We start from the raw sequence: 54,563 nt of genomic DNA on the forward strand, positions 1-54,563 counted from the left end.
CCTTGGCTACACGGTCCAAGGCTCCGACATGAAGACATCGAAAATTACCGATCGTCTGAGCAAGCTTGGCGCAACGATCTTTGAAGGCCAACGTGCCGAAAACTTGGTGAATGCGGATGTGGTCGTGATCTCTTCGGCCATTAAGCCTGGAAACGCCGAGCTGGACGAGGCCCGTCTCAAAGGCCTGCCGGTTGTGCGCCGCGCGGAAATGCTGGCCGAGTTGATGCGCCTGAAGTCCAACATCGCCGTCGCGGGCACCCACGGCAAAACGACGACGACCACCATGGTTGCGGCATTGCTGGACGCGGGCAACATCGACCCGACCGTGATCAATGGCGGCATCATTCACGCCTATGGCTCCAACGCACGGGTGGGGCAGGGCGAATGGATGGTGGTCGAAGCAGACGAAAGCGACGGCACTTTCAACCGGCTGCCAGCCACCATCGGTATCGTCACCAACATCGACCCAGAGCATATGGAGCACTGGGGCGACTTCGATACCCTGCGCAAAGGGTTTCTGGATTTCGTCTCCAATATTCCGTTCTACGGGTTGGCGGTTTGCTGCACGGATCACCCAGAGGTGCAGGCGTTGGTGGGCAAAATCACCGACCGCCGCGTGGTTACTTTCGGGTTTAACGCACAAGCCGATGTGCGGGCGATCAACCTGACCTATAAGGCGGGGGTGGCGCATTTCGATATCGCTTTGCAAAACGATGACATGGTGATCGAAGGCTGTTCCCTGCCCATGCCGGGGGATCACAATGTCTCTAACGCGCTTTCCGCCGTCGCGGTGGCGCGGCACCTTGGGATGAAGGCCGAGGAAATCAAAGACGCGCTGGCAAGTTTTGGCGGCGTGAACCGTCGCTTCACCAAGGTGGGCGAAGTTAACGGCGTCACCATCATCGACGATTACGGCCACCACCCCGTTGAAATCGCCGCCGTCCTCAAGGCCGCGCGTCAGGCGACCGAGGGCCGCGTTATCGCGATCCATCAGCCGCACCGCTTTTCCCGATTGCATTCGTTGTTTGACGACTTTTGCTCCTGTTTCAATGATGCTGATGTTGTGGGGATCGCGGATATCTTCGCCGCCGGTGAGGATCCGATCGAGGGCGCAGGTCGCGACGATCTGGTGGCAGGTTTGCTGCGCCACGGCCATCGCCACGCCCGCGCCGTGATCAACGAGGACGACCTGCTGCGCCTTGTTCGCGAGCAGGCCAAAGCCGGTGATATGGTTGTTTTGCTTGGGGCTGGTACCATCAGCGCATGGGCGAATGCTTTGCCCGCGCGCTTGGGTGATCCGTCATGAGCCTTTCCCTTCTGGCAGCATGCATCTGGGTCGTGGTGGCGAATGTCTCCGCCATGATCCCGTCAAATGACAATCTTTGGCGCAGGGCCTATGTGCTTATCGCCGTGGGGGTGCCGTTGCTGGGGTGGGTTACATATGAAAACGGCCCGTGGATCGGGTTGATCTGCTTGGCGGCGGGGGTGTCTGTTCTGCGGTGGCCCGTCCGCTACCTCGCGGGGTGGGTGAAGCGCAAAGCCGTCGGCGAGACCTCCGAATAGCGCAGCCTCAGCGTCTCGTAGCATAAGCGGCGCAATCTTGCCGTTGCAGCACGAGGACCGCGCCTTTGACCACCTGTGCGGGCCAGCCTGGTTTTTCGGTCAAACTGCAATTTTTTCAGTCAAACAACGAAGTCATGCGGCAAGATAGCCTGCGGGCGGGCAAAATTTATACCTGAGTGAAAAAGTCAGGTTGACATACCTTATTAAATTACTCAGATATATAACACGTCTAGCCACCCCAACCAGCATTGGGGAAGCCCGATTATCAATTGATGAAAGGACTTCCGAAATGCGTGATGCCGTTGAACATTTGAAACCCCACTCCACAGAGCGCGACAGCAGCTCTTTGACGCGTGAGGAAATCGCACTGGCGCAACTTCAGGCGGGGGTCAGTGAAGGCTTCAGCATGGAATGGCTGCTCAACTGCGCCTCTGCACATGATGCCAGAACACGTGATGCAAGTGCAAGGGAGCAAAGCTAATGTCTTTCCATTCCGCAAAAGAAGCAATGACGCCGGTGTCGAACATGTTGCCTACCTATTCGGCCCAAGAGCTGACCAAAGGCGCAGATCAGGCGCAGATCGTCCTCGGTGACCAGATATATACCCTGCGGATTACGCGTGCGGGCAAGCTGATCCTGACAAAATGACCGGCACGTTGGACAAGCGCGGCGGGGCGCCGGTGGGCTTCGTGACGGAGCTGGACGGGATCGAGGCGGCCTCGGTCATCTATTTGCGCCTTTGGTGCGATGGCCCTGACAGTCAGGCCAATGTCCGCAGGGACTTCATGTCTTCCCTTGGGGCCGCTCAAGGGCACAAGACGCTGAAATCATTTGAGGATCTCTGCAGTCTTTGCGCACGACACGGGCGCAGGCCCTTGATGCGGCATTCCATAAGCTGCAAGTGCCTCGGCTCCGATGAATCATGTTTTGCAAATTTCATCGGCGCGGCCGCCAACGGGGACCGCGAAGATGCCATGCTGATCGCAACTTTGCTGGTGCGTGCGGACGTCGCCCCGTTGATCACCTCCCTTGCAACCGACTTTGGGCTGGCGCTGAAGCAGATGAACCTGCGCGCCCCCAAACATATGGCTGGAGAGGCGTCTCGCCCTCCATCTCAATCCCCGACGTTTCACTGAAAGAAATCCCCATGAAATATGCCTGTCTGACCTCCACGGTGTTGTTTGTATCTGTTGCCGCGCCAGCCTTTGCCGTCGATAAGGCCGAGGTATTGAAAACCTATGCCGATATTGCCTTTGCGAAATACTCCGACAGTCTGACCACGGCCCAAAGGCTGCAAACCGCAGTGACCGCGCTGGTATCAGAGCCCTCTGCCGCGGCCTTGCAGGATGCCAAATCAGCGTGGCTGGCGGCGCGGGTCCCCTATCAGCAGACCGAAGTGTACCGCTTTGGGAACCCGATCGTCGATGACTGGGAGGGCAAAGTAAATGCTTGGCCGTTGGACGAGGGCCTGATCGACTATGTGGATGCCTCTTATGGCGGCGCGTCCGATGAAAACGAATTTGCGGCATTGAATGTGATTGCGAACCCGAGGTTCACCCTGTCTGGCAAAGCCATTGACGCGACGAAGATCACACCGGCGCTTTTGGAAGGCTCTTTGCAAGAAGCCGACGGTATCGAGGCGAATGTTGCAACCGGATATCACGCCATCGAATTCCTGTTGTGGGGGCAAGACCTCAACGGGCATGCGGCAGGGGCTGGGAACAGGTCATGGACCGACTACGCCAAGGGGGCGGCCTGCACCAATGACAACTGCGACCGTCGCGGCGAATACCTTGGCGCGGCCACCGAGTTGTTGGTCACTGATCTGGAATGGATGGCGGCTCAATGGGCGGATGGCGGGGCGGCGCGAGCTGTGTTGACGGCCGACACGACCGCAGGCCTTGCGGCCATCTTGTCGGGGATGGGGTCTTTGTCTTACGGCGAAGTCGCCGGTGAGCGGATGCGCCTTGGTGTGATGTTGAACGACCCTGAGGAGGAACACTCCTGCTTTGCCGACAACACTCACAATGACCACTACTACGACGGGTTGGCCGTCCAGAATGTCTACCTTGGCACCTATGTGCGCAGCGACGGCACATTGGTCACCGGCCCGTCACTGGCGGATTTGGTGGCGCTAAAAGACCCCGCATTGGATGTTGAAATGCAGACCAAGTTGAGCCGGACGATGATGTCTTTGGGGCGGATCAAAACAACCGCCGAGGCGGGGTTTGCATATGATCAAATGCTGGAACGCGGCAATGCCGCAGGGGAGTCGCTGATTATGGGCCGGCCCTTGCGGACAATCGCCCCGAAGCCCGCGCAACAGGGCGGGAATGGCGCACACCGCCGCTTTGGGGGGTGGGGTTGACCCAGCAGGTCAGCGGCCACAGCACCTTTTTGCATGATGGTCGGGCGCGGTCTCTTTTGGAGGCGGTGCTTTGGCACGGGGGCGAGGCGCAGTCGCAGCGCGATGCGGTGCGCGCCATGGAAACCGGCGACCGTGAGGCGTTGGTCAAATTTCTGGAAAGCCTGTGAAGCCCGTCGCAGTGTGCTTGGCGCTGTTGGTCACGCCGGTCGTGGCCGCCGCCGACCCGATCCCCGACATCGTGGATCGCCATATATTGCCCAAGTTCCACCTTCTCGCACAAAGAACCAAAGCCCTGTCGGGGGCGGCGCACCAAGAGTGCGACCCGCGCTCTGCGGCCCTGAGGGCGGCTTATGGGGCGGCCTTTGATGCGTGGGTGTCGGCCAGTCACCTGCGCTTCGGCCCGACAGAGGTGAATGATCGTGCCTTCGCGCTGGCCTTCTGGTCCGATAAGCGCGGGGCCACACCGCGCGCCTTGACCGCGCTACTGACCCAAGAGGATTCCATCGCCACCTCTGCACAAACCTATGCCGAGGCCTCTGTCGCGGCGCGGGGGGTCTACGCCTTGGAATATCTGCTCTATGATGAGGCGTTGATCTCAATGGCGGGGGCGACCTATCGCTGCGCGTTGCTTCAAGCCGTTAGCGCCGATATGGCCGCCAGTGCATCTGCCATCTATGAGGACTGGCAATCGGATTTTGCCGCCAAGCTGCGGTCCCCCGAACCCGCAGCGGTCTACCGCAGCCCCGCCGAAGTCCTGCAAGTTCTGTTCAAATCGCTTTCGACAGGCCTTCAATTTACCTCCGAGACCCGCCTTGGGCGACCTTTGGGGCGCTTTGATCGTCCACGCCCCGCGCGGGCAGAGGCGCGCCGGTCCGGACGGTCGTCGCGACATGTGCAGATGAGCCTCGCGGCGCAGCAAGACCTCGCGCTGCGGCTTGCTGGGGATGAGGCCGAGCTGCGCGCCAAGCTGCAGGCAGGTTTCATGCGCGCACTCTTGCAACTGGCTGATCTGCAGGATCCGGTGTTTGAGGGCGTGGCGGACCCCCAGTCCCGTCTAAAGATAGAGTCGTTGCAACAATCCGTTGATGCCATCCGCGCCATTGTGCGCGAGGACTTGGGCCCGAAGCTTGGGGTGACGGTCGGTTTTAACGCGCTGGACGGGGATTGAGATGCCAAAGACAGGGGTGCGCCGACGCCAGTTTCTCAGCGGACTTCTGGCAACGGGGCTTTTGCCCAAGTCAACTTGGGCGGACGCGGGGGCACCAGTCTTCCTTGCGGCGGCTGCGCGGCCCGATGGTCGCTTTTTGCTGTGCGGGATTGGTGCCGATCTGGCGATCCGGCTTGAGCTGCCACTCCCTGCGCGCGGCCATGATGCAGCGACCCACCCGACGCGCCCCGTCGGACCGCGTGGTGGGCTGCGCGGCGGCAGGCGCTCAAAGCTGGCATGGGACAATCACCTCATCCCCGTGTGCCCCACATAAATCCGCTGGTTGGGACGGCGGGCATTGTCGCGGTCGAAGGAGATTTTCCCTTGCCCAAGGCGGGCTTGGGATTTAGCACAAATCCATGACAGATTTTCCGACGCCTCGCGGGGTTTTGACCCCTGATCGCCCATTGGCGGATCTCACTTGGTTGCGCGTTGGCGGCCCCGCATTGGCATTGTTCCAACCAGCGGATCACGATGATCTGGCTGACTTTTTGCGCGACCTTGATGGCGAAATCCCTGTGTTTCCGATGGGGGTGGGGTCTAACCTGATCGTGCGGGATGGCGGGGTGGATGCCGTGGTGGTCCGCTTGGGGCGCGGCTTCAATGGCATCACATTTGACGGCACTCGCGTGATTTGTGGTCCGGCTGCGCTGGATGCACATGTTGCGCGGAAGGCGGCGGACCAAGGCTTGGACCTCACCTTTTTGCGCACCATCCCGGGGGCTATTGGCGGTGCTATCCGTATGAACGCGGGCTGCTATGGCTCCTATGTGGCGGATGTGTTCGTCGAGGCCACAGCGATTGCGCGCGATGGTCAAAGGGTGACGCTCAGCGCAGAAGATTTGAACTTCGGGTATCGCTCCTCGGATTTGCCCGAGGGCATGGTGATCGTGGAGGTCGTGTTGCAGGCCCCTCAGGGTGATCCCGAAAGCTTGCACGCCCGCATGGTTGAGCAGCTGGCAAAGCGCGACGCGACACAGCCGACCAAGGACCGGACCGCCGGCAGCACCTTTCGCAATCCCGCGGGCTTCTCGTCGACAGGGCAGGCGGATGACACCCATGAGCTGAAAGCATGGAAAGTCATCGATGATGCGGGCCTGCGGGGCCACAGCCTCGGGGGCGCTCAGATGAGCGAAAAGCATCCGAACTTTTTGATCAATACCGGCGGGGCCACGGCGGCTGATTTGGAAGATTTGGGCGAGTTGGTGCGGAAAAGGGTTCTCAAACATAGCGGAATAGAGCTACAATGGGAGGTGCTTCGGGTAGGTAAACGCTAACCCAAGCATGGACTAACTAAATATAGGGGTCATGAAGATCCCAGACACATAATAAGCCCCACAAAGGGGCAATTGAGGCGGATATGTCGAGCAGGGCAATTCGCAAAGTGGTGGTAATTAAGGGCGGCCCCTCTGCAGAGAGGGAAGTTTCGCTGTCCTCTGGGCGTGATTGCGCCACCGCATTGCGTGAAACGGGCTATGAAGTGACAGAACTGGACGCGGGTCCGGATTTGGCTGCACGCCTGTCGGAAATCCAGCCAGATGTTGTGTTCAACGCGCTCCATGGTCGCTGGGGCGAAGATGGCTGCGTGCAAGGCCTGCTGGAGTGGATGCGCATTCCCTATACGCATTCGGGCGTTTTGGCGTCTTCGACCGCGATGGACAAAGAACGCACCAAACAAATTTTCCGCGAGGCCGCTTTGCCGGTCTGCTACAGCGTGCTGGCCTCCAAGGAAGATGTGATGGCCGCACATGTCATGCCGCCCCCATATGTCGTGAAGCCTTTCAACGAGGGGTCCTCGGTTGGGGTCTATCTGGTAAACGAAGCCGCAAATGGCCCGCCGGTATTGGCGGACGATATGCCCGATGTGGTGATGGTAGAGGCCTTCGCCCCCGGACGAGAGCTGACCACCACTGTCGTTGGGGATCGTGCATTATGTGTGACCGACATCCTGACGGATGGGTGGTATGATTATGATGCGAAATACGTCGATGGCGGCTCGCGCCATGTCGTCCCCGCAGAAATCCCCGCCGAAATCACCGAGCTGTGCAAAGACTACGCCCTGCGGGCCCATAAGGCATTGGGCTGCCGCGGCGTGACGCGAACAGATTTTCGCTGGGATGAAAGCAAGGGTGTGGACGGGTTGATCCTGCTGGAAACCAACACCCAGCCGGGTATGACGCCGACGTCCCTGACGCCCGAACAGGCGCAGCATGAAGGCATGACAATGGCGGAGCTGTGCCAATGGATGGTGGAGGACGCGTCATGCGACCGATAAACCCGTTCAAACAAACGCAGCCCGCAAATGATCCGGCTCCAAGCCGCTGGGCCTACCGGATGGAGCGCCTTTGGCTGACCCCGTCCTTTCGCCGCATTGTGCGCGTGGGAATGCCGACGTTTCTGGTGGCGGCCTCATTGGGGTTGTATTTCTCCAATGAGAAACGCCAAGTGGCGATTGCTGAAAAATATGCGGAAATTCGACGCTCCGTGGAGGAGCGCCCAGAGTTTATGGTCAAGCTCTTGGCCATCGACGGGGCATCGGCGGGGCTGAATAGCGCCATTCGCGAAGTGATGCCGGTGGATTTGCCGTTGTCGAGCTTTGATCTTGATCTGGAGGCCATGCGCAAGCAGGTCGAAAGCCTTGATGCGGTGAAACGTGTGGACGTGCGGGTGCGCGCGGGCGGCCTGTTGCAAATTAATGTGGAAGAGCGGGTGCCTGCGGTTGTCTGGCGTGGCCCCGACGGCTTGGAGCTGCTGGACGTTGGCGGCCACCGTGTCTCGGCGCTGCAAAGCCGCGCTGCACGCCCCGACTTGCCCTTGATCGCAGGCGAAGGCGCAAATGTCGCCGTGCCCGAAGCGTTGGCCCTGTTGGAACGCACAACCCCGATCCGCGACCGCGTTCTGGGCATTGTGCGCATATCAGAGCGCCGCTGGGACGTCGTCTTGAACCGCTCGCAACGCATTATGTTGCCGCCGCTTCAGCCCGATCTGGCGCTGGACCGCGTCTTGGCGCTGAACGAGGCGCAAGACCTGCTCAAGCGTGACGTGACCCATATCGACATTCGCAATCCCGACAGACCCACACTTCGTATGACCTCTGACGCGCTGGACAGCATGCGTGAAATGCAGGGCATCAAAGTGAACAGCAACCAATAACGAGAGACAAACGTCCCATGACCGATCTGTACCAATCTCAACGCGCCATGAGAAACAAACGCCAAGCTGCCATGCAGCGGGGGGTTATTGCGGTGTTGGATGTGGGGTCGTCCAAAATTGCCTGCTTGGTGTTGCGCTTCGATGGGCCGGAAAGCTTCCGCGACAGCGACGGGATCGGGTCAATGGCGGGGCAGTCGTCTTTTCGGGTGATCGGGGCCGCAACGACGCGGTCGCGCGGGGTGCGCTTTGGCGAAATCGACGCAATGCACGAGACAGAACGGGCCATTCGCACCGCAGTGCAGGCGGCGCAAAAAATGGCAGGCGTTCGGGTGGATCACGTGATTGCGTGTTTTGCGGGGGCGAAGCCGCGGTCTTATGGTTTGGCGGGCAGTGTTGATCTGCATGACGGCGCGGTGACAGATAACTGCGTGGCGCGGGTTTTGTCGTCTTGCGATGTGCCAGACTACGGTGAGAACCGCGAAATCCTGCACGCACAGCCGGTGAACTTTGCGGTGGACCACCGCTCGGGTCTGGGGGATCCGCGTGGGCAGGCGGGCAACTCCTTGTCGGTTGATATGCATATGCTGTCGGTGGATCGCGCGCCCATCGAGAACCTTCTTTACTGTATTAAACGTTGCGATCTGGAACTCGCGGGCATCGCGTCCTCCAGCTATGCGGCGGGGATTTCGTCGCTGGTGGAGGACGAGCAAGAGCTGGGGGCGGCCTGTATCGATCTGGGTGGCGGCTCCACCGGCATTTCGATCTTTATCAAGAAACACATGATCTATGCAGACACCGTGCGCATGGGCGGGGATCACGTCACGTCGGATATTTCCCAAGGCCTGCAAGTGCCTATGCCCACCGCCGAGCGGATCAAAACCTTCTACGGCGGGGTGCAGGCCACGGGTATGGATGACCGCGATATGATCGACCTCAGCTCGGACACTGGCGATTGGGAACATGATCGCCGCACGGTCAGCCGCGCCGAGGTGATCGGCGTGATGCGCCCGCGTATGGAAGAAATTCTGGAAGAGGTCCGTGTGCGTCTGGACGCCGCTGGCTTTGAGCATTTGCCAAGCCAGCGCATTGTGTTGACCGGCGGGGCGTCGCAACTGCCGGGCCTCGATGGTTTGGCGACACGTATTCTGGGCCAGCAAGTGCGCCTTGGTCGCCCGCTGCGTGTGCAAGGCTTGCCGCAGTCGGTCACAGGGCCGGGCTTTGCCTCGGCCGTGGGCACCTGCTTGTTCGCAGCACATCCCCAAGACGAATGGTGGGATTTCGATATTCCGGTGGAAGGCTATCCGGCCCGTTCGCTGAAGCGTGCGGTGAAATGGTTCAAAGACAACTGGTAGGACGATAGCAATGGCACGAGGCGCAGGCGGATCAGACGGTGGCACAGGCAGTTTCCTGCTTGGCTTTGTGATGATGTGCGCGGGGGGCTATATGCTGCTCAACGGGATCATCGTGCGGCCGCAGTTCGGCATGGGCATGGTGGCGTTCCGCTTGGGCGGGTTGCCGGTGACGTCTGGAATGATCTTGGTGCCGTTTATCTTTGGTGTGGGCATGATTTTCTACAACTCGAAGAACTACATCGGTTGGGGTTTGGCGGCGGCGTCGCTCATCGGTTTGGTCTTTGGGGTGATCGCCAATATCAACCTGCAACTGGTCCGCATGAGTGCCTTTGACCTGCTGGTGATCCTGATCTTGCTGGTCGGCGGCATCGGGCTATTCTTGCGGTCGCTGAAAGAGAAGAAAGACGTCACAAAGGACGCGTGACTCCCCCCGATTTCTGGGGTAGAATCTACATGTTGTCCGTAAGAGGCAAAACAGGCCGAGCAGTGGCCCCCAAATCAAAGAGATGATTCCGTGTGAATTGCAGCGCGCGGTCGATGTTCTTGCTTTGTCTTGTGCCTGAAGGCACAGCTTCCGCCATATATCCACAATTAAGCGAAATATCGCCGAATTAACCCTGATAATTCCCATATTTTGTGGCATAAATGCCTTTTTCGCGTGACGTCAGCCCATTGTATCGATAGGATTTACCGAAACGAGGCTTAAACATAAGGGTCAAGACGGCCCATTTTCGTGAAAAGTACACACACCTTATTCTACAGCGGGCGGACCCACTTATGACACTTAATCTTCGGATGCCGGAACAAGCAGATCTCAAACCACGTATCACCGTCTTCGGTGTCGGCGGGGCAGGCGGCAACGCCGTCAACAACATGATCGAGAAAGAGCTTGATGGCGTCGAGTTCGTGGTTGCCAACACTGATGCGCAAGCACTTCAGCAGGGCAAAGCCCCAGCGAAGATTCAGATGGGTGTCAAAGTGACCGAAGGTCTGGGTGCCGGTGCGCGCGCAACCGTTGGTGCAGCAGCCGCTGAAGAAAGCATCGAGGAAATCGTCGACCACCTCGCTGGCGCGCACATGTGCTTCATCACGGCCGGTATGGGCGGTGGTACTGGGACCGGTGCCGCACCGATCATCGCACAAGCTGCCCGCGAGCTTGGCGTTTTGACTGTGGGTGTTGTCACCAAGCCGTTCCAATTCGAGGGCGGCAAGCGCATGAAGCAAGCCGAAGACGGCGTTGAACAGCTGCAAAAGGTTGTCGACACGCTGATCATCATCCCGAACCAAAACCTGTTCCGCCTTGCCAATGAGAAAACGACCTTCACCGAAGCCTTCTCCATGGCGGATGACGTGTTGTATCAAGGTGTTAAAGGCGTCACCGACCTGATGGTGCGTCCTGGCCTGATCAACCTCGACTTTGCGGACGTTCGCGCCGTGATGGATGAGATGGGCAAAGCCATGATGGGCACAGGCGAGGCCGAAGGCGAAGATCGCGCGATCCAAGCTGCGGAAAAAGCCATCGCCAACCCGCTGCTGGATGAAATTTCCCTGCGCGGTGCCAAAGGCGTTCTGATCAACATCACCGGTGCGCATGACCTGACCCTGTTCGAGCTGGACGAAGCGGCCAACCGTATCCGTGAAGAAGTGGACCCAGAGGCGAACATCATCGTGGGCTCGACCTTGGATACCTCCATGGAAGGCAAGATGCGTGTCTCCGTCGTGGCCACTGGCATCGAAGCAACCGAAGAATTGCTGGCAACTCCGGTAACACGCCGGTCCTTGGCCGCACCATTGACCTTGGAGCGCGCCGAGCCAACGCCGCAACCAATGCCTGAAACAGCGCAAGCCCCAGCGGCTGCTCCTGCAGCACCGACACCAGCCTATGAGCAACCCGCCGTGGCAGAGCCTTCCTTGTTTCAAGCGGCCCAGCCAGCGGTAGCCGAAGACGAGTTGCCAGAGCCCGTATACACCCCTGCGCCAGCACCGGCCTATCAACCTGCCGCTGCTGCAGAACCTGCGCAGCCTGTGTTCCAATCGCGTCAGCCTACAGCTGGCACACCAACACCAGAAGCCATGCAGCGTTTGCGTGCAGCCGTTGGCCGCAACCCTGGTCGCGAGCAAACAGCGCATCAATACGAAGAAGAAGTTGTTGAACCGCAGACCGAAAAGCAGCGTTTCGGGATTAACTCCTTGATTGGTCGCATGACCGGATCTGCAGAAGGGGAGGCTCCAGCCGCTCCTCAGCAGCCGCGCGTGGCTCCTCCAGCGGCGCCGCAACCACAGGCGAAAGCCGACCCAGAGCAAGAGAAGATCGAAATTCCGGCCTTCCTGCGCCGTCAGGCAAACTAAAACATACGCAATATTGCGACGTTTCAAGGCCGGGCTCTGCTCGGCCTTGTTCGTTTTTAGGTAATGTTTTCAAAGGGCTTACCCTATTGTGACAGAATGTGACGGGAATGTTGCAAACAGTCATAAAGAGTGAGTTGTGACATCGCCCTTCACCCCATAATTTAGCGCAAACGAAATGGTCCCATGGGGCCAGTGACGCGTAGTGAAACAAACGAAGCCATATCGGCTTTATCGGGGGTCTTGGGTGCAAGCCACTTTGACACAGACAATCAGCTTTGAGGGCGTCGGCCTGCACTCCGGCGCGCCGGTTCGCATGGACGTGCACCCTGCCGCTGCTTGCTTTGGCATCTGGTTCAAACGCACCGACGTCACCGACGCGGACAATATGATCCGCGCAATCTACACCGCCGTTGGTGCCAAACCGCTGTGCAGCGAAGTTACCAATGCTGCGGGTGTCGGGGTTTCCACGGTTGAACACATCATGGCCGCCCTTGCAGGCTGCGGTATCCACAACGCCTTGATCGAGGTGAATGGCCCCGAAGTGCCGATTATGGACGGCTGCTCTGCTGATTTTGTCCGCGCCATTGTTGAAACAGGTGCGCGCAAGCAGGCCGCACGGCTTCACGCCATTGAGGTGCTGTCTCCGGTTATCGTCGAAGAGAATGGCGCCATGGCCATGCTGACCCCTGCGGGTGGTTTGGAAATTGATTTTCACATCGACTTCTCTGATGCCGCAATCGGGCGCCAGCATATGGCCTTGGACATGCGCAACGGAACATTTGTTCGTGAGCTGTCCGACAGCCGGACCTTCTGCCGCAAGGCGGATATCGACACAATGCACGCCAATGGACTGGCCCTTGGCGGCACTTATGAAAATGCGGTTGTCATTGATGGTGATGACGTGCTCAGCCCAGGTGGCTTGCGCCACAAGGATGAGGCCGTTCGCCATAAGATGTTGGATGCGTTGGGAGATTTGGCTTTGGCGGGGGCTCCGATCTTGGGGCGCTACACAGGGGTCAAGGCCGGTCACGCGATGACAAACAAGCTTCTGCGCAAGATGTTTGCCAACCCGTCCTCTTATCGCTTTGTGCCTTGCACCCCTGAACAAGCGGCGCGTTTGCCGGGTGTTGGCGTGCGTAAGGCCGATTTGGCGCTCGTCGCTTAATCCATCATAAAGGCGTTTTGCCCTGCAAAGAGATGTGCTAGACCATCGCAAAGAGGCCGTGAACCGGACACCGGGGCGGTCAAACAAAGAGGTTAGCGGTCAATGACAGGGCGCAACAGGTATATCATACGAACAGTCACGGCGTTTGCGCTGGTGGCCAGCCTATCCGCTTGTGGAAAGCGCGATGGTGACGGATTCCTTGCGAATTTCTGGGGCTCGAAGGCAGAGGCCCCGCTGGAGACATTCGGTCCCGAAGAAATTTACAAACGCGCTGAGTTCGAGTTGGAGCAAAGCGACGTTGATGAGGCCGTTCGCCTGTTTGGCGAGGTAGAGCGCCTGTATCCCTATTCCGAATGGGCCAAGCGTGCGTTGATCATGCAGGCTTTTTCCTATCACGCAGATCGCGACTATGAAAATTCCCGCGCCACGGCGCAGCGGTTCCTTGATTTCTACCCCGCCGATGATGACGCGCCCTATGCGCAGTATCTTCTTGCGATCAGCTATTATGATCAAATCGACCAAGTGGGGCGGGACCAAGGCCTGACATTCCAAGCCCTGCAAGCCCTGCGCACGGTGATCGAACGCTACCCAGACAGCGAATACGCCAAGTCTTCGGTGCTGAAGTTCGACCTTGCGTTTGACCATCTTGCGTCAAAGGAAATGGAAATCGGCCGCTACTACCTCAAGCGGGGGCATTATCCCGCTGCGATCAACCGCTTTCGGGTGGTGGTTGAGGAGTTCCAAACAACCTCTCACACCGCAGAGGCATTGCACCGTTTGGTCGAATCCTACCTGTCTTTGGGCCTGACGGACGAGGCGCAAACGGCGGGTGCAATTTTGGGCCACAACTTCCAATCCACTGGCTTCTATCAAGACAGCTACAACCTTCTTCAAGGGCGCGGGCTGGAACCGGAGGCCGCAGGCAAAGGCTGGTTGCAGGACATCTACCGTCAGGTAATCCGGGGCCGGTGGCTGTAGCATACGGCGGGGCAAGCCCCGCTCCTTCGCAGGTGACCTAGATGCTGCGCTCGCTTGATATTCGCGACATGTTGATCATTGACCGGCTGGAACTGGAGTTTCAGGCCGGTCTCAATGTTTTGACCGGTGAAACCGGTGCCGGTAAATCCATCTTGCTCGACTCTCTGGGGTTCGTTTTGGGATGGCGCGGGCGGGCCGAGCTGGTGCGCTCCGGCGCTGAGAAAGGCGAGGTCACGGCGCAGTTCGACCTCCCCTCGGGCCATCCGGCATGGGCGGTGTTGGAAGAGGCGGGCTTCGATCACGACGGAGAGCTGATTTTACGCCGCACCAATTACCCCGACGGGCGTAAACAGGCCTATATCAACGACCGCCGGACCTCTGGCGAGTTGCTGCGCGCGCTGTCGGAAACTTTGGTCGAATTGCACGGCCAACATGACGACCGCGGCATCCTAAACCCCAAAGCCCACCGCGAAATGCTGGATAGTTTCGCTGGGGTGGACCTATCCAAGCTGGCCAAACGTTGGCAGGCGCTGACGGCAGCGAAACGGGCGTTAAAGCGAGCCGAGAAAGCCTTGGATGAAATCCGCGCAGAGGAGGAGTTTCTGCGCCACGCGGTGTCGGAATTGGACGCCATCGATCCACAACCTGGCCAAGAGGCAGAGCTGGACGTGAAGCGCCGCCAGATGCAGGCAGGGGAACGCATTCGGGATGATATTTCCAAGGCTCTTCAGGCGCTTGGCCTGAACGGAGCGGAGGGCATGACCAATGATGCCGCGCGGTGGCTGGATGGTGTCTCGGATCAGGCCGAGGGCCAGCTGGATGCGCCTTTGGCGGCGTTGGAGCGGGTGCTGCATGAGTTGAACGATGCTCACCAAGGGGTGGAAGCGGTGTTGGATCATCTGCAGTTCGACCCGTTGGAGCTGGAGCAGGTGGAAGAGCAGCTTTTCGCCCTACGCGGCTTGGCCCGTAAGCATGATGTTCTGGCGGACGATCTGGCGACCTTTGCGCAGGGGTTGCGCATCCGACTGGCCGCATTGGACGGCGGCGAAGATGAATTGGCGGACCTGCAAAATTCCCTGACCGAAGCTTCGGCAAAATACCAAGAAGAAGCCGACCGGATCACCAAACAACGCCAAGCAGCCGCAATCAAACTGGACGCGGCCATGGGGGCTGAACTTGCTCCGTTGAAAATGGAACGCGCGGTGTTCAAAACCGATGTAACGCCGGAGCCATCTGGGCCCGACGGCCAAGACGACGTCTCTTTCACCGTGGCCACAAATCCGGGTGCGCCCTCTGGCCCATTGAACAAAATTGCATCGGGCGGAGAGCTGTCGCGCTTTTTGCTGGCGCTGAAAGTCTGCCTGTCGGGCACGACCGAAGGCGTCACGATGATCTTCGACGAAATCGATCGTGGGGTCGGCGGCGCAACTGCGGATGCCGTCGGGCGCAGGCTGAAGTCACTGGCCGAGGGGGCGCAGGTGTTGGTGGTGACGCATTCGCCGCAAGTCGCGGCCTTGGGCGGGCATCACTGGCGGGTTGAAAAACAGGTGCGCGACGAGCAGACATTCTCGACGGTGATCCCATTGGACGAACCCGCCCGCATCACCGAGATCGCCCGCATGGTGTCAGGTGACACGATCACAGATGCCGCAAAAGACGCCGCGCGGTCGCTGTTGAAAGTCTAGTCCCCTAGACCCCATCCGGCCTTTGTCCTATGACGATAGGACGTAACGCTAGGCACTGGGGACTTATGGCCGAGCAACCTTCACCGAACGATCCTGAGCGCGGCTTTCTGCGCGCTCAATGTGACGACGCGCTGTGCGCCATGAACAATGGCATTCACCTCATTCGCAAGAAAGGCCCGTCGCAACTTCAGTTTTGGTTCATCGCGCTGCTGATTGGGATTGCGGCCGGTTTGGCGGCTTTGGTGTTTCGCAAAGGCATCGCGGCCATCCAAGGTGTGCTTTATGACGCGAAAGACGTGCGGGCGCTGCAGGAATTCGCCACCGACCTAGAGTGGTACTGGATTGTGTTAATCCCCATCTCTGGCGGGTTGCTAACCGGCTGGATTTTGCACCGCTTTACCGATGATGGACGGGTGCGCTCGGTCGCGGATGTGATCGAGGGGTCGGCGCTGCACAATGGTCGGGTCGAAAAACGCGCAGGGCTGGCTTCGGCGGCGGCTTCGGTCATTACGCTGGGCACCGGTGGCTCGTCAGGTCGTGAGGGGCCTGTGGTGCATTTGGCGGCTGTGATTTCCAGCTGGGTTTGCGGGCTTATCAAAGCCGATGGCATCACGGGACGCGACCTGTTGGGCTGCGCGGTGGCGGCGGCTGTTTCGGCATCGTTTAACGCACCAATAGCGGGGGCGCTATTCGCCCTGGAGGTCGTGCTGCGTCACTTTGCGGTGCATGCTTTCGCCCCGATTGTGATCGCCTCGGTGGCGGGGACGGTGATAAACCGTTTGGCCTTTGGCGATGTCACCGAATTCGTGCTGCCGTTGAACACCACGCTTGATTTCTATGTGGAGCTACCGGCCTTCATTCTGTTGGGCCTGACCAGCGGGCTGATTGCGGTGGCCTTGATGCGCGCGATCTTTTGGGCGGATGACGTGGGAAACCATGTTCAGAAGGTGACCGGAATGCCGCGCTGGCTGCGTCCTGCCTGTGCTGGGGCGATGCTCGGAATTCTGGCGGTTTGGTTTCCGCATATTATCGGGGTGGGCTATGGCACGACATCGGCGGCCCTGACCGGAGAGCTGATTTTCCATGAGGCGGTTATCTTTGCCGTTTTAAAGGTCGCGGCTGTGGCCATCACCATGGCGGGGCGCATGGGCGGCGGGGTGTTTTCCCCTGCGCTGATGGTGGGGGCGCTCACGGGGCTGGCCTTTGGGGGAATCGCGACCAGCGTGTTCCCCAATGTGTCAGGGTCGGAAACCCTCTATGCTTTGGCGGGGATGGGGGCGGTTGCGGCGGCGGTCTTGGGGGCGCCGATCTCAACCACGCTGATTGTGTTCGAGCTGACGGGGGATTGGCAAACGGGCCTTGCGGTGATGGTGGCGGTGTCGCTGTCAACGGCGCTGGCCAGCGGGCTGGTGGACCGCTCGTTCTTCTTGACGCTGTTGGAGCGTCGTAACGTGCATCTGGCGGCGGGCCCGCAGGCCTATCTGTTGTCGATGTTTCGGGTGCAAAACGTGATGCGCGATAGTGATCATTCCGATCCGGCCTCGGATGATGACATCTGGAAGCTGCTGGAGCAGGGGGTCTTCATAGACCCCAATGCCACGCTGGAAGATGCCATGCCGCTGTTTGAGAGCCGCAACTATGCCTTTATACCTGTCGCGACGATGGGCGCGGAGGGGGAAGCCCCCACCATTCTGGGGGCGTTGTTTCAGGTGGATGCGCTAAAGCAGTATAATCGCGCCTTGGCTGCGACCGCCGCAGAAGAGCATTCCTGACTATACAGCCTCGACGGTGACTTTGTCGGTGTAGAACGCCAGATGGCCCGCAATGGCCTCCAAGCCGTCCAGTGGGGCTTCATAGGACCATGCCGCGTCCTTGATCGGCCCGCTTTTGGCTTGCAACGTGTAGTAGCTGGCGTCCCCTTTATGGGGGCAATGGCTGCTGGTGTCGGTCTTGTCAAAGAACGCCATGGCCAGATCCGCGCGCGGAACATAGAGCACCGGTGCCAAATCACCTTCCTGCAGTTCAACCACATTGCTGCTTTCACCAAGGACAGCTCCCGCGGCACGGATGGAGTATTTGCCGGTTGCATTGCGCAATTTTATGTTACTGGCCATGGTAAAAGCCCCTCTTCTAGCTGTCATTTATGCTGAAGGCGGAACATTACATTTTCATGAAGCTTTGGGAAGCGATGTCTTAGAGTGGTTTTGTCGCAGCCATCAGCCAGTCACGCGAGGCACCTTGCACCTTCAGTGTCGCGGCAATTTTGGCGTGGTAGTCGTCGATCCACTGACGCTCTGACGGGGCCAACATATCGGTGGCAATCAATCGGCGGTCAAAGGGCACCCATGTGAGCGTCTCGAAGCTGAGCTGGTCGCGGTTGTCCCCCAGTTTCGGGGCCTCTTGCACGACAATCAGGTTTTCGATGCGGATGCCAAACGCCCCTTCACGGTAGTAGCCTGGTTCGTCCGACAATATCATGCCCGGCTCAAGCGGGACCTGCGAGATGCGGCTGATGCGGGCGGGGCCCTCGTGAACGCATAGGTAGGAGCCCACGCCGTGGCCGGTGCCATGGTCATAGTCCAACCCGTGACGCCAAAGGGGGGCGCGCGCCAGCGCATCTAAGTCGCGCCCCGCCACACCGCGCGGGAAGCGTGCCGCTGCCAGTGCAATCATGCCTTGCAACACAAGGGTGTAGCACTCTTGTTGTTCGCGGGTGGGGGTGCCCATCACCACGGTGCGGGTGATATCCGTGGTGCCATCGACATATTGCCCGCCACTGTCGACAAGCAGCAATTCGCCGTCTTGCACGGCGCGGTTGGAGGTTTGGGTGCAGCGGTAATGTACGATCGCCCCGTTCGGGCCAGCCCCCGCGATGGTGTCAAAGCTGATGTCGCGCAGGGCGTTTGTCTCCGAGCGAAACCCTTCCAAGGCAGTGACGACGTCGATCTCTGTTAGTCCGGCCTTTTGGGTCTCCAGCCAAGCGAGGAAATGCACCATGGCATGGGCGTCGCGCATATGTGCGGCCCGCGCCCCTTTGATTTCGGTGGGGTTTTTGCAGGCCTTGGGCAGGATGCAGGGGTCGTCGGCAAAGACCACCTCGGCGGTGATGGTTTGCGACACGATCGCGGGTGCGGTGGCTTTGTCGACTTGGAGCGTGCCAGTGAGGGTCGACAGGTGCTCAAGGAACATATCGGGCGCAAAGACCCGAACATCCGCGCCCAAATGCCCGCCCAACTCCGAGAGCTTTTCCGAGGCCACGAAGAGATCAACACTGGCGTCGGCATGCAAGACCGCAAAGCAGTGAGGCACGGGGTTGCGTTGAATGTCAGTGCCGCGAATGTTGAGCAGCCACGCAATGCTATCGGGTAATGTCAGCACCGCCGCGTCATGTTGGGCGGCCTTCAAGGCCACTGCCAATCGCTGGCGTTTGGCGGCATGGGTCTCACCGGCAAGCTCGATCGGGTGCTCGATGATTTTGCCCATCGGGGGGGCAGGGCGATCGTGCCAAATGCGGTCAACCAAGTTGGCAGATGGAACAAGCGTTACTCCCGCTGTCTCAAGTGCGTCCACCTCCGCACGGGTGTGCAGCCAAGGGTCATAGGCCATGCGGTGCGAGGCTGGCAGATGCTCCTTCAACCACGGGCCTGCCTTGGTTTCGGGCCAGTCTACGGGGGTGAAGTTTTCCAGATCAACCTGCGCTTTCACCTGCACACGGTAGCGCCCGTCGACAAACACGCCAGCCAGATCCGTCAGGACGGCGCAAAACCCCGCCGATCCGGTAAAGCCGGTCAGCCAAGACAGCCGGTCATCGCAGGCGGCGACATATTCCCCCTGATGCGCGTCGGCGCGTGGGACGATAAAGCCGTCAAACCCTTCGGCTGCAAGCTCGCGGCGCAGAGCCTTCAGGCGCGGTGGCCCTTGTTCGGGGGAGGTTGCGTCGTCGAAGGTCTGAAACATAAGTCAGGTCCATTTAGCTGGCGCGCTTCATTCCCATTACGCGGGCGCGGGCCCGTGGGTCGCTGTCAAACAAGGCCGCCAATTGTTCGGTCATCGCACCGGCCAATTGTTCGACATCTGTAATTGTCACGGCACGCTCGTAATAGCGGGTAACGTCATGGCCGATGCCCACGGCAATCAGTTCCACCGCGCGGCGCTTTTCGACCATGGCGATCACGTCGCGCAGGTGTTTTTCCAAGTAATTCGCGGGGTTAACGGATAGGGTTGAATCGTCCACTGGGGCGCCGTCCGAGATGACCATCAGAATTTTGCGCGCTTCGGGGCGGCCGATCATCCGCTTGTGCGCCCATTCCAGTGCTTCGCCGTCGATGTTCTCTTTCAGCAAGCCCTCTTTCATCATCAAACCCAGATTGTCGCGGGACCGGCGCCATGGGGCGTCGGCGGATTTGTAGATAATGTGGCGCAGGTCGTTCAACCGGCCCGGTTGCTGGCTGCGGCCATCCGCCAGCCAACCTTCGCGGCTAAGCCCGCCTTTCCAGGCGCGGGTGGTGAAGCCCAGAATTTCGGTCTTCACCTGACACCGCTCCAAGGTGCGGGCCAGAACATCGGCGCAAATCGCGGCAATAGAGATCGGGCGTCCGCGCATCGAGCCGGAGTTGTCAATCAGCAAGGTCACGCAGGTGTCGCGGAACTCCATGTCCTTTTCCTGCTTAAAGGAGAGGGGGGTCGTCGGGCTGACGACGACCCGCGCCAATCGGCCCGCGTCCAAAATGCCTTCCTCAAGGTCGAACTCCCATGAGCGGCTTTGTTGGGCCTGCAGGCGGCGTTGCAGCTTGTTGGCCAGCCGTGACACAGCCCCCTTCAAGGGGTCTAGCTGCTGGTCCAGATAGGCGCGCAGGCGCTCCAACTCGGCGGGCTCGGCCAAGTCTTCGGCGCGGATCACCTCGTCATGCTCCGTGGAAAACACCTCGTAATTCGGGTCCGCGTCGGAATGCGGGGCAGGCGGCGGCGGGTCCATTGGTGCCTCGCCTTCGGGCAGTTCTGCCTCGTCGCCCATCTCGGCGTCGGCCATATCGTCAAGCTGCACCGTCGCGGAGGATGCGTCGTCTTGTTGTTCTTGGCTTTGCTCGGCGGAGGCATCTTCGTCCTCTGCGTTGTCTTCCTTGTCAGGGTTGGCGTTGTCGTCGGGCTCTTGGTCTTGCTGATCTTCCGAGGCCTCGTCTTCTTGGTCCTCATTGATGTCGTCGGGGTCTTCACCCAATTGGTCGCCATAGCCCAAATCATCGATGATCTGGCGTGCAAATTTTGCAAAACTGGCCTGATCCGACAATACGTCTTGCAAGTTTTCCAATGTACCGCCTGCGGCCCCTTCGATGAAATCTTTCCAAAGGTTCATCACATTGGTCGCATCTGCGGGCAGCGCGCGGCCTGTGGCCAAATGGCGGATCAGATAGCCTGCGGCGACGGACAAGGGGGCTTGGCTGGCCTCGGTGACTTGGCCGTAGCCCTTGCGTTCCGCTTCCGCGCCGATTTTGGCGTCAATGTTGCCAGCTGTGCCGGGCATGGCGCGTGCGCCCATGGCTTCGCAGCGCGCGGTTTCCATCGCATCATAGAGTTCACGCGCCATGTTGCCTTGCGGCAGGTAGCGGTTGGCGGTGGTGTCGTTGTGGAACCGGCGGCGCAACGCATAGGCATCCGCCGTGCCGCGTGCCAACATCACCTCGTCGCGGGTCATGCGGCGCGTCACTTGCGGCAAGCGCATTTGATCGTTGGTCATCCCCGGAGGATCAACCGTGAAGGCCACCCCCAAATCAGGGTCGTTGGCCAGCGTTTTGGTCGCCTCAGCCAGCGCCTTTTTGAACGGATCGGCAGGGTTGTCGTTTGGCTTATTCATGCTCAGATCCCCTGTGCGTGCGCGTTCAAACTACTGCGCCCACTAGCAATGTCAAAAAGTACTCCGACGTGCACATCCAATGCGTCAAACACTGGGTAGCCTGGGTCGTTGTTGTCGAAGGCGAGATTCAGATCGGTTCCAGCAAGAACCACTGCGTCTGCACCTTGTTGGTCTATCATTTCACGCCCAGCGGCAAAAAAGCGGTCGCGCTGCGTATCTGTGCAAACACCTGTTACAGCGACGTCGCGGTAGGTGGCCCCCAAATCGTTAAGGTCTTCATTCGGAGCAACGGCTTCAAGGTCGGTCAATTGACCGTAAAGCTTCGTTCGCATGACGACTTCGGTGCCCAATAAACCAATTCGTTTCAGGCCCTTACCCGTAAAGAAGTTGTCTAAGGGGGCTACAGCGCTGATCAGCGGCAGGGACGACATTGGTACCGTCTCGTCAAAGCAATAATGACCACCTAAAGATGTGATCGCGACGCAATCCGCACCGGCAGCTTTTAGACTGTCGATGTGTCGTGCGTATATCTTTGCTTGGGACGCACGGTCGTCTGCGAGATTGTTCTTTATAAGGTCTTGCACGCTGGCATGAGCAATCGTGATGTCGATATGCTCACCAGCTTTTCGCGCAAGGTCCGTCAGACGTTGGTAATATACTACGGTGGCCGCAGGTCCGATACCGCCGATCAATCCTATATGCATCTACCACCCTCCTGAGGATTTACCCCAAGCTCACACTTGCAGCGCTCTCTGGCAGTTCCTCGTCAAAGCAACGTTGGTAGAACTCGGCCACGGTTTCGCGCTCCAATTCGTCGCATTTGTTCAGGAACGACAGGCGGAAGGCGTAGCCCACATCGTTGAAGATCAACGCGTTTTGCGCCCATGCGATGACGGTCCGTGGCGACATCAATGTCGACAGATCGCCGTTCATGAAGGCGGTGCGGGTCAGGTCGGCGACGGTCACCATGCGCTCGACGGTTTTGCGGCGCTCTTCGGTGTTGTAGTAGGGGTTCTTCGCCAAAACGATGGCGGATTCCGCCCCGTGGGACAGGTAGTTCAGCGTCGTGACCAGCGACCAGCGGTCCATCTGGCCTTGGTTGATCTGCTGGGTCCCGTGGTACAGCCCCGTGGTGTCGCCCAAGCCAACGGTGTTCGCCGTCGCGAAGATGCGGAAGTTGGGGTGCGGGTTGATCACTTTGTTCTGGTCCAGAAGCGTCAGCTTGCCGTCCACTTCCAAAACGCGCTGGATCACGAACATCACGTCAGCGCGGCCGGCGTCATATTCATCAAACACAATCGCGGTGGGGTTGCGAAGGGCCCAAGGCAAAATGCCTTCTTGGAACTCAGTTACCTGCACACCGTCTTTCAGCTTGATGGCGTCCTTACCAATCAGATCAATACGGCTGATGTGGCTATCAAGGTTCACGCGCACGCACGGCCAGTTCAGCCGCGAGGCGACTTGTTCGATGTGCGTGGATTTGCCCGTGCCGTGGTAGCCTTGGATCATCACGCGGCGGTTGTGGGTGAAGCCTGCAAGGATCGCGAGGGTGGTGTCGCGGTCAAACTTATAGGTGCTGTCGAGTTCAGGAACGCGGTCTGTCCGGTCGGCAAAGCCCTTGACCTTCATATCGCTGTCTATGCCAAAAACTTCCCGAACCGAGATGTCCTCGGTTGGTTTTGCACTCAAATCAATACTGCCGTCAGCCATGTCTACGTTCCCTCAGAATATCACCCACGAGATGCCTCAATTTCTGCTTAAGGGCAAGCACTACGCCCGTGATTGAAATGAATTCGCGAGGAGGTTGCGCAGGCCGGTCATTAAGCGACCGCCCGCGCGATTAAGTCTTTGTGCTTTGGGTCAGCCGGAAAAGTTGCGGCTGTCCTTGAGTTGATCCCATGCCCAGACAACTTGCTGCAGCTGCTCCTCGTCGGTGCGGTTGCCGCCGTTCATATCAGGGTGCAGCTCCTTGATCAGGGCTTTGTACTTCTTGCGCAAATCAGGCTTGCTCATGTGAACGGTGCCTTCCAGAATTTCCAGCGCCTTTCGCTCCATCGCGGGCAGTTTGCGCCCAGCCCCATTGGGGTTTCGGCCTGGATTGCGGGTTGCGTTTTCGCCCAGAACGGCCATCGGATCATCCACGCCAAGACGGGACCATGCGCGCTGCTCCTCCCCTTTCTTCAAGGGCTTGGTCGGGCGTTCCCAGACTTTGTCCGCAGACATCTGGCGTTCCATTTCTTCTTGGGTGTGGGTCTCGAAGAAGTTCCACTTCAGGTTGTACTCGCGCACGTGGGTCTGGCAAAACCAGTAAAAGTCATCCAGCACATCCGGCGACTTCGGGGCGCGATATTTGCCCGGCTCCTCGCAATCCGGGGCTTCACAGGTGCGCTGAGATGTCTCAACTGCACCAGACATTCCACGACGCCCTTTTGCGCGACGCGCTTTGTCGGTTTTCGCTGAAATATCGAACTCAAATGGATCAAACGGAGGACGCGCCATGACTTAACCTTTTAGACTCGGAGAAGACACTTTAGAGTTTTGAGCCGTAAGGTGAAGAGCAGTTTGGAAAAAATATGGGTATAAAAGATCAGATTGGCGATAAATTGCAAACGGCCTTCGCGCCGACGCGCCTAGAGGTAATAGATGACAGTGAAAGTCACCGCGGACATGCAGGGTTTCAAGAGGGCGGCGAGAGCCATTTCAACGTGGTGATCCGCGCTGCAATTTTTGCTGATATGTCGCGCATTCAACGCCACCGCGCTGTTCACGCGGCGCTAGGGCCGGACTTGATCGGTAAAATTCACGCCTTGGCCTTGGACCTTGCAGAGTAGTCCATTAGGCAGAGTTAATTGCGATTTGTTTCGCAAGTTTTGATCTAAAAGGGGTCATATGTTGATGTTGAAATCTACGCCGATTTTCGTAATCGCGTGTTGTTTTGCAAATTTGATCTCGCTGTTTGCTGCGGCGTTTCTTGCGACCGCCCTCATGCCGGCGGATTTGCTAAATCAATTGTTTTTGGTAGTGCCGGTCTTCTTGGCGGTCGCATCCGCCTTGGTGTGGTTGCTTGTAAGAATGTCGCAAGGGAAAACATGGCGGCCGATGACGCAGGGCCGTTTTGACCAAGCTTTTGGCAAAGTCGTGCTTGGCGTGGTGGCCTTAAATACTTGTATTTTTGCAGCCGGCTTTTGGGCCGTCTTCTCAGACGTCACCACCCTAAGCGAGACGCTGTTTGCTGGATGCACTTTGATGGCAATTGGCTTCTCGTTCCTGCGCGCCAAGCACTGGGCCGCCGAAGGTTAGACGAAGAGCAAGTGCGCCCGCGCAGGGATGCGGGTCAGTCGTTGCGCTGTTCTGGGGTGGCCTCATCGATAAAGCCTTCTGCGGCGGGGCCGTCGGCTCTGGTGAAGACAGGTTCGGCACGCTCAACGGGGGGCTCGGGGGCGGCGTCTTCGGTCTCGACAGGCGCCGCAACGGCGGGGGCTACTGACTCCGGCGTCTCGACCTCAGCCGAAATTTCGCGGCGAAAGATCAACATGGAGTGGTATTTGATCGTCTTGCCAGTAAGCCCTTGGCGTTCTTCGCAAGGCAGGGTTTCGGCGCGAAAATACTCCCAACCCTCGGCGGCCATCTCGTTCATCACGAGGCTGATGGTGTTGGCGAACTTGGCTTCTACGCCTTTGATCTTGCGCGCAGATTTTCCTTTGCGCGGCGCTGGCACCACTTGGTATTCATATTGTGTCATGGTGCGTTCCCCCTGCTGTCGGTAGGTGGGGTGTTACAAAAGCCCCGCTTCCGAGTCCAGTCAAAGCAGGGAGGCAAGGCTAAATTGGTGCGATGTCGCCACTGGCCTGCGTACGCAGCCGTCACGCGACGCTAACCTTCTCGCGCTAAACCTCGACGCCGGTACCGACAAAGACATCTGAAACACGCGGCAGTTCGTATAAGGGCTGCCAGCTGTTTCGCGAAACACTGGCCGCTGGGGGGGAACCCTTGGGGGATCCGCATGGCTTGGGCTGTCTGCCTTTGGTGGCGCCACCTTTTCGCGCAAACATCAGCGAGACGCTTTCCCCCGCCACGGTATTGACCCCGTGAGCGGGTGGGGGTGTTTTCTGATCTGCTTCGTCAGTTGAACATACTGAAGCCACAATGATTTGGCTGTATGAACCCACACAGAGTTAGGCTGGTTTATTGAGGCGAATTTGATGGGATTGAAGCTTTTAGCTGCGGCATTGTTGGTTCTAGGGTGTAGTCAGCAAGCTCTTGCCGATCGTGCGGATGATGTGAAGTTTGTTATGCAAAGATTCACTGCTAACAATTTCTTGGAGGACTATCGCGACCATTTTGTTCTCGCATATGTGGACGTCTATGCGAACATGCTGCGAAAACGATCCATCAAAGTCTTAGACCGCGAAGGTTTCGCACGACTGCTTCCAGCGTCTTTAGCCGACGAGCAGGTCGCTTTGCACCGAACATCTGTTGAGAAACAGTGCTTGAACAAGTTCTCCGACGAAGAAGTGTCGAAACTTGCACAAACTTTCAAGAAATATCCCGAAGACACCAACGCGTCTCAAACAATTCCCGATGAAGACGGACTAGTTCTAAAAGCGATGTTATCGGTGAATTTGTGCGCTCTTTTTGGAAGTGGCACTATAGTTGATCACATGAAACAAAATGGGGAACGGCCCCCAACTGCCTATCTTCCTAAAATACTAGGGGACAGGAGTATTGTTTCTTTTCCAAACCGTATTGCACAGCAGTCGGCTATCGCTGAGTTTAGTAAGAAAAAATAGCAATTGACCGGTGCGATGTAACGAACCCTTTGTGGGAAAGGGGGCGGCGTGGCTTGCTGGGGGGAGGAATTGCTCGCGCAGCCAGAGTAACTAGCGAGCAGCAGTCAGTTACCCCCCCAACTTCTTCGCCACCAATTCGTTCACGGCCTTCGGGTTGGCTTTGCCACCCGTGGCTTTCATCACCTGACCCACGAACCAGCCTGCCAGTTTCGGGTTGGCTTGCGCCTTCTCGACCTGCGCGGGGTTGGCGCTAATGATTTCGTCCAAGGCGGCTTCGATGGCGCCTGTGTCGGTGACCTGCTTCATGCCGCGGGCTTCCACGATCTCGGTTGGATCGCCACCTTCGGAGTAGACGATTTCGAACAGCTCTTTCGCGATCTTGCCGGAAATTGCGTCCGATGCGATCAGGTCGATGATACCGCCCAATTGGGCAGGGGACACGGGGCTATCGCCGATGGCTTTATCGTCGTCCTTTTTCAGGCGGCCGAACAGCTCGTTGATCACCCAGTTGGCGGCCATCTTGCCGTCGCGCCCTTTGGCGACCTCTTCGAAATAAGCCGCATCAGCGGTGTCTGCGGTCAGAACCGAGCTGTCATAATCCGACAGGCCGAATTCTTCCATGAAGCGCAGGCGCTTGGCGTCCGGCAGCTCTGGCAGTTTCGCGGCCAACTCGTCGACCCAAGCTTGCTCAATCTCTAAGGGCAACAGGTCGGGGTCGGGGAAGTAGCGGTAGTCATGTGCTTCTTCCTTAGACCGCATGGAGCGCGTCTCGCCCTTGTCCGGATCATAAAGGCGGGTTTCTTGGTCCACCGTGCCGCCCCCTTCAACGATGGCGATCTGGCGTTTCGCCTCGACCTCAATCGCCTGCTGGATAAAGCGCAGGGAGTTCATGTTTTTGATCTCGCAGCGGGTGCCCAGATGCGAAAAATCACCGGTCTCTTGGTATTTCTCATATTGGCCCGGCGCGCAGATCGACACGTTCACATCGGCCCGCATGGAGCCGTTTTGCATGTTGCCGTCACAGGTTCCCAAGTAACGCATGATCTGGCGCAATTTGCTGACATAGGCCGCTGCTTCTTCGGGGCCACGGATGTCGGGCATGGAGACGATCTCCATCAGCGCCACGCCTGTGCGGTTCAGGTCAACGAAGGACATGGTCGGGTCCATATCGTGGATGGATTTACCCGCGTCCTGCTCTAGGTGGATACGTTCGATGCGCACGGTGCGCGCAACACCCGACCCCAGTTCAACCAGCACTTCGCCGATCCCCACAATCGGGTGGTAAAGCTGCGAGATTTGGTAGCCTTGCGGCAGGTCAGGGTAGAAGTAGTTCTTGCGATCAAAGGCGGAGTAAAGGTTGATGTCGGCCTTCAACCCCAAGCCTGTGCGCACGGCCTGCGCCACGCATTCCTCGTTGATCACCGGCAACATACCCGGCATGCCCGCATCCACAAAGGCCACGTTGGCATTGGGTTCTGCGCCGAATTTTGTAGAGGCCCCTGAAAACAACTTGGCGTTGCTTGATACCTGTGCGTGCACCTCAAGGCCAATCACCAATTCCCAATCTTGCTTTGCACCAGCAATAACTTTGGGCTTCGGGGTCTCATAGGTCAAATCAAGCATGGGGGATCTCCACTAGGTCGAGTGCGTTCTAGTGAGATTTTGTGGGTCGGGCAAGGTGCCAAAGCCCCGCGCGACCGCTTTGTTTTTTCAATTTGAAACCAGCTCAATGTTGAATTCACGGGGGCAGTCGCCCGAACTTGGGCGAATTGTTGCGATCCCATGCACAACCCAACGGCAGAAGGGACATAAATGTTGCCAGTATGGTTAATCTCTGGTCTGTATGCCCGCCATGCGCTGCCACGCACTCATAATTGCCGCCCTTTTTGCGGCCAGCCCTGCCTTTGCGCAGGAGCAAAGCGCCGATGACACGGCGGTTGCTGTCGCGGCATCCCTAAGCGTTGCCACATCAGAGCTGCGGCGCCCCATTCCCAGAGACGATCATATCCCGACCGCTCGCTGGGATTTCCGTCCCGAAGGCCGCCTTTGGACCCGCACCACGCTGGAGGCCTTAAAGGGGCACGGATTGCCGCTTTTGACCATGGTGCCGCGCGACATGGCCGATTGGTGCCCCGCCTATGAGACCAACGGTTTGGACAAGCGGGCGGAGTTCTGGAACGGGTTCCTCAGTGCTTTGGCCAAGCATGAAAGCACATGGAAACCCCGCGCGGTGGGCGGCGGGGGGCTCTGGTACGGGTTGACCCAAATACTGCCCGGAACGGCACGCGGCTATAAATGCCGCGTCGACACGGGGGAGGCGCTAAAGAACGGCTCGGCAAACCTCAGCTGCGCCGTGCGGATCATGGCCGTCACCGTCAAACGCGACAATGCGGTGGCCCGCAAGGCCAATGGAAAATTGGGCGGGGTCGGGGCCGATTGGGGGCCGATGACCAAAGCGGCCAAACGCAAGGAAATGGCTGGTTGGCTGCGCAAGCAAAGCTATTGCAAGCCGCTGGGATCGATAAAGCCGCGCCAAAGGCCTCGGCAGGTCACCCAGCTTCTGCCGTTGGAACAGCGCCTTTCGGACATCAAACCGGTAACACGCCCCGCGGTTGACTGACCTTTTCCTTGCGCCACGCAGGTGTTTGGGGGAAACGAGGACTCATTCAAGCCCCGTATTCGCGGGGCGCCATTCACCAATAGGATCACATCTAATGCCTTTTATCGAATTGGTCGCCGTACTGGCGGTTCTTCAGTATTTGTACTTCGGCTATTTGGTCGGCGGACAACGCCGCGACAGCGGCCTTAAGGGTCCGGCGGTTTCGGGCCACGACGGATTTGAACGCGCCTACCGCGTCCAGATGAACACTTTGGAGTGCCTCATTGCCTTCTTGCCGATGCTGTTTATCGCTGGCACCTATTGGTCTGCGCTTCTCGTGGCCCCAATCGGTGTGGTGTATTTGGTCGGGCGCATGTTGTTCTGGCGCGCCTATATGACGGACCCGTCCAGCCGTGGGTTGGGGTTCATGCTGTCGTTCTACCCAATTGCGGCCTTGTTGCTGATGGCAGCCGCCGGTGCGGTTATGGGACTATTTGCATAATGCAATGACCTGTCAGGCCTGTTTGCCACGCCACATGATGAACAGGCCCGACAGCACGATTAACCCTGATCCAAAGATCATCGGCGGCGTTAGGGTTTCCCCGAAGAACACCAAGCCGATCCCAATGCCAAAGAGCAGACGGGTGTAGCGAAATGGCGTCACAGCAGAGACTTCGCCGCTGCGCATGGCCTTCATCAGGCAGCTATAGGCGGCGACACCTGCAAGAATGGCCCCCGACAGATAAAACCCGCTAATGGGGTCCGGCGCCACAAAGGGATGACCCTGCCACAAGGCGAATGCGCCGCCAGCAAAGGCCAAAGACAAAAAGCCGTACAGCCCAAGGATCGACGTGCCAAGTGCTGCGGGGGCGGCTCTGCTGGCAAGGTCGCGACCGGCAAACCCCAGCATTCCCAGAACCGCCAAAACAGAAAGCCCAGAGAAGCTTTCCGCACCGGGTTGCAAGATGACCAAAACGCCGACAAGCCCGATCCCAATCGCCAGCCATCTGCGCCAGCCGACGCGTTCTCCAAACAGCAAAGCGGCCCCAGCAACCACCACCAGCGGCGTGGCTTGCAAAATGACGGTCGCCGACGCGAGCGGGGTCAGCGCCAATGCTAGAACATAAAACAACCGCCCGACAATTTCGAAGCAAACGCGCAGCCGCATAGGGCGCGAAATGACATCGCGGGTATAGAGCGGCTCCTTGAACCAAAGAGCGGTGGCCGCAAAAAGGGCCGCGCCCCCCAGCCCGAAGATCAACATGGTTTGCCCGACCGGCATGCTGGTGGTGGCCGCCTTTACCATGGCGTCCTCAATGGCGAATAAGGCCATCGCGGCCACCATGAACAGGCTGCCAACCAAATTGTGCCGTGGGGAGGACGCCGCCCGCAATGCGCCCAAAATTCTAGCGGCCGCCTGTCACGTCAAGCGTGGTGCCGGTGACATAGCTTGCGCCCTCGCTCATCAGATAGACAATCGCATGGGCGCATTCTTCGGCGTCGCCTGCGCGCTTCATTGGCACGGTTTGCGCAAGATCATCACAGCGGTCGGGAAGGCCTCCCTTGGCGTGAATCGCGGTTTCGATCAGGCCAGGGCGGATGGCGGCCACGCGCACGCCGTCTGCGGCGACCTCGTCGCTCAGACCCTTGGTGAAGATGTCGATGCCGGCCTTGGTGGCGGCGTAATCTACATATTGGTTCGCCGATCCCAAACGCGCCGCCGCCGAGCTGGTGTTGATGATCACGCCGCCGTCGCCGCCGTAGGCTTTGGACATGCGCAAAACACCTTGTTGCGCGACCAAAATGGCCCCGATCAAGTTCACATCCACCATGCGGCGCAGGCGCTCATAGGACATTTCTTCGACGCGCGACGCCACATCGACGATGCCCGCGTTGTTCACCAGCGCGTCCATCTGGGGGAAGGCCGCGTCGAATTCCTCGAAGATGCGTTCCACATCTTCGGGCCTGGACACATCGCCCTTGAACAGATGGGTAATCGCCCCTTCTTGTTCGCACATTTGCGCCACGAGCTGCGCGCCCTTTAGGTCGCTGTTGTAGTGAATGCCAATGTCATACCCGCTTTTGGACGCCAGAAGGGCCGTGGCGGCGCCAATGCCGGAGCTGGCTCCGGTGATCAGAACGGTTTTGGTTTTACGCGCCATTTGGGGTCTCTTTCAGGGTCACAGGTTGAAGATCAGTTTGATGTCAGCGAGGGCATCGCGTTGGCGATCGGACAAGCCGCCCCCAGAGGCGCCAATGGCACCCAGCACTTGCATCAACGGGGCCAGTTGTTCCGCGCCTCGCAGTTTATACAATTTGCGCGACAATCGCGAGACACATTGCTCGGGCCCGCCGCATTCATTCATCAGCCAACGTCCTAGGATCGTCAGTTCTTCGGCGTCCTCAAGGGTCACATGGGTGGCGCTTTGCATCTCACGGGTCATGGCGATGCGGGCCTCTTGCGTGGGCAGGCTGTCCATCTCCAAGAAGGCGACGGCAATGCCGCCAATGGCAACCTTGGGGTCGTCGATGTCCTCGGCGGGGTGGCGATTGGCATTGCGTTTGAAGCCAAAACGGCGCGCCGCAAGGCGCACTTCTGTGGCGGCTTCGATCAGGTCACGGCCGGAATTAATCGGGCCACGACTGCGAATGTAATAGTAGATGGCGGCACCTATGGCACCGAGAATGGCTAAAATGACTGGCATGAGGTCTACTCGCTAATGTGTTGTTAACCCTATATAGAGCTGAATTTGACCGAACTATGACCGATCAGGCATTTAATATTCGGGTCACCATTTCTGTCAGGTCACCGCTGAGGTTCGGCGCGGCCTTGATCCGCTCCAGCGCCTCTCGCATCATGCCTTGGCGGTCCGCATCATACCGCGTCCACGTCTCAAAGGCCGTAGACATGCGGGCGGCGGTTTGCGGGTTCTTGCTGTCCAGTTTGATCAGCCAGTCGGCCATCAACGCGTAGCCCGCGCCATTGGGCGCATGGAACCCTGCCGTATTGCCGGCAAGCGCACCAAAGACCGCACGAAAGCGGTTGGGGTTGGTGAGCGCGAAGTCGCGATGCTGGGTCAAGGCCTCTGCCACTTTGGGCGCCGCCTCCAGCTTGGCATAGCCCACCTGCATGGCAAACCACTTGTCGATCACCAGACGGTCGTCCTTCCATTGCGCATAGAAGGCTTGGTTTTGTGCATCGCCCACTTCCGCGCGCAGCAGGCAGCCCAAAGCAGACAATTGCTGGGTCATGTTATTTGCATCTGCGAATTGTTTTGCCGCTTGCGCCCCGCCGTCGAGCCGCGACAACATGGCAAGCGCCGCGTTGCCCCAAGCCCGCTTGTCCGCATCCTTGGAGCGGGAGCTATAGGGCCCTTCGACCTGCATCTCGGCATAGATGCGCGGAAGCAGGTCCTGCATGGCCTGTGCGATGGACAGGTTGAAAGTTTGAGCCGCAAGATAAATCTTGCTGGGGTCGGGGGTGAGCCCGCCGTCGACCAAAGCCTGTGCGATGTCGTCTTGCGATGGGCCGGAGAAGACCAACGCCTTAAAGCCGGGGTCAAGCCTGTCGTCGCGGGCCACGGCCAGCAGCGCATCCAGATAGGCCTGATCAGGGGCGGCGTCCTCGGTCACCATGCGGATCAAAACGTCGCGCGCCAAGGCGCGGCCCGCTTCCCATTTGTTGAACGGGTCGGTGTCTTTGGCGAGCAGGAAAGCGCGCTCCGTGTTGGACTGATCGCGGTCCAGTATGATCGGGGCAGAGAACCCGCGATTGATCGACGCGATGGGCTTCGACTGCAATCCGGTGAAGCGGAAGGCGTGCACCGCGTCGGTGACCTCGCAAATGCGGGTCGCCTGAACCTCTTCGCCTGCCTCATTGAGCAAGCCCACGGCAATCGGGATGACGCGCGGGTCTTTGGTATCCTGTCCCGGTGTGGGTGGGGTCATTTGCGTGAAGGTCAGCGTGTAAGTGCCGTCCTTCCAAGCATCTTTGACGGAAACGCGCGGGGTGCCGGCTTGGGAATACCACAGCGCAAATTGTGCCAGATCGCGGCCGGTGACCTCTTCGAAACAGGCCAGCCAATCTTCAATGGTGCAGGCCTCGCCGTCGTGGCGCGTGAAGTAGAGATCGCAGCCTTTGTAATAGGCCTCATTCCCGATCAGGGTTTTGAGCATGCCGATGACCTCGGCGCCTTTCTCGTAGACGGTGGCGGTGTAGAAGTTGTTGATCTCCACAAAGCTATCAGGGCGCACCGGATGGGCCAGCGGGCCGTTGTCTTCGCGGAACTGGCGGGCGCGCAGTTGCAAAACATCGGCGATGCGCTCTACCGCGTGGCCGCGGGTGTCGCCCGAAAATTGCTGATCGCGGAAGACCGTCAGCCCCTCTTTCAGGCACAGCTGGAACCAATCACGGCAGGTGATGCGGTTGCCGGTCCAATTGTGGAAATACTCATGCGCGATGATCGTCTCGATCCGGTGGAAGTTGCCATCGGTGGAGGTGTCGGGGGACGCCAGAACAGCGGAGGAGTTGAAGATATTCAGCCCCTTGTTTTCCATTGCCCCCATGTTGAAGTCATCGACGGCGACGATGTTGAACAAATCCAGATCATACTCGCGGCCATAGACATCTTCGTCCCATTTCATCGAGCGCTTCAACGCGTCCATGCCGAAGGGGGTTTTGTGCAAATCGCCATCGCGCACATAGATGTTCAGATCGACCACGCGGCCCGACTGGGTGGTGAAAGTATCGTGCAGATTGACCAGATCCCCCGCCACAAGGGCGAACAAATAGGCCGGCTTCGGCCATGGGTCATGCCATTTTCCATCCCCCAAGTCGTTGCCATTGGACAGTTTTACCTTCTCGCGCCCCTCGATGGTGACAGAGAAGACGGCCATCACATCGGGGCGGTCGGGGTAATAGGTGATCTTGCGAAACCCTTCGGCCTCGCATTGGGTGCAATACATGCCATTGGACATATAGAGCCCTTCGAGGGCGGTATTGGTCGAGGGGCTGATCTCCACCTCGGCCTCAAAGATGAACGGGGCGTCAGGGGCAAGGGCGGTGAGCCCCAAGTCGGTCAGTTTCGCCTGCGCATCAACGCCGTCAATCGTCGCCGAGATCAGTTTCAGCTTCTCGCCATGAAGGTAGAAGGTGCGGTCCTTGGCGTCAGGGTTGGGCCGAAAGGCGATGCGTGACTTCACGCGGGTTTCCGTCGGATGCAGGGTGAAATGCAAGTCGACACTGTCCACCAGATAGGCGGGCGGCGTGTAATCTTTCAGGTAGATTGTACGCGGGTCGATCGAGGCTGCGGCATCCTTCATGGGGTGGTCCTTCTGGTGTATCCGCGGGGACCGTAGGAGACCACCAAGCGGCGTGCAACCGGATTTGATCGCAGGGGTCGAGGGAGCCGAGACGCGCGCGATGGCGGTCGCGGAATTGCTGGTTTCAGCGCGGGTTCAAAAGGCGAATATCCGCCGTTGGATTGCCCTGTTCAAATGCAAGACCTCTGCCATTTCGCCCGCTCCATTCGCCCACCAGCCCGCAGCTACCGCGCACAGTAGATCGCCCCGTGTTTCCCGGTGTTCCCCCGTATACTCCCGTATTCAATGTGTCGCCGCCAAAGCCTAACTTGAGGCCAAAGAGGTGGTTTGAAACCTTTGCCGCAGGTTCGTCAATGCAGGTGATTTGGCAGGTCATTGCCCTGCCTCCAATTGGTAGAATTTGCAGGCCGTCCCGCCAAAGATGGCGTCGCGTTCCGAGGGGGAGCGCCCTTCAAGCAATTGGGCCGAGACGCCGCGCCACGCTGCATAGTCACCAACCAAATTCAAGACGGGCCAATCGCTGCCCCACATAAGGCGGTCCGCCCCGAAGTGGCGAACAACATGGTCAACGACCGGTTGCAACGGGGCCGCGGACCACTCTGGGCCTGCCTCATTTGCGAGGCCCGAGATTTTGCACCAGACGTTTGGTTGCTCTGCCAGCTGTGCCATGCCGCTGCGCCAAAGATCTCCGGCATCCGCGCCACCAGAGATCACCGGCTTGGCGCAGTGATCGACCACGATTTGCAAATCGGGCAGGGCGCGCGCGACCTGCGCCATGACCTGCAGATGGCGCGGCTGGATCAACGCGTCCAGTCTCAGACCGCGGGTGGCCATGGCGGCAAGGTTCACACCTACCGCGGGGGATAAAATCCAGTCGGTCTTTTCGATGTCTTGCAGCGTCAGGCGCAGGCCCTTGAGCTTCGGCGACGTTTGTAGCCGGTCGAAGACATGCGGGGCGTCTGTGGCCTCCAAATCGACCCAGCCGACGACCCCTTTGATAAAGTCGCAAGTCTCGGCAAGCCCCAACAAAAACTCTGTTTCTGCCACGCTGGCCGCCGCCTGCACCACGACGGTGCCAGTGATGCCATGTTTGGCCAAATGAGGGGCGAGGTCCTGTGGCAGGATGTCGTGGCGAATGTCGGCGACCTCATCCGTCATCCAGTCATAGTCGCCACGAGAAATTTGCCAAAAATGGTGATGCGCGTCGATTTGGATGGATGTGGGCATGCGGGGTCCTTTGAAGGCTGGCTTGACCTGTTGTGTTTTGTATAATTAAAAACAAATCAGGTAAAGCGACGAAGCTTCCCTTTCGTGCAGCAGAACAGGACATAGCGTGCAGGCCACCCCGATACTTCAGTTCGGCACCAGCCGGTTCCTTCAGGCGCATGCCGATTTATTCGTGTCGCAAGCAATGGCGCAGGGCCAGAACGTGGGGCCGATCACCGTGGTGCAAAGTTCCGGTGACGCTGCGCGACACAGCCGCCTTGCGGGGTTGGTTGGCTCCTATCCCGTGCGCATTGAAGGAAGGGCAGACGGCGTAAGCCTCCAAGAGGCGCTACAGGTGAACAGCGTAACCCGCACCCTGTCGACCGCGACTGACTGGCCCGAGGTCTGTCGGGTGTTCGCGCAGGAGGCGGAGATCGTTTTGTCCAACACCGGCGACAGCGGATACGCGCCGCAAGAGGGCGACGGCGGCGCAGGTTTTGAGCAACATATGTCTTACCCCGCCAAGCTTACCCTATTGTTGCGCCACCGGTTTGCCCATGGGGCCGCCTCGATCCAGATCATGCCGATGGAGCTGATTGCCGATAATGGCGCCGTCCTGAAGCGCCGTGTTCTGGACTTGGCGGGGCAGGATGACCCCGCCCTTCGCGCCTATCTTTGCGAGCAGGTCATATGGGTAAATTCGCTGGTTGACCGGATTGTGTCTCAGCCCTTGGAGCCAGCCGGAGCCGTGGCAGAGCCCTATGCGTTATGGGCGATTGAGGATCAGCCGAACCTCGCCGTTCCTTGCGCGCATCCTGCGGTTCAGGTTGTCCCATCCTTGGCGCGGATTGAGGCGCTCAAACTCTTCGTGCTGAATCTGGGTCACAGCGTCTTTGCCGACCGGTGGTTGGGCCGGCAAAAGCAGGGGCAGGGGCAGGAGCAAGGGCAAGCGGATGTCTATGTGCGCCAGTTGATGGAGGATCCGGTCGAAGTCGGCGCGTTGAAGGCCGTCTTGCAAGACGAAGTCAGGCCGGCCTTTGTGGCCGCCGGTCTTGAAGCCGAGATCGATCCCTATATCGCCACCACCCTTGAGCGGTTTGCCAACCCCTATTTGGATCAAAAAATCGCCGACATCGCGCAAAACCACCCTCAAAAGGTTGACCGCAGGATTGCGGCCCTGCTGGAATGGGCCGCACGGCATGGGGACGTCTCAGACAAACCGGTTTTGTCGAGCATCGTCGAGCGTCACAAGGATCAAGCGCCATGACGATCGCGACCAAGCCTGTCGGGACGACCGACCTGCGTGTGACCCATCTTTCCTTGGGGGGCTCCAGCTTTGGCAACATGGGGCAGGTGGTTGACGCAGCTCAGGTCGCGGCGGTGATCGAGCATGCGTGGGCGGCGGGCATTCGCTACTTCGACACGGCCCCCCATTACGGGCGCGGCCTGTCCGAGCAACGGATAGGCAAGATACTGCGACAGAAATCCAGAGACGATTATGTGCTGTCCTCCAAAGTGGGGCGGGTGCTTTTTGCGGGGCCACCGATGGAGGAGGCGGATGGCTTCTTGCAGCCCTTGCCGAATGCGGTGCGCTACGACTATTCGGGCGACGGCATCCTAGAGAGCTTCGAAGGCAGCTGTGACCGCTTGGGGACCTCGCGGATCGACATCGTCTTTGCCCATGATATTGGGGCCTACACCCATGGCGCAGAACAGAACCTGCACCATATGGACGATTTTCTGGGCTCCGGCGTCAAAGCACTACGCGATTTGAAGCAGGCAGGCCGGATCGGAGCCTTTGGGCTGGGTGTCAATGAAGTTCAAGTTTGCATCGATGTGATGAAGCAAGTGCCGCTTGATGTGATTTTATTGGCAGGGCGCCTCACATTGCTGGACCGCGAGGCAGAGGCGGATTTGCTGGGGTTATGCGCGCAACAACAGACCTCGTTGGTGCTGGGGGGGATTTTGAACTCGGGCATCCTTGCGACAGGGCCTGTCCCATCGGCAAGCTTTGACTATGCACCGGCCCCCGAGCACATCTTGCAGCGCGTTGATCTATTGCAAAAACAGGCCGAGTCCGTGGGAATGACGCTGGTTCAGGCGGCCTTGCAATTTGCGGCACGGCATCCGGCGGCCTGCTCGGTTTTGTTGGGGACGGGGAAATTGCGCTCCTTGAAGCGGAACTTGGAGATTATCGACGCCCCCCTGTCGCCAGAGGCACTGGCCTTTGTGACCTCCTGAACTTGTCGCCATATTGGTAAGGAATTGTTACCAAGCTTGTTGCCTATCGGAAACTTTCTGCCTAAGTAGCGAAGAGTACACCTTGGCGCATGTCGCCCGTTGAGAGGGATTTTCGATGACCAATAGCTCCGTTACACGTGTTGAAAAGCATGGGTTGCAAGTAGATAGCCGTCTGGCTGACTTTGTTGAAACACAGGCCTTGCAGGGGACCGGCGTGCCGGCGGATGACTTCTGGAAGGGGTTTTCCGACGTGGTGCATGAGCTGGGGCCGAAGAACAGGGCGTTGCTGGAGACCCGCGAGACCCTTCAAGGCCAGATCGACGCGTGGCACCTCGACAGGCGGGGACAGCCCCACGACCACGCGGCCTATAAGGCCTTCTTGACGAAGATCGGATATCTGCTGCCAGAAGGCGAAGACTTTCAAATCGAGACCGCGAATGTTGACCCAGAGATCGCCTCTGTTCCTGGACCGCAACTGGTGGTTCCGATCACCAATGCGCGCTATGCGTTGAACGCGGCGAACGCACGCTGGGGCAGCTTGTATGACGGCTTTTACGGCACGGACGCCATGGGGACGCCTGCTCCTCGGGGAGGTTATGACAAGGGGCGCGGTGCGCGTGTTGTCGCCAAGGCGCGGGTGTTCCTAGACGAGGCCTTCCCGCTGCAAGGCGCCAGCCACGCCGACGCGCGGCGCTATCACATCAACGGCGGCGCGCTGTTGGTGGACGACCTTCCGTTGGCCGACCCATCAAAATTCGTGGGATATAAAGGCCCGTCCAAAGCCCCGCATGCGGTCTTGTTGCGCAACAACGGGCTGCATGTGGAGCTGGTGTTCGACCGGACGCATCCCATAGGCAGTCACGACCAAGCGGGGCTGGCGGATGTGCGGCTGGAAAGCGCCGTCTCCGCGATTATGGATTGCGAGGATTCCGTGGCCTGCGTGGATGCAGAAGACAAGGTGCAGGCCTATTCCAACTGGCTGGGTTTGATGCGTGGCAACTTGGAGGAAGCGGTTGAGAAGGGCGGCAAGACCATCACCCGCAGGCTGTCAGACGATCTGACGTTTACCGCCCCCGATGGCAAAGAGCTGGTCGTGAAGGGCCGCGCGTTGATGCTGGTGCGCAATGTCGGGCACCTGATGACCAACCCCGCGGTGCTGGACCGCGACGGCCGCGAAGCCTTTGAGGGCCTGATGGATGCGATGGTCACCACGCTGATTGCAATGCATGATCTGCAAAAGACCGAAGGGCTGCGCAACTCGCATAAAGGCTCTGTCTATGTGGTGAAGCCAAAGATGCACGGGCCGCAGGAAGTGGCCTTCGCTGATGAGATATTCACCCGCGTCGAGGCCATTCTGGGCCTGCCTGAGAATACCGTGAAGCTTGGCATTATGGATGAGGAACGGCGCACCTCGGTGAATCTGAAGCAATGCATCTATGCGGCCAAGTCCCGCGTGGCATTTATCAACACGGGCTTTTTGGACCGCACGGGCGACGAGATACATACCTCGATGGAGGCCGGACCGTTTTCGCGCAAGGATTTCATCAAGCGCAAGGCGTGGATCGGCGGATACGAGAACCGGAATGTCGACATCGGCTTGGAATGTGGCCTGTCGGGGCGGGCGCAGATTGGCAAGGGCATGTGGGCCATGCCCGACCTGATGGGCGCGATGCTGGAGCAAAAGGGAGAGCATCCGAAATCCGGCGCGAATTGCGCATGGGTTCCATCCCCGACCGCCGCAACCCTGCACGCGCTCCACTACCACAAGGTCGATGTGTTCAGCGTGCAAGACAAGCTGAAGGCTGGCGGGCGTCGTGCCCATGTCGAGACCATTTTGGACATCCCGTTGGCGACCTACCGGATGTGGTCCGAAGAAGAAATCATGCGGGAGGTGGAGAACAACGCCCAAGGCATCCTTGGCTATGTGGTGCGTTGGATCGACCAAGGGGTTGGGTGCTCCAAGGTGCCGGATATGAACGACGTGGGCTTGATGGAGGACCGTGCGACCTGCCGGATTTCCTCGCAAGCCTTGGCGAATTGGCTGCACCACGAAGTCGTCTCTCGGGAGGCGGTTATGGGTGCCATGCGCAAAATGGCTGCTGTGGTGGACGCGCAAAATGCCGACGACGCGCACTATGTGCCTATGGCCCCGAACTTCGACGGGATCGCGTTCCAAGCCTGTTGCGATCTTGTGTTCAAAGGCCGCCTGCAGCCCTCTGGCTACACCGAACCGGTGCTACATGCCCGACGGCTAGAGCGCAAAGCCAGCCAGTAACATACCTTTAAACCTATACTCGGGAGGCCTGACATGGCTGGAATTTCGTTAAACAAAGCCCGCACCATCGTGCGCAAATCCATCGCCAAAGGACAAGACTTAGGGTTGAAGCCCTTGTCGGTGGTGGTGTTGGACGCTGGCGGCCATGTGCAGGCGTTTGAGCGCTCGGATGGCGCAGCGCCTGGACGTTTCGACATTGCGCGCGGCAAGGCCTATGGCGCGGTTATGCTGGGGATGTCCGGATCGGCCCAGATGGCACGCGCCGAGCAGCAGGCATATTTCATGAATGCGGTGAACGGCGTGTTCGGAGGGGCCGTTGTGCCGGTCCCTGGTGGGGTGCTGCTACGCGACAAAAAGGGCGCGGTCATCGGGGCCGTTGGCGTCACGGGCGACACCTCCGACAATGACGCTATCGCCGCTTTGGCAGGGATAGAAGCCGCCGGATTAATCGGCGAAGCCTAGGCTGCCGCGACGGAAGATGCCCAATTTATGAACCATTTAACTCCACGCAGGTATTCTGTGCGCCCAGAGCCTATCTATAGGATGGGACTTCGACTAAAAGGTCTGTGCAGACTAGGTGGAGAAGAATGTTTATGGCGCGTCCGGTTATTGGGATCATTGGAAACTCTCATCTGATCAATGACGAATACCCTGCACATGTGGCGGGAATGATGAATTGTCAGGCGGTTGCGGAAGTTTCCGACGCCTTGCCACTGATCATCCCGAGCTGCCCGACACTTGCGGATGTCAACGACCTGTTAGAGACCTGCGACGGCTTTTTGTTCACGGGCGGGCGCCCGAATGTTCACCCAGAAGAATACGGGGAGGCCGAGACTGATGCGCATGGGGCCTTTGACCGCTCTCGCGACCGTGTTGCCCTGCCGCTCATTCGTGCCTGCGTCGAGCGCGGCCAGCCGATCCTAGGGGTGTGTCGCGGATTTCAAGAGGTCAATGTGGCCATGGGCGGAACGCTCTATCCCGAGATCCGCGACTTGCCCGGGCGCATGAACCACCGCATGCCACCTGATGGCACCTTGGAGGAAAAGTTCGAGCTGCGCCACGCAGTGACCTTCACCGAGAACGGCCCGTTTCACCAGCTAATGGGGGCACAAGAGGTGATGACCAACACGCTGCATGGCCAAGGGATCAAGCAAGCTGGCGACCGTGTGGTCATTGACGGGCGCGCGCCGGATGGCACGCCGGAAGCGATATACATTCAAGACGCGCCAGGCTTCAGCCTGTCTGTTCAATGGCATCCGGAGTATCGCGCGGCGCAAGACCCCGTCTCGCGGCCCTTGTTCAAAGCCTTTGGCGAGGCGGTGCAGGCATGGGCCGCGCAAAAGCGCCCGCAGGCCTTGAAATCGGCCTAGGCCGTTAGGACTTCGCTGACCTTCAAGGCGCGCATTTGATTGCCATCGACCTTTAGTTTTCCGGTCATAACTGCGGTGATGGGGTTTTGTGTGCCGTCCAGAATGGCACGAAACACCGCCTCGGACGCCCTGAGGGTGACATCGGTCTCGGCGTCTGACTGTACTGCCCCGTCTTGCGACAAAACCACCGATCCTTCCCCCGTGACCACAAGTTTGGCGGTGCCCTTGATGGCCCCTTTGGCTTTCTCGTGGAGCAGGGTGGTGAGGGCATCTAGGGGCGTAGGCATGGGGGCTCCGATAAACATTAAGCGAAAGGGTCCCGCTGTTTTGACGTGCCGCGCCGCCCCAGAGCAAGACAGACGTGGCGTCACCATGCGCCTTGCTGCTCACCCGCTAAATAGTGGGAAAACCAATCAGGAAAGGCCTTGGCTTGGAACGGGCAAGTTTGAGCACGCCAAAGCTGGCGGCACGTGGGGGCGTGGCAAAACAACCGGTTAGCCGTGAGATATGCGCAGAGCGCATGACGGGAATACGTGTTTTGCCAGATGTCATGGCAGTTTGGTTGACCTAAGTTCAAGGCAACACACAGAACATGAAGGACTGTCAAAATGAAAATCGAAGAAACAACTGCAATCGATCTTGTTGCCATCGATCTGGAAGCCCGCCGTTTGCGTGCGCAATATGTCGCTGCGTTTTTCGCATCTGCTCGCACTTGGGTTGCCTCGAAGCTTTCCACACCGGTTTTGTCCAACACCAAAGCTGCATAAACACGCATTTAGGCCGGTTGACGGCCTGATTTGTTTGATTGAAATCCCGGTCTCGCCTTCAAAGCGAACCGGGATTTTCTCATTTTGGCCCGATTTCAACGTCAAAACATCCTCAATCTTATGAAAATTGCGCCTATCTATTTGGGCGTTGGAGAGGGTGAGACCATGAAACTGACCACGAAACTGATCGCCGGACTTGCATTGGCACTGGGACTGAGCGCATGCGCATCGTCCAACCACAGCACTGTTGCAACGACCCGAAACGCGGCAGATTTGACGCCGGTTGTGACGCCTGAATTGACCATCCGCAGCGCTGAATGGGCCTTGGCTGATGTGCGTGTACGCGTGCCGGGTGATTTGAAGGTCTCGGAAGCAAACCGGTATTACCCGATCGCAGACATCGTATGGCGCGAAGACCCGTTTGGGGATCGCCACGCGCAGGTTGCCCAGATCATGGATGACGGGTTGACCCAAGGCTTGAGCCACCTGACCGGTGAGCGTCCGGTCTATTTCGACATCACGGTTAGCCGCTTTCACTCGTTGACCGAAAAGGCCCGCTATTCGGTCGGTGGGGTGCATAACATTGTCTACACACTTACGGTTGTAGATGCGGCCACCGGTGTTGCCTTGCATGGCCCGATTGAGATGAAAACTGCTTTGAAAGCCTTCGGCGGTGACCAAGCCTTCGCAGCAGAGCGCCGCGGCGAGACACAAAAGGTCCGCATCCGCAGCCATTTGGCCAGCATTATGCGCCAAGCTTTCAATGGCGGAAAAGAGATGCGGGTTGTGGCAAAGGCCGCTGTGGCCCCACAAGACGCCTATACCGGCATCACTCAATAAGAGTTTCGCCACCAAAGACGGGCTTTCGCCCAATGTGAATACCGATTAAGGGAGGGATATGACATCCCTCCCTTTTTCCGCCTCACCCTATCCTGTAATCCGCCTGAAGCCTAAGGCCAACGCCCTGACCATTCGTGGTGGCGCCCCTTGGGTCTATTCAGATGAATTGGTCACCGACCGCCGTGCCCGCCGCCTTGCGCCGGGATCTTTGGCTGTGTTGGAGGATAGCGACCGCGAGCCAATCGCCGTGGTCACCATCAACAATGAGTCCAAGATCATTTGCCGCGTCATGGACCGCGACCCTGCCGCCGTGCTGGATCAAGATTGGATTGTGACGCGGGTGCGTCGCGCTTTGGCCTTGCGCGAACATCTTTATGACGCGCCATTCTACCGGCTGATACATGCTGAGGCCGACGGCTTGCCTGGCGTTATTGTGGACCGGTTTGGCGATGTCTTGGTGATGCAACCCAACGCTGCTTGGGCCGAAACGGCCTGCGAGAGTTTGGCCGCTGCATTGGTCGAGGTGATTGGGGCCAAGGCGGTTTATAAGAACGCAGCGGGCCGCGCGCGCGGCTTGGAAGGCTTGGACGACCTGTCCTCATTCCTGATCGGCGAGCACGACGGGTTGATCGAAGTGCCGATGAACGGGGCCACCTATATGGCGGACGTCGTAGGCGGCCAGAAAACCGGCCTGTTCTTTGACCAACGCGACAACCACGCATGGGCGGCGAAGCTGCACAAGGGCGGGCGTGTGCTGGATGTGTTCTCGCATGTGGGCGGCTTTGGCCTTGCCTCTTTGGCGACGGGGGCGGAAAGCGCATTGGCGGTAGACGGCTCGGAAGCAGCACTGGCCTTGGCAGAGAAGGGGGCACAAGCCTCCGGCTTTGGCGACAAATTCACCACCCGCAAGGGCGACGCCTTCAAGATGATGGAAGCGCTGGCCGGCGAAGGTGAATTGTTCGATCTGGTCGTCGCGGATCCGCCGGCCTTCGCGCCGAATAAGCAAGCACTGTCGAACGGGCTGACAGCCTATAGCCGAGTGGGCTCCATGGCGGCCAAACTGGTAAAGCCCGGTGGCTATTTGGTGCTTTGTTCGTGCAGCCATGCGGCTGACCTGACCAAATTCCGCCAAGCCAGCTTGCGCGGCGTGGGCCGTGCTGGGCGCCAAGCGCAGATCATTCACACAGGATCGGCGGGGGCGGATCATCCTTTGCACCCTGCGTTGGCGGAAAGTGGCTACCTGAAGGCCATCATTCTGCGGCTCGACTAAATGCGGGCGATGCTTGATGCCTGCGTGATCTACCCCACTGTGCTGCGCGAAGTGCTGGTGGGTTGCGCAGCCTTGGGCCTATACGACGCCTTGTGGTCCGAGCGCATCCTAGAGGAATGGGCACGGGCCACCAAAAAGCTGGGGGCGGCGGCCGAAGTCCAAGCCCGCGGCGAAGTGGCTGTGCTGAAGGCGCAATTCCCGAATGCCTGCACTCAGCCACGCGCGGGGGACATGGCGCGGCTGCATCTGCCGGATGAGAACGACATTCACGTCTTGGCGGCGGCAATTGCGGGGTCCGCAGACGTGATCGTGACGATGAACGCGAAGGACTTCCCGCGCCAGACCTTGGCCTTTGAGGGATTGAGGCGCCAAAGCCCTGACGAATTCCTGATGGATTTGTGGATGGACACCCCTGAGGCGGTGGAGCAAGTGGTGCGCGGCGTGCATTCGGTGGCGTGCGAGATGTCAGGCGAAGACCTGAACCTGCGCGCGTTGATGAAACGGGCCCGCCTGCCGCGGCTGGGCAAGGCGATTGCGGCCTAGTTAGTCCTGCTGTGTCACCGACATTGAAATGCCATCCATCGCTTTGACGTCGACAGCCGCTATGTCGAGCCCGTCCAAACATTGCGCGTTCACGCCGAAATGATCCGGCTCGGAGCGCTTTCGGTGGAACGTGTAGATGCCGCATGTTTTGCAAAAGTAGTGTTTGGCGATCTTCATATTCCATTGGTACAGGCTGACCGTGTCCCAATCGGCCGTCATGGTAAAGTTATCCTCGTGAACCCGCGCCATGAGGGCGTTCTTTTTCCGGCACAGCGAGCAGTTGCATGTCGTGAGCTGTGTCACATCGCCAGTGACGGTAAAGGTGACGGCGCCACAATGGCATGATCCGGCATAACTGAGCATGAGAGGTTCCTTGGAGTAGATGGCCTTGGAAGGATGCGACGAGAGATCAGTCGCTGTCGACCCCCCATCGGGCCTCTAGGGTTTCGATGGCGGCGATGCGTTCCTCGGTTTTCGGGTGGCTTAGAAGCCACGCAGGCGGGCCTGCTCCCATGCTGCCGGTCAACGCGTTAAGTTTCACAAACAGGGATTTTTGCGGCGCCGTCCCGATACCCGCCTTGGTGAGCAGGGCGGAGGCATAGGCGTCAGCCTCATATTCGTCATTGCGCGACAGGCGGGCTGCCAGAAGTCTGGTCAGCATATTGGCAATCCAGATGCCCAGCCCAGGGATAATCCGCCCCAACACCGTTGCAAGGGCCACGCGAATAGCATTCTGACCGGAGAAGTCGATCATCCGGCGGCGCGAATGGCCTAGCGCGACATGACCCAATTCATGCGCAATCACCGAGGCCATTTCAGCGGCACTGACCTCGCCTTCCTTATATTTGTTGAAGAACCCGCGCGTGATGAAAATGCGCCCGTCAGGGGCGGCAAGGCCGTTAATCGGATCGATCTCATAGATGTGGACCTTGATTTTGGGCAGGTCGAGCGCATTGGCCATGTCGCTGTTCAACTGATCCAATAGGGGATCCCTCAACAGGGTCGACTGCCGGTCCAACGTTTTGGCCGTGTTCCACGCAGAGAACTTATAGGACACCACTGCGTAAATGATAGCGATCAGAATCGGGGTCAGTTTGAGCATAGTAAAGGTATGGGACGGGACCAAACCGTAAGCAAGTCAGCGACGGTATTTAGGGTCAGATTACATCGATCTCACAGTTTGTGATCCGGTTCTCACAGGGGCGTGATGGGGTGCGCGAATGGGGCCCTTTAAATGTGCGTAAATGCGCAGAACTGTGCCTGATTTCCCTATTTAGGGCATTGAGGAACGAATGTTTGGGCGTCATATTAGCTCCATAGACGGCAACACGCCGACACACACATCGGTCAACAGACTGAAAACAAACAAAAGAGAGTACATACAATGAAAACTATCATCGCAACCGTAATCGCCCTTTCCGTTTCTGCTCCGGCATTCGCAGCTCAGGTCACAGATGCAGCCGCATACTTCGCCGCAGACAATGCATCTGCCGCTGAGCAAGTGATCGCCAACACATCCGCCGGCGACGTTTTCCAAGCCCAGCTTGCAGGTGCTTTGGCCAATGACTCCGCTGCGGAAAGCCAAATCGACGTAACAGCCGGTCAAGCGACCCGCGCACACACTGACTTGCTGTCCTTCTTCGCCTTGGGCAACGACTCGGCCGCTGAGCGCGTTAACTACTAAGTTCCCCCCAAGGTCTTCTCCCGAGACCAATGGCCCCTCCGGAAACGGGGGGGTCATTTTGCGTTTTAACCTCGGGTCAGGGATCTCATACCGGCTTCAATGCCCTGAAGGGTCATCGGCACCATCCGGTCCGCGCCGAATATCTGTTGAATCATCGCAATCGACTGGGTGTAGCGCCAAAAGCGTTCTTCTAGGGGATTGATCCAGAGATGGCTGGCCCATTGATCACGGGCCCGCTCCAGCCAGACCTGCCCGGCCTCGGCGTTCATGTGCTCGCTCGCCCCTCCGGGATAAGCGATTTCATAGGGGGACATGGATGCATCCCCGACAAAGATACATTTGTAATCAGGCCCATAGGTTCGCAGGATATCTTGGGTTGATATCTGCTCGTTCCAACGGCGGGAATTGTCCTTCCAAACACCTTCATACAGGCAATTGTGGAAGTAGAAGTATTCCATGTGCTTGAATTCGGTCCGTGCAGCGCTGAACAATTCTTCAACAACACGGATATACGGGTCCATGGAGCCGCCGACATCGAGAAAAAGCAGTACTTTGACCGCATTGCGCCGTTCGGGGCGGGTTTTGACATCAAGGTAGCCGTGTTCAGCGGTGGCTTTGATGGTGCCGTTCAGGTCGAGTTCCTCGGAGGCGCCATCACGGGCCCATTTGCGCAGACGTTTCAGCGCGACCTTGATGTTGCGCGTGCCCAACTCGACCGAGTCGTCAAGATTGCGAAACTCGCGCTTGTCCCAAACTTTGACCGCGCGCTGATGGCGCGAGCCGTCCTGCCCGATGCGGATACCTTCTGGGTTGTACCCATACGCCCCGAAAGGCGAGGTGCCCGCAGTCCCCACCCATTTATTGCCCCCTTGATGGCGACCCTTTTGTTCTTCAAGCCGTTTCTTCAGGGTTTCCATCAACTTGTCAAAACCGCCAAGCGCCTCGATTTCGGCACGCTCTTTTTCGGACAAATGCTTCTCGGCCATTTTGCGCAGCCAGTCTTCGGGCAGGTCCATTGCCTCCACCACATCATCAGCGGTGATTTTCTCAAGGCCTTGAAATGTATTGGAAAAAGCGCGATCAAATCGATCAAGGTGGCGTTCGTCTTTCACCATTATGGTGCGCGCGAGGTAGTAAAACCCGTCGATATCATAGGTGACAAGATCCGCCTGCATGGCCTCCAGAAAGGCCAAATACTCGCGCAGACTCACCGGAAGGTTGGCCGCGCGCAGATTGTCGAAGAAGGGCAGAAACATTAGACGCCGGAGACGGTGCGCGCGATGTAGATGGCGACAAAGAGCCCGACCAGCCCAAAGAGAATGGCGAAGCTGCCACCATATTGCGCCATATCCAGACGATTACCGCCTTTGCGTTTGGCAACGATCACGCCCAAAAGCGCGCCGAAGATCATACCGATAAGGGGGGCCATTATGCCTAGCTCCGTACCCTGCGGGGGGCCAATGCTTTGATTTCATTCAGCCGTGCCCGCACATTGCGTTCCGAACCGAAGCCATAACGCCCCCACCCGAGACTGTCGAGCCTTACACGGCGTGCCTCATCGACGCGCCCCGCGGCTTCAAGGGATTCTGCTTTGATCATCAACAAGGTCGCAAGGAGCGCCGCATTGGAAGAATTGCGGGCGGCAGGAATGCCTTCGTCGGTCAGGCGGATGGCCACGTCCAACTGGCCAGAGGACAGCGCGAAGGCCGCCATCTGCGTGTTAACATGTGCCGAATGAACGGAAGCCCCATAGAGCTTTTTGTAGATATTTCCGGATTGCACAAAGGCCGAGATCGCACTCTCAGGATGAGACGCCAGCGACACGCGCCCCTGTACGAACAAGGAAAAGGCCAGCCGGTTGTCCTTCCAGCCCTGCGACTGCGCAATCTTCACCGCTTGCGCGGCTTTGCTTGCGCGCTGCGATTTCGGCGTGCGTAGGGCCAAAGCGGAGGTGATCGCATCGTTCCACTGCTTCGGTGTGCGATTGGCGCCGGTGTTGGTCGCACGATTGCCGCGCGGGTTCAAACTGCTCAAAAGCCCGGGCAAAACGCGCGCGGTCTGCCCGCGAGTCATCCCATTTCTGAGTTGCGGCGAATAATACGCCCGCAAGATCAGCATGTCGAAACCAGTCAGGATCGTGTGGAAGTTATCATCGTTGAAAATACTGTCGGGCAAGCGGTACAGGTCATTCAACGGGCCGAGGGCTTGCGAAATTTCCTCGTGTAAACAATCGCGTACCTCTTGCGGCGACACGTCGTTGGGAATGATCACCGTCGCTTTTGTGCGGTTGGACAAACGCGTCCAATCGGTGGTGCCATTGCCACGGTTGCGTTTGAATTCCGACCAGCCAGACACATTTGGAACCACAAAGCAGGCCGCTTGTGGCACCGCCTTTTGCAGCGTTTTACGCGGGATTGCCTCGACCACGATCTGCGCGGCTTCTCCGGATTTTGCACGCGAAATATTGATGCCAGCTTCGGCGCGCAACCGAGAGAGCAGGCGGGCAAGATCGCCCTCTAGGGAGGCAGGAGCCTGCCCTTGAACGGAAACTTTGATCGGGCCTTCAAATCTGGTGAGCCATGGCAGCGGGCGACCGCTTTCCATTTGAAACGTTAAATCCAGAAAATCCTGAGCGATTTGAGAATTGGGCCTATTGACCCCACCAGCGCGCTGGGTTGCGAATGTCTTCATCGGCGGCAGGGCCGTAGAGACGGGTGCATTGCGGCCGGGAACCTCGTTTTTCGTCGAGGGGACACAGGCTGCCATAAGGCACAGAATCGGAAAAGCTAAGCGGCGCATTAGGACGTTATACCCGCGTTTTTGAAAACTGGGGCGAATTTTCCTCGTCCACACGCAATCGTGGCCTTGCGGACACAATCCCATTGGTTGGACCTCATTGATCTAGCAATAGGTCCAATGCTTTGGGCCTGATCCGGCCGCCTGTTCTTCATGTTCACGGTATTGTCCCGCCTCTGCTCAATTAACATAAGGTTAATCCCTTGTTTGCGGCATGAGTTTGTGGCGAATTAGGCAATTTTCAGGCTATTGTTTCCGCTTTGGTGCGGGCTACCGCTGCCCCCGCGCCATAAAGGCCAAGCGTTCAAACAAATGCACGTCCTGCTCGTTCTTCAGCAATGCACCATGCAACCGCGGCAGGGCAGAGGCCCCGTCCTGCTTCAAATCCTCCGCGCTCAGATCTTCGGCAAGCAGCAGCTTCAACCAGTCAAGCACCTCAGAGGTAGAGGGCTTCTTTTTCAAACCATTGGTTTCGCGCACCTCATAGAATTGGGTCAGGGCGGCGGTCAGAAGCGCAGGCTTCAACCCAGGATAATGGACCTCAACGATGGCGCGCATAGTGTCGATGTCGGGAAAGCGAATGTAGTGGAAGAAGCAGCGGCGCAGGAAGGCGTCGGGCAACTCTTTTTCATTGTTGGATGTAATGATCACGATTGGACGTTGCTGCGCCCGAACGGTTTGACCGGTCTCATAGACGTGAAACTCCATACGATCCAGTTCTTGCAGCAGATCGTTTGGGAACTCGATATCGGCCTTATCTATCTCGTCAATCAGCAGCACACATTTCTCGGAGCGCTCAAAGGCCTGCCACATTTTCCCGCGCTTGATGTAGTTGGCGACGTCATGGACCTTTTCATCCCCAAGCTGGCTGTCGCGCAATCGGGACACCGCGTCATATTCATACAAACCCTGCTGGGCCTTGGTGGTGGATTTGATATTCCACTCGATCATTTCCAAGCCCAGAGCCGTCGCAACCTGCCGCGCAAGTTCGGTTTTGCCTGTGCCGGGTTCTCCTTTGACAAGCAGCGGGCGCTCTAATGTGACGGCCGCATTCACAGCTACCGTAAGGTCATCTGTGGCGACATAGCTGTCGGTCCCGTTGAACTTCAATGGGCGGGCAGGGGTGTTCGAAGAATCCATATGCAAAACAAGCCTCTGTGGCGCGGAGTTGATTAACCATTTTTTGATGGCACTTCCCCCCTTTTAACCCTCGATAACTGCGTGACAAGGGGGGGCGGTTCAGTTACTTGAAGGTCAGGGAAGTTGACGCATGGTTGGTATTTGAGTCGCACTTAATTTGCCACCCACGCACAAGAGTGAGGGAACTGGTATGAAAGCCGAAGTATTTCTACCCGACGATTATCGACCGGCAGATGACGAGCCGTTCATGAACGAACGTCAAACCGAGTATTTTCGCCGCAAATTGCTGGATTGGAAGTCATCCATCATGGATGAAACCGCCCAGACCATTGAAGGCATGAAGGATGGCACCCGCAATATTCCGGATGTGGCGGACCGCGCATCGGAAGAAACCGACATGGCGCTGGAGTTGCGGACCCGCGATCGCGAGCGCAAGCTTATCTCCAAGATCGACGCCGCCTTGCGCCGGATTGATGACGGCGAATACGGCTATTGCGACGAAACAGGCGAACCGATTTCCTTGAAGCGTCTGGATGCGCGCCCAGTGGCCACCATGAGCCTAGAGGCGCAAGAGCGTCACGAGCGCCGCGAGAAAGTGCATCGCGACACATAAAATCGCGACACATAAAGACGTGGAGCAAGAATTCGAAAAGAAGCCGCCGGTGCAGTGATGCGCTGGCGGCTTTTTCGTGTCAGATGCCCCTATAAAGCCAACTCGACCCAAACCGGCACGTGGTCTGAGGGTTTTTCGCGGCCACGGTATTCCTTGTCGATCTGACAGTCTTTCAGCAGATCCGCCGCTTGCGGGGTCAGCAGGAGGTGATCGATGCGGATGCCGTCGTTCTTGTTCCATGCGCCTGCTTGGTAGTCCCAAAAGCTGTATTGCTCTGGGGCGGGGTTGCGGGTGCGGAAGGCCTCGGTGAAGCCAAGGTTCAAAATGCGGCGGTAGGCGGCACGGCTGTCTGGGTGAAACAGCGCATCTTCGCGCCACGCCTCTGGGCGGGCGGCGTCGATGGTTTGCGGAATGATATTGTAGTCACCGGCCATCATTGCGGGCATCTCATCGGCCATGAGGTCTTGCGCACGCTTATACATGCGTTCCATCCAGGCCAGTTTGTAGTCATATTTCGGGCCGGGGCGGGGGTTGCCGTTGGGCAGGTACAAACCGCATAGGCGGATGGCGTGCTGATCGCCGACCACTGTGGCCTCGATCCAGCGGGCTTGTTCGTCGCTGTCATCACCGGGCAGGCCGCGGGTGACGTCCTCTAGGGGCAGTTTCGACAGGATCGCGACCCCGTTGAAGCTTTTCATCCCATGGGTTTCGACGTTGTAGCCCAAGTCTTCAAAATGCTCGCGAGGGAAAGTCTCATCGACGGATTTGATCTCTTGCAGCAAGGCGACATCGGGTTGCGCCTCGTTCAGCCAATCGGTCAGCGCATTGATGCGTGCCTTGATCCCGTTGATATTGAATGTGGCGATTTTCATAGCGCAGGCCCCTTTGTGTTCCCAAGGTATCGAACATGGGGCGGGGCGGGGCAAGGGTCGGACTGCCTGCTTATTCCTGTTCATTGCCAACTTTTTGGGCACGCGCCGGTGTTGGTCCCTAAAATTGCACCTATCCGCAATGTTTTCCCCGCAGTCTTGATCTGGCAAATCCAATATACAGATTACGGAATCACTGACAGCACATCGAGGATGACACAATGTTCAAATTTTTATTCAAAGGTCGCAACAAAGAGGTCGTCGTCGAGACCCAGCGTCAAAATTTTGAGCGCCTCGTGACCGAGTTGAATGACGCCATCGACGCATTGCCGGTCAAGCCAAGAGTGACACTGGACCCCACCACCGGCCACGTAGAACTGCATCTGCCCGAGCAAATGCCCGACGAAGCCTTGGCCCTGCCGGCACCCGTTGAAGACGTGACCACGGAAGATGAGATCGCCACCGACGACGTGCCCGCAAACGAAGATCCAGCGCCGGAGGCTGCCGATGCAGCTGAAGAAGCGCAAAGAAAGGTCGCCTGAATTTTTATGTAAGGCGACGCCTAGGCGGCCACGTTAGGGTGCACCGACGTGGCCGTTTTTTTTATGAAACTGTGTCGTGAAATGCGGGGTTTCAACGTGAAATGAACTTTTCACTGCCCTAATCGCGCCGCGTTTGAGGGGCAAATCAAGTGTCAACCGAGTGAAAGCAGGTAGACGCAATGAAGCATTTGATCCCATTCGCCGTAGCGGCCGCATTGGCACTTTGCGGCACCGCGAGCGCAAAGACCGTGACATATGTGGAAACGGTAACACGGGCCGACGGCTCGATGATTGTGACCAGAACAACCGTTGTTTTACCTGCGAAAGTGACCATTACGCGTGCAACACTCACACGATCCGCGTTGCGCACGGGCCTGCGGTAACCGCGGCAGATACATAGCCTTTTGCACGCCCGTCGCGTGACTCAAAGGACACAGTGATCGAACTGATTCGGGGAGCAATGACATAATTGCGCCCCATTCTTGTGTTCTGTTTCCACAAAAGAATAATATCAAAAAATAAAACAACTAAAAAAATAACAAATACTGCATGAGGCAGACAATGAGAGTAGTACCGGTACTGGGCGTCCTTTTGGCGCTAGCGGCGTGTGGAGTCCCCGAAACAGAGGATGTCCAAGCGTCACGTGGAGCCATACAGGGGCTTTATTTTATCCCGTTTGAGCCAGAAATTTTGGAAAACTCGCCTGCGTGGGAAGCCGCGCTCAAAGAGTACAAACGCCAGATGTAATTCACACAAAGCACACAGACAAAAGGGCGCACCGGAAGGGAGCGCCCTTTTGTGCATTTAGGCCGTTCGATCGGTGCCTACATCGAAAAAGACGTGCCGCAGCCACATGACGAAGTGGCATTCGGGTTCTCAATCACAAAACGCGCGCCGATCAGCTCTTCGGTGAAGTCGATCACCGCATTGGCAAGAAACGGCAGGGATACGGAATCCACCACCACAGTTTCCCCGTCCTTGGACAAGATCAGATCATCCTCCGCAGGGGCATCAAGCTTGATGTCATATTGAAACCCCGAACAGCCACCCCCATCCACGGCGACGCGCAACGCCTGTCCTTGGTCGGATGCACCAATTTCGGCCAGACGCTCAAAGGCGCGGTCCGTTACTTTTGGGGGAAGGGTCAAATCCATCTGTCGCATCCTTCATGAGTGCGCGTTTGGCCTAAACCTAATGTGCCGCCCGAATGTTCTCAAGGTGTTGTCCTGTCAGACCGGAAAATTTTCGAAATCGTCCTCTTCGTCATTCCCGATGTCCAGATAGGCTTCGGCCTTGGAGCGGTCTTTGAATTCGAAGCTGCGGATGGTCATATTGGGAATGAGTTTGCCTTCGAGCATGGCGATGTCACGGATCCATTTCTGGTTGGAGACCAAGGCCACTTTGCCGATTTTTCCGATCACCCCGAACAGCTGCGGCAGGCGTTTCATTTCTTCCAGAATTGCGCCTGCCTCGGGGAACTCCACGTCGTGATAGATCGCCAGCAAGCGCCCGTCGCTCATTTTATTGGTGAGCGGAAACAAACTATCGAGGCCGTCAGACATCTGAGATGCCGTGATTTTCCCGCTGATTTCCACCTTCAGCAGGTTGGGGGCCATTGTCTCAACTTTGAACATCGTTTGCATCCTTTTGGTTGGGTCAAAACATGTCCTGCTCGCACGATGTATATGGGAATGAAGAAGGTGGTTTTCAACGGGGTGTGCGCTCTCGTCACGGCGCGCCCAGTGGTGTAGGCAGGGGGAGAATGACGAATAAGGATACCCGATGCTGGCTCCCTACGCTTGCCTTCCCAGCGACAGCCGTGGACGACTTTACCCCGAAGACGAAAGCGCCTTTCGGTCGTGTTTTCAACGTGATCGTGATCGGATAATTCACGCCAGCGCTTTTCGGCGTCTGAAACATAAAACTCAGGTCTTCATCGAGCATGAGGGCGACTATTTCCGCACCCGATTGACGCATTCCATTGAGGTGGCGCAGGTGGCGCGCACAATTGCCGGCGTATTGGGG

The 54,563-nt window shown here is 58.3% G+C and carries 63 protein-coding genes and 1 pseudogene (2 of these 64 running past the window's edge); 40 read left to right on the forward strand and 24 right to left on the reverse strand.

From position 1 onward, the window contains the following. From murC to Q0746_RS14555, 19 genes and pseudogenes are all read left to right on the forward strand, one after another. Positions 1–1,306 carry the 3' portion of a UDP-N-acetylmuramate--L-alanine ligase gene (gene murC, locus Q0746_RS14465; protein ID WP_298261513.1) on the forward strand. It extends 101 nt beyond the left edge of the window, so only the last 1,306 of its 1,407 coding nucleotides appear in the window; its start codon lies off the left edge, out of view; its stop codon occupies positions 1,304–1,306. After that, on the forward strand, positions 1,303–1,563 hold the full coding sequence (locus tag Q0746_RS14470; protein ID WP_298261515.1) for a DUF2484 family protein: 261 nt from the start codon (positions 1,303–1,305) through the stop codon (positions 1,561–1,563). Before murC ends, Q0746_RS14470 begins: the two co-directional genes overlap by 4 nt. A gap of 289 nt (positions 1,564–1,852) precedes the next feature. Further along, positions 1,853–2,044: a hypothetical protein gene (locus Q0746_RS14475; protein WP_298261516.1), complete on the forward strand. Its 192-nt coding sequence runs from the start codon at positions 1,853–1,855 to the stop codon at positions 2,042–2,044. Beyond that, positions 2,044–2,211 carry a hemin uptake protein HemP gene (locus tag Q0746_RS14480; RefSeq protein ID WP_298261517.1) on the forward strand — a complete coding sequence of 56 codons (168 nt, stop codon included), beginning with the start codon at positions 2,044–2,046 and terminating at the stop codon, positions 2,209–2,211. Before Q0746_RS14475 ends, Q0746_RS14480 begins: the two co-directional genes overlap by 1 nt. After that, on the forward strand, positions 2,208–2,699 hold the full coding sequence (locus Q0746_RS14485; RefSeq protein WP_298261519.1) for a hypothetical protein: 492 nt from the start codon (positions 2,208–2,210) through the stop codon (positions 2,697–2,699). Before Q0746_RS14480 ends, Q0746_RS14485 begins: the two co-directional genes overlap by 4 nt. A gap of 11 nt (positions 2,700–2,710) precedes the next feature. Beyond that, complete coding sequence (locus tag Q0746_RS14490; protein WP_298261521.1) at positions 2,711–3,931, forward strand: imelysin family protein; 1,221 nt, start codon at positions 2,711–2,713, stop codon at positions 3,929–3,931. Next, positions 3,847–4,098 (forward strand): annotated as a pseudogene (locus Q0746_RS14495) (di-heme oxidoredictase family protein); the annotation flags it as partial. The gene Q0746_RS14490 and the pseudogene Q0746_RS14495, both read left to right, overlap by 85 nt. Beyond that, complete coding sequence (locus Q0746_RS14500) at positions 4,095–5,099, forward strand: imelysin family protein (RefSeq protein WP_298261523.1); 1,005 nt, start codon at positions 4,095–4,097, stop codon at positions 5,097–5,099. The pseudogene Q0746_RS14495 and the gene Q0746_RS14500, both read left to right, overlap by 4 nt. Position 5,100: 1 nt before the next feature. Beyond that, positions 5,101–5,412 carry a hypothetical protein gene (locus tag Q0746_RS14505; RefSeq protein WP_363322777.1) on the forward strand — a complete coding sequence of 104 codons (312 nt, stop codon included), beginning with the start codon at positions 5,101–5,103 and terminating at the stop codon, positions 5,410–5,412. 85 nt (positions 5,413–5,497) lie between these two features. After that, a complete protein-coding gene (gene murB / locus Q0746_RS14510) occupies positions 5,498–6,415 on the forward strand; it encodes a UDP-N-acetylmuramate dehydrogenase (protein WP_298261525.1) in 918 nt (305 codons plus the stop codon). 83 nt (positions 6,416–6,498) lie between these two features. After that, positions 6,499–7,413, forward strand: coding sequence for a D-alanine--D-alanine ligase (locus Q0746_RS14515; RefSeq protein WP_298261527.1), 915 nt, complete (start codon positions 6,499–6,501; stop codon positions 7,411–7,413). Then, positions 7,401–8,291 carry a cell division protein FtsQ/DivIB gene (locus tag Q0746_RS14520; protein WP_298261529.1) on the forward strand — a complete coding sequence of 297 codons (891 nt, stop codon included), beginning with the start codon at positions 7,401–7,403 and terminating at the stop codon, positions 8,289–8,291. The genes Q0746_RS14515 and Q0746_RS14520 overlap by 13 nt, the downstream gene beginning before the upstream one ends. Positions 8,292–8,308: 17 nt before the next feature. Then, positions 8,309–9,643: a cell division protein FtsA gene (gene ftsA / locus Q0746_RS14525; RefSeq protein ID WP_298261531.1), complete on the forward strand. Its 1,335-nt coding sequence runs from the start codon at positions 8,309–8,311 to the stop codon at positions 9,641–9,643. A 10-nt stretch (positions 9,644–9,653) separates the two neighbouring features. Next, positions 9,654–10,067, forward strand: coding sequence for a hypothetical protein (locus Q0746_RS14530; RefSeq protein WP_298261533.1), 414 nt, complete (start codon positions 9,654–9,656; stop codon positions 10,065–10,067). A 353-nt stretch (positions 10,068–10,420) separates the two neighbouring features. Further along, positions 10,421–11,992 carry a cell division protein FtsZ gene (ftsZ, locus tag Q0746_RS14535; protein WP_298261535.1) on the forward strand — a complete coding sequence of 524 codons (1,572 nt, stop codon included), beginning with the start codon at positions 10,421–10,423 and terminating at the stop codon, positions 11,990–11,992. A gap of 244 nt (positions 11,993–12,236) precedes the next feature. Continuing rightward, positions 12,237–13,157, forward strand: coding sequence for a UDP-3-O-acyl-N-acetylglucosamine deacetylase (lpxC, locus tag Q0746_RS14540; protein WP_298261538.1), 921 nt, complete (start codon positions 12,237–12,239; stop codon positions 13,155–13,157). A 102-nt stretch (positions 13,158–13,259) separates the two neighbouring features. After that, positions 13,260–14,135, forward strand: a complete 876-nt coding sequence (locus Q0746_RS14545; RefSeq protein ID WP_298261540.1) for an outer membrane protein assembly factor BamD — start codon at positions 13,260–13,262, stop codon at positions 14,133–14,135. 41 nt (positions 14,136–14,176) lie between these two features. Then, entirely contained in the window at positions 14,177–15,820 is a 1,644-nt protein-coding gene (gene recN / locus Q0746_RS14550) for a DNA repair protein RecN (RefSeq protein WP_298261542.1), read from the forward strand. Positions 15,821–15,960: 140 nt separating this feature from the next. After that, positions 15,961–17,592, forward strand: coding sequence for a chloride channel protein (locus Q0746_RS14555; RefSeq protein ID WP_298262145.1), 1,632 nt, complete (start codon positions 15,961–15,963; stop codon positions 17,590–17,592). Here the strand turns inward: Q0746_RS14555 and Q0746_RS14560 are convergent, their stop codons facing one another. The 6 genes from Q0746_RS14560 to Q0746_RS14585 all read right to left on the reverse strand — a co-directional run bounded on the left by Q0746_RS14560 (position 17,593) and on the right by Q0746_RS14585 (position 24,170). Then, on the reverse strand, positions 17,593–17,934 hold the full coding sequence (locus tag Q0746_RS14560; RefSeq protein WP_298261544.1) for a DUF427 domain-containing protein: 342 nt from the start codon (positions 17,932–17,934) through the stop codon (positions 17,593–17,595). 79 nt (positions 17,935–18,013) lie between these two features. Further along, a complete protein-coding gene (locus tag Q0746_RS14565) occupies positions 18,014–19,777 on the reverse strand; it encodes an aminopeptidase P family protein (RefSeq protein WP_298261546.1) in 1,764 nt (587 codons plus the stop codon). Between the two features lie 13 nt (positions 19,778–19,790). Beyond that, a complete protein-coding gene (gene cobT / locus Q0746_RS14570) occupies positions 19,791–21,671 on the reverse strand; it encodes a cobaltochelatase subunit CobT (RefSeq protein WP_298261548.1) in 1,881 nt (626 codons plus the stop codon). A gap of 2 nt (positions 21,672–21,673) precedes the next feature. Further along, positions 21,674–22,375, reverse strand: coding sequence for an aspartate/glutamate racemase family protein (locus Q0746_RS14575; protein WP_298261552.1), 702 nt, complete (start codon positions 22,373–22,375; stop codon positions 21,674–21,676). Positions 22,376–22,394: 19 nt separating this feature from the next. Beyond that, complete coding sequence (gene cobS, locus Q0746_RS14580; protein WP_298261554.1) at positions 22,395–23,381, reverse strand: cobaltochelatase subunit CobS; 987 nt, start codon at positions 23,379–23,381, stop codon at positions 22,395–22,397. Positions 23,382–23,531: 150 nt separating this feature from the next. Then, entirely contained in the window at positions 23,532–24,170 is a 639-nt protein-coding gene (locus tag Q0746_RS14585) for a J domain-containing protein (protein WP_298261557.1), read from the reverse strand. Between the two features lie 74 nt (positions 24,171–24,244). On the opposite strand from Q0746_RS14585, the gene Q0746_RS14590 reads away from it, so the two are divergent. Both Q0746_RS14590 and Q0746_RS14595 read left to right on the forward strand, forming a co-directional pair. After that, positions 24,245–24,502, forward strand: coding sequence for a BolA family protein (locus Q0746_RS14590; protein WP_298261559.1), 258 nt, complete (start codon positions 24,245–24,247; stop codon positions 24,500–24,502). Positions 24,503–24,566: 64 nt separating this feature from the next. Then, positions 24,567–24,971 carry a hypothetical protein gene (locus tag Q0746_RS14595; protein ID WP_298261561.1) on the forward strand — a complete coding sequence of 135 codons (405 nt, stop codon included), beginning with the start codon at positions 24,567–24,569 and terminating at the stop codon, positions 24,969–24,971. 34 nt (positions 24,972–25,005) lie between these two features. On the opposite strand, the gene Q0746_RS14600 is transcribed toward Q0746_RS14595, so the two are convergent. Further along, complete coding sequence (locus tag Q0746_RS14600) at positions 25,006–25,413, reverse strand: DUF4177 domain-containing protein (protein WP_298261563.1); 408 nt, start codon at positions 25,411–25,413, stop codon at positions 25,006–25,008. A 460-nt stretch (positions 25,414–25,873) separates the two neighbouring features. Here Q0746_RS14600 and Q0746_RS14605 point away from each other — a divergent pair, with 460 nt between their 5' ends. Further along, entirely contained in the window at positions 25,874–26,461 is a 588-nt protein-coding gene (locus tag Q0746_RS14605) for a hypothetical protein (RefSeq protein ID WP_298261565.1), read from the forward strand. 108 nt (positions 26,462–26,569) lie between these two features. Here Q0746_RS14605 and gatB read toward each other — a convergent pair whose 3' ends face one another. Next, the gene (gene gatB, locus Q0746_RS14610; RefSeq protein WP_298261567.1) at positions 26,570–28,084 is read right to left on the reverse strand and encodes an Asp-tRNA(Asn)/Glu-tRNA(Gln) amidotransferase subunit GatB; all 1,515 of its coding nucleotides are present in this window, start codon (positions 28,082–28,084) and stop codon (positions 26,570–26,572) included. Positions 28,085–28,313: 229 nt separating this feature from the next. Here gatB and Q0746_RS14615 point away from each other — a divergent pair, with 229 nt between their 5' ends. Next, positions 28,314–29,081, forward strand: coding sequence for a transglycosylase SLT domain-containing protein (locus Q0746_RS14615; protein ID WP_298261569.1), 768 nt, complete (start codon positions 28,314–28,316; stop codon positions 29,079–29,081). Between the two features lie 94 nt (positions 29,082–29,175). Next, the gene (locus Q0746_RS14620) at positions 29,176–29,562 is read left to right on the forward strand and encodes an MAPEG family protein (protein ID WP_298261570.1); all 387 of its coding nucleotides are present in this window, start codon (positions 29,176–29,178) and stop codon (positions 29,560–29,562) included. A 12-nt stretch (positions 29,563–29,574) separates the two neighbouring features. On the opposite strand, the gene Q0746_RS14625 is transcribed toward Q0746_RS14620, so the two are convergent. From Q0746_RS14625 to Q0746_RS14650, 6 genes are all read right to left on the reverse strand, one after another. Then, a complete protein-coding gene (locus tag Q0746_RS14625) occupies positions 29,575–30,405 on the reverse strand; it encodes a DMT family transporter (protein WP_298262146.1) in 831 nt (276 codons plus the stop codon). A gap of 61 nt (positions 30,406–30,466) precedes the next feature. After that, positions 30,467–31,222, reverse strand: a complete 756-nt coding sequence (locus Q0746_RS14630) for an SDR family oxidoreductase (protein ID WP_298261572.1) — start codon at positions 31,220–31,222, stop codon at positions 30,467–30,469. A gap of 18 nt (positions 31,223–31,240) precedes the next feature. Then, positions 31,241–31,765, reverse strand: coding sequence for a hypothetical protein (locus Q0746_RS14635; RefSeq protein WP_298261573.1), 525 nt, complete (start codon positions 31,763–31,765; stop codon positions 31,241–31,243). A 64-nt stretch (positions 31,766–31,829) separates the two neighbouring features. Next, on the reverse strand, positions 31,830–34,382 hold the full coding sequence (pepN, locus tag Q0746_RS14640; RefSeq protein ID WP_298261575.1) for an aminopeptidase N: 2,553 nt from the start codon (positions 34,380–34,382) through the stop codon (positions 31,830–31,832). Between the two features lie 124 nt (positions 34,383–34,506). Beyond that, positions 34,507–34,758 (reverse strand): hypothetical protein, encoded by a 252-nt coding sequence (locus tag Q0746_RS14645; RefSeq protein ID WP_298261576.1) that lies wholly within the window; start codon positions 34,756–34,758, stop codon positions 34,507–34,509. Continuing rightward, positions 34,755–35,609 carry an amidohydrolase family protein gene (locus Q0746_RS14650; protein WP_298261578.1) on the reverse strand — a complete coding sequence of 285 codons (855 nt, stop codon included), beginning with the start codon at positions 35,607–35,609 and terminating at the stop codon, positions 34,755–34,757. Before Q0746_RS14650 ends, Q0746_RS14645 begins: the two co-directional genes overlap by 4 nt. Positions 35,610–35,715: 106 nt before the next feature. On the opposite strand from Q0746_RS14650, the gene Q0746_RS14655 reads away from it, so the two are divergent. The 5 genes from Q0746_RS14655 (at position 35,716) to Q0746_RS14675 (ending at position 41,474) form a co-directional block, all read left to right on the forward strand. Further along, on the forward strand, positions 35,716–36,855 hold the full coding sequence (locus Q0746_RS14655) for a mannitol dehydrogenase family protein (RefSeq protein ID WP_298261580.1): 1,140 nt from the start codon (positions 35,716–35,718) through the stop codon (positions 36,853–36,855). Next, a complete protein-coding gene (locus Q0746_RS14660; protein ID WP_298261582.1) occupies positions 36,852–37,829 on the forward strand; it encodes an aldo/keto reductase in 978 nt (325 codons plus the stop codon). The genes Q0746_RS14655 and Q0746_RS14660 overlap by 4 nt, the downstream gene beginning before the upstream one ends. Positions 37,830–37,944: 115 nt before the next feature. Then, positions 37,945–40,104, forward strand: coding sequence for a malate synthase G (locus Q0746_RS14665; protein WP_298261584.1), 2,160 nt, complete (start codon positions 37,945–37,947; stop codon positions 40,102–40,104). Between the two features lie 33 nt (positions 40,105–40,137). Further along, positions 40,138–40,566 carry a heme-binding protein gene (locus Q0746_RS14670; protein ID WP_298261586.1) on the forward strand — a complete coding sequence of 143 codons (429 nt, stop codon included), beginning with the start codon at positions 40,138–40,140 and terminating at the stop codon, positions 40,564–40,566. A gap of 131 nt (positions 40,567–40,697) precedes the next feature. Continuing rightward, positions 40,698–41,474, forward strand: a complete 777-nt coding sequence (locus tag Q0746_RS14675; RefSeq protein WP_298262147.1) for a gamma-glutamyl-gamma-aminobutyrate hydrolase family protein — start codon at positions 40,698–40,700, stop codon at positions 41,472–41,474. On the opposite strand, the gene Q0746_RS14680 is transcribed toward Q0746_RS14675, so the two are convergent. Beyond that, entirely contained in the window at positions 41,471–41,761 is a 291-nt protein-coding gene (locus Q0746_RS14680; protein ID WP_298261588.1) for an SCP2 sterol-binding domain-containing protein, read from the reverse strand. The genes Q0746_RS14675 and Q0746_RS14680 overlap by 4 nt on opposite strands. Positions 41,762–41,919: 158 nt before the next feature. Between Q0746_RS14680 and Q0746_RS14685 the strand changes: the two genes are divergently transcribed. The 5 genes from Q0746_RS14685 to Q0746_RS14705 all read left to right on the forward strand — a co-directional run bounded on the left by Q0746_RS14685 (position 41,920) and on the right by Q0746_RS14705 (position 44,894). Then, entirely contained in the window at positions 41,920–42,045 is a 126-nt protein-coding gene (locus Q0746_RS14685) for a hypothetical protein (protein ID WP_298261590.1), read from the forward strand. 37 nt (positions 42,046–42,082) lie between these two features. Next, positions 42,083–42,241 carry an RSP_7527 family protein gene (locus tag Q0746_RS14690; protein ID WP_298261592.1) on the forward strand — a complete coding sequence of 53 codons (159 nt, stop codon included), beginning with the start codon at positions 42,083–42,085 and terminating at the stop codon, positions 42,239–42,241. A gap of 165 nt (positions 42,242–42,406) precedes the next feature. Further along, on the forward strand, positions 42,407–43,081 hold the full coding sequence (locus tag Q0746_RS14695) for a DUF6778 family protein (protein ID WP_298261594.1): 675 nt from the start codon (positions 42,407–42,409) through the stop codon (positions 43,079–43,081). A gap of 58 nt (positions 43,082–43,139) precedes the next feature. Further along, positions 43,140–44,351, forward strand: a complete 1,212-nt coding sequence (locus tag Q0746_RS14700; RefSeq protein ID WP_298261595.1) for an RSP_2647 family RNA methyltransferase — start codon at positions 43,140–43,142, stop codon at positions 44,349–44,351. Next, positions 44,352–44,894, forward strand: a complete 543-nt coding sequence (locus Q0746_RS14705; protein WP_298261597.1) for an RSP_2648 family PIN domain-containing protein — start codon at positions 44,352–44,354, stop codon at positions 44,892–44,894. On the opposite strand, the gene Q0746_RS14710 is transcribed toward Q0746_RS14705, so the two are convergent. Next, on the reverse strand, positions 44,895–45,257 hold the full coding sequence (locus Q0746_RS14710) for a GFA family protein (RefSeq protein WP_298261599.1): 363 nt from the start codon (positions 45,255–45,257) through the stop codon (positions 44,895–44,897). 46 nt (positions 45,258–45,303) lie between these two features. Next, on the reverse strand, positions 45,304–45,996 hold the full coding sequence (locus Q0746_RS14715) for a M48 family metallopeptidase (RefSeq protein ID WP_298261601.1): 693 nt from the start codon (positions 45,994–45,996) through the stop codon (positions 45,304–45,306). 282 nt (positions 45,997–46,278) lie between these two features. Here Q0746_RS14715 and Q0746_RS14720 point away from each other — a divergent pair, with 282 nt between their 5' ends. Next, positions 46,279–46,578, forward strand: coding sequence for a hypothetical protein (locus tag Q0746_RS14720; RefSeq protein ID WP_298261603.1), 300 nt, complete (start codon positions 46,279–46,281; stop codon positions 46,576–46,578). Between the two features lie 65 nt (positions 46,579–46,643). Here the strand turns inward: Q0746_RS14720 and Q0746_RS14725 are convergent, their stop codons facing one another. From Q0746_RS14725 to Q0746_RS14740, 4 genes are all read right to left on the reverse strand, one after another. Continuing rightward, positions 46,644–47,834, reverse strand: coding sequence for a VWA domain-containing protein (locus Q0746_RS14725; protein ID WP_298261605.1), 1,191 nt, complete (start codon positions 47,832–47,834; stop codon positions 46,644–46,646). Beyond that, positions 47,834–48,007, reverse strand: coding sequence for a hypothetical protein (locus tag Q0746_RS14730; RefSeq protein WP_298261607.1), 174 nt, complete (start codon positions 48,005–48,007; stop codon positions 47,834–47,836). The genes Q0746_RS14725 and Q0746_RS14730 overlap by 1 nt, the downstream gene beginning before the upstream one ends. Positions 48,008–48,012: 5 nt before the next feature. Further along, on the reverse strand, positions 48,013–49,269 hold the full coding sequence (locus tag Q0746_RS14735) for a DUF2927 domain-containing protein (protein ID WP_298261609.1): 1,257 nt from the start codon (positions 49,267–49,269) through the stop codon (positions 48,013–48,015). A 375-nt stretch (positions 49,270–49,644) separates the two neighbouring features. After that, on the reverse strand, positions 49,645–50,484 hold the full coding sequence (locus tag Q0746_RS14740; RefSeq protein WP_298262148.1) for a MoxR family ATPase: 840 nt from the start codon (positions 50,482–50,484) through the stop codon (positions 49,645–49,647). 220 nt (positions 50,485–50,704) lie between these two features. Between Q0746_RS14740 and dksA the strand changes: the two genes are divergently transcribed. Next, a complete protein-coding gene (gene dksA / locus Q0746_RS14745; protein ID WP_298261611.1) occupies positions 50,705–51,127 on the forward strand; it encodes an RNA polymerase-binding protein DksA in 423 nt (140 codons plus the stop codon). Between the two features lie 89 nt (positions 51,128–51,216). On the opposite strand, the gene xth is transcribed toward dksA, so the two are convergent. Then, entirely contained in the window at positions 51,217–51,999 is a 783-nt protein-coding gene (gene xth / locus Q0746_RS14750; protein ID WP_298261613.1) for an exodeoxyribonuclease III, read from the reverse strand. Between the two features lie 218 nt (positions 52,000–52,217). Here xth and Q0746_RS14755 point away from each other — a divergent pair, with 218 nt between their 5' ends. The 3 genes from Q0746_RS14755 (at position 52,218) to Q0746_RS14765 (ending at position 53,285) form a co-directional block, all read left to right on the forward strand. Then, positions 52,218–52,538: a hypothetical protein gene (locus tag Q0746_RS14755; protein ID WP_298261616.1), complete on the forward strand. Its 321-nt coding sequence runs from the start codon at positions 52,218–52,220 to the stop codon at positions 52,536–52,538. Positions 52,539–52,717: 179 nt separating this feature from the next. Beyond that, positions 52,718–52,921 carry a hypothetical protein gene (locus Q0746_RS14760; RefSeq protein WP_298261618.1) on the forward strand — a complete coding sequence of 68 codons (204 nt, stop codon included), beginning with the start codon at positions 52,718–52,720 and terminating at the stop codon, positions 52,919–52,921. A gap of 178 nt (positions 52,922–53,099) precedes the next feature. After that, positions 53,100–53,285, forward strand: coding sequence for a hypothetical protein (locus Q0746_RS14765; RefSeq protein WP_298261620.1), 186 nt, complete (start codon positions 53,100–53,102; stop codon positions 53,283–53,285). A gap of 77 nt (positions 53,286–53,362) precedes the next feature. Here the strand turns inward: Q0746_RS14765 and Q0746_RS14770 are convergent, their stop codons facing one another. Together Q0746_RS14770 and Q0746_RS14775 are read right to left on the reverse strand one after the other, a co-directional pair. Further along, complete coding sequence (locus Q0746_RS14770; protein ID WP_298262149.1) at positions 53,363–53,686, reverse strand: iron-sulfur cluster assembly accessory protein; 324 nt, start codon at positions 53,684–53,686, stop codon at positions 53,363–53,365. Positions 53,687–53,767: 81 nt separating this feature from the next. Beyond that, positions 53,768–54,172 carry an STAS/SEC14 domain-containing protein gene (locus Q0746_RS14775; protein WP_298261622.1) on the reverse strand — a complete coding sequence of 135 codons (405 nt, stop codon included), beginning with the start codon at positions 54,170–54,172 and terminating at the stop codon, positions 53,768–53,770. 148 nt (positions 54,173–54,320) lie between these two features. On the opposite strand from Q0746_RS14775, the gene Q0746_RS14780 reads away from it, so the two are divergent. Next, positions 54,321–54,563, forward strand: the beginning of a protein-coding gene (locus Q0746_RS14780) for a deoxyguanosinetriphosphate triphosphohydrolase (RefSeq protein ID WP_298261624.1). The gene runs 930 nt beyond the window's last position; the window shows 243 of its 1,173 coding nt (coding positions 1–243); it begins with the start codon at positions 54,321–54,323; its stop codon lies beyond the right edge, outside the window.

The organism is uncultured Litoreibacter sp. (assembly GCF_947487515.1).
Taxonomy (GTDB): Bacteria; Pseudomonadota; Alphaproteobacteria; order Rhodobacterales; family Rhodobacteraceae; genus Litoreibacter.

Excerpts from the sequence above, each read along its gene's own strand:
- Q0746_RS14585 (WP_298261557.1), bottom strand. The coding sequence starts at position 24,170 with ATGGCGCGTCCTCCGTTTGATCCATTTGAGTTCGATATTTCAGCGAAA.
- pepN (WP_298261575.1), bottom strand. The coding sequence starts at position 34,382 with ATGAAGGATGCCGCAGCCTCGATCGACCCGCGTACAATCTACCTGAAA.
- Q0746_RS14615 (WP_298261569.1), top strand. The coding sequence starts at position 28,314 with ATGCGCTGCCACGCACTCATAATTGCCGCCCTTTTTGCGGCCAGCCCT.
- xth (WP_298261613.1), bottom strand. The coding sequence starts at position 51,999 with ATGAAAATCGCCACATTCAATATCAACGGGATCAAGGCACGCATCAAT.
- Q0746_RS14660 (WP_298261582.1), top strand. The coding sequence starts at position 36,852 with ATGACGATCGCGACCAAGCCTGTCGGGACGACCGACCTGCGTGTGACC.
- Q0746_RS14520 (WP_298261529.1), top strand. The coding sequence starts at position 7,401 with ATGCGACCGATAAACCCGTTCAAACAAACGCAGCCCGCAAATGATCCG.
- gatB (WP_298261567.1), bottom strand. The coding sequence starts at position 28,084 with ATGCTTGATTTGACCTATGAGACCCCGAAGCCCAAAGTTATTGCTGGT.
- Q0746_RS14760 (WP_298261618.1), top strand. The coding sequence starts at position 52,718 with ATGAAGCATTTGATCCCATTCGCCGTAGCGGCCGCATTGGCACTTTGC.
- Q0746_RS14680 (WP_298261588.1), bottom strand. The coding sequence starts at position 41,761 with ATGCCTACGCCCCTAGATGCCCTCACCACCCTGCTCCACGAGAAAGCC.
- Q0746_RS14635 (WP_298261573.1), bottom strand. The coding sequence starts at position 31,765 with ATGCCAGTCATTTTAGCCATTCTCGGTGCCATAGGTGCCGCCATCTAC.
- Q0746_RS14675 (WP_298262147.1), top strand. The coding sequence starts at position 40,698 with ATGGCGCGTCCGGTTATTGGGATCATTGGAAACTCTCATCTGATCAAT.
- Q0746_RS14485 (WP_298261519.1), top strand. The coding sequence starts at position 2,208 with ATGACCGGCACGTTGGACAAGCGCGGCGGGGCGCCGGTGGGCTTCGTG.
- Q0746_RS14715 (WP_298261601.1), bottom strand. The coding sequence starts at position 45,996 with ATGCTCAAACTGACCCCGATTCTGATCGCTATCATTTACGCAGTGGTG.
- Q0746_RS14725 (WP_298261605.1), bottom strand. The coding sequence starts at position 47,834 with ATGTTTCTGCCCTTCTTCGACAATCTGCGCGCGGCCAACCTTCCGGTG.
- murB (WP_298261525.1), top strand. The coding sequence starts at position 5,498 with ATGACAGATTTTCCGACGCCTCGCGGGGTTTTGACCCCTGATCGCCCA.
- Q0746_RS14720 (WP_298261603.1), top strand. The coding sequence starts at position 46,279 with ATGAAAACTATCATCGCAACCGTAATCGCCCTTTCCGTTTCTGCTCCG.
- Q0746_RS14650 (WP_298261578.1), bottom strand. The coding sequence starts at position 35,609 with ATGCCCACATCCATCCAAATCGACGCGCATCACCATTTTTGGCAAATT.
- Q0746_RS14755 (WP_298261616.1), top strand. The coding sequence starts at position 52,218 with ATGTTCAAATTTTTATTCAAAGGTCGCAACAAAGAGGTCGTCGTCGAG.
- Q0746_RS14480 (WP_298261517.1), top strand. The coding sequence starts at position 2,044 with ATGTCTTTCCATTCCGCAAAAGAAGCAATGACGCCGGTGTCGAACATG.
- ftsZ (WP_298261535.1), top strand. The coding sequence starts at position 10,421 with ATGACACTTAATCTTCGGATGCCGGAACAAGCAGATCTCAAACCACGT.
- Q0746_RS14700 (WP_298261595.1), top strand. The coding sequence starts at position 43,140 with ATGACATCCCTCCCTTTTTCCGCCTCACCCTATCCTGTAATCCGCCTG.
- dksA (WP_298261611.1), top strand. The coding sequence starts at position 50,705 with ATGAAAGCCGAAGTATTTCTACCCGACGATTATCGACCGGCAGATGAC.
- Q0746_RS14505 (WP_363322777.1), top strand. The coding sequence starts at position 5,101 with ATGCCAAAGACAGGGGTGCGCCGACGCCAGTTTCTCAGCGGACTTCTG.
- Q0746_RS14735 (WP_298261609.1), bottom strand. The coding sequence starts at position 49,269 with ATGAAGACATTCGCAACCCAGCGCGCTGGTGGGGTCAATAGGCCCAAT.
- Q0746_RS14705 (WP_298261597.1), top strand. The coding sequence starts at position 44,352 with ATGCGGGCGATGCTTGATGCCTGCGTGATCTACCCCACTGTGCTGCGC.
- Q0746_RS14600 (WP_298261563.1), bottom strand. The coding sequence starts at position 25,413 with ATGACACAATATGAATACCAAGTGGTGCCAGCGCCGCGCAAAGGAAAA.
- Q0746_RS14620 (WP_298261570.1), top strand. The coding sequence starts at position 29,176 with ATGCCTTTTATCGAATTGGTCGCCGTACTGGCGGTTCTTCAGTATTTG.
- Q0746_RS14765 (WP_298261620.1), top strand. The coding sequence starts at position 53,100 with ATGAGAGTAGTACCGGTACTGGGCGTCCTTTTGGCGCTAGCGGCGTGT.
- Q0746_RS14630 (WP_298261572.1), bottom strand. The coding sequence starts at position 31,222 with ATGGCGCGTAAAACCAAAACCGTTCTGATCACCGGAGCCAGCTCCGGC.
- recN (WP_298261542.1), top strand. The coding sequence starts at position 14,177 with ATGCTGCGCTCGCTTGATATTCGCGACATGTTGATCATTGACCGGCTG.
- Q0746_RS14475 (WP_298261516.1), top strand. The coding sequence starts at position 1,853 with ATGCGTGATGCCGTTGAACATTTGAAACCCCACTCCACAGAGCGCGAC.
- Q0746_RS14545 (WP_298261540.1), top strand. The coding sequence starts at position 13,260 with ATGACAGGGCGCAACAGGTATATCATACGAACAGTCACGGCGTTTGCG.
- Q0746_RS14595 (WP_298261561.1), top strand. The coding sequence starts at position 24,567 with ATGTTGAAATCTACGCCGATTTTCGTAATCGCGTGTTGTTTTGCAAAT.
- cobS (WP_298261554.1), bottom strand. The coding sequence starts at position 23,381 with ATGGCTGACGGCAGTATTGATTTGAGTGCAAAACCAACCGAGGACATC.
- Q0746_RS14590 (WP_298261559.1), top strand. The coding sequence starts at position 24,245 with ATGGGTATAAAAGATCAGATTGGCGATAAATTGCAAACGGCCTTCGCG.
- Q0746_RS14605 (WP_298261565.1), top strand. The coding sequence starts at position 25,874 with ATGGGATTGAAGCTTTTAGCTGCGGCATTGTTGGTTCTAGGGTGTAGT.
- Q0746_RS14530 (WP_298261533.1), top strand. The coding sequence starts at position 9,654 with ATGGCACGAGGCGCAGGCGGATCAGACGGTGGCACAGGCAGTTTCCTG.
- cobT (WP_298261548.1), bottom strand. The coding sequence starts at position 21,671 with ATGAATAAGCCAAACGACAACCCTGCCGATCCGTTCAAAAAGGCGCTG.
- Q0746_RS14775 (WP_298261622.1), bottom strand. The coding sequence starts at position 54,172 with ATGTTCAAAGTTGAGACAATGGCCCCCAACCTGCTGAAGGTGGAAATC.
- Q0746_RS14575 (WP_298261552.1), bottom strand. The coding sequence starts at position 22,375 with ATGCATATAGGATTGATCGGCGGTATCGGACCTGCGGCCACCGTAGTA.
- Q0746_RS14565 (WP_298261546.1), bottom strand. The coding sequence starts at position 19,777 with ATGTTTCAGACCTTCGACGACGCAACCTCCCCCGAACAAGGGCCACCG.
- Q0746_RS14695 (WP_298261594.1), top strand. The coding sequence starts at position 42,407 with ATGAAACTGACCACGAAACTGATCGCCGGACTTGCATTGGCACTGGGA.
- Q0746_RS14690 (WP_298261592.1), top strand. The coding sequence starts at position 42,083 with ATGAAAATCGAAGAAACAACTGCAATCGATCTTGTTGCCATCGATCTG.
- Q0746_RS14625 (WP_298262146.1), bottom strand. The coding sequence starts at position 30,405 with ATGGTGGCCGCGATGGCCTTATTCGCCATTGAGGACGCCATGGTAAAG.
- ftsA (WP_298261531.1), top strand. The coding sequence starts at position 8,309 with ATGACCGATCTGTACCAATCTCAACGCGCCATGAGAAACAAACGCCAA.
- Q0746_RS14560 (WP_298261544.1), bottom strand. The coding sequence starts at position 17,934 with ATGGCCAGTAACATAAAATTGCGCAATGCAACCGGCAAATACTCCATC.
- Q0746_RS14515 (WP_298261527.1), top strand. The coding sequence starts at position 6,499 with ATGTCGAGCAGGGCAATTCGCAAAGTGGTGGTAATTAAGGGCGGCCCC.
- Q0746_RS14670 (WP_298261586.1), top strand. The coding sequence starts at position 40,138 with ATGGCTGGAATTTCGTTAAACAAAGCCCGCACCATCGTGCGCAAATCC.
- Q0746_RS14665 (WP_298261584.1), top strand. The coding sequence starts at position 37,945 with ATGACCAATAGCTCCGTTACACGTGTTGAAAAGCATGGGTTGCAAGTA.
- Q0746_RS14645 (WP_298261576.1), bottom strand. The coding sequence starts at position 34,758 with ATGACCTGCCAAATCACCTGCATTGACGAACCTGCGGCAAAGGTTTCA.
- Q0746_RS14470 (WP_298261515.1), top strand. The coding sequence starts at position 1,303 with ATGAGCCTTTCCCTTCTGGCAGCATGCATCTGGGTCGTGGTGGCGAAT.
- Q0746_RS14710 (WP_298261599.1), bottom strand. The coding sequence starts at position 45,257 with ATGCTCAGTTATGCCGGATCATGCCATTGTGGCGCCGTCACCTTTACC.
- Q0746_RS14555 (WP_298262145.1), top strand. The coding sequence starts at position 15,961 with ATGAACAATGGCATTCACCTCATTCGCAAGAAAGGCCCGTCGCAACTT.
- Q0746_RS14490 (WP_298261521.1), top strand. The coding sequence starts at position 2,711 with ATGAAATATGCCTGTCTGACCTCCACGGTGTTGTTTGTATCTGTTGCC.
- Q0746_RS14730 (WP_298261607.1), bottom strand. The coding sequence starts at position 48,007 with ATGGCCCCCCTTATCGGTATGATCTTCGGCGCGCTTTTGGGCGTGATC.